This window comes from Serratia sp. PAMC26656, from assembly GCF_016469055.2.
Taxonomy (GTDB): Bacteria; Pseudomonadota; Gammaproteobacteria; order Enterobacterales; family Enterobacteriaceae; genus Serratia; species Serratia plymuthica.
Map to the genome: position 1 here is coordinate 2,446,827 of NZ_CP150486.1, position 56,648 is coordinate 2,503,474.

The window sequence follows — 56,648 nt, forward strand, 5'->3', positions numbered from 1 at the left end:
ATTCTTCACGCTTGCTGATGATGCGATCCAGCAGCATGGTGAACGCCATCTCGCCCAAACGCTCTTTGGGCTGATGGATGGTCGTCAGTGCCGGCGTGAAATAGCGGGCGTTGCGCACATTATCGTAACCAATAACGGAAATATCCTGCGGTACGCGTAACCCCAGCTCATCAGCGGCGCAAATAGCACCCATTGCCATGATGTCGCCGCCGCAGAATACCGCCGTCGGGCGCTGTTTCTGCGATAATATCTGGTGCATGGCCTTGTAGCCGGATTCCGGTTCGAAGTCACCCTGTACAATCCACTCGTCGCGTACCTCGATATTGGCTTCTTCCATGGCTTTTAAAAAGCCCTGATGGCGGCCGCCGCCGGTATTGCGCGCTAATTGGCCCGGAATGGCGCCAATCTCACGGTGGCCACGCTCGATCAGATAGCGGCCGGCCAGATAACCGCCTTCGAAGGCGTTGTCGATAATGGTATCGGTAAAATCACCGCGCGCTGCGCCCCAGTCCATGACCACCATCGGGATGTTACGGTAATCTTCCAGCATCCCCAGCAATTGATCCGGGTACTCAGAGCACATCACCAGCAGGCCATCGACGCGTTTTTGCGCCAGCATCGCCAGATAAGCGCGTTGCTTGTCCAGGTTATTGTGCGAGTTACACAGGATCAGCGTATAGCCTTTGCTGTAACAGCTGTTTTCCACCGCCTCGATCACTTCGGCGAAATAGGGCGCTTCGCTGGAGGTAGCCAGCAGACCGATAGATTTAGTGTGATTGACTTTCAGGCTGCGCGCCACGGCGCTGGGAGAATAGTGCAGCTCTTTGATCGCGGCCGCAACGGCCGCTTTAGTCTCTTCGGCGACGAAACGAGTCTTATTGATGACGTGCGAAACGGTGGTGGTGGAAACGCCAGCGCGTTTGGCCACATCTTTAATCGTTGCCATGTAAAGAATGACTCCTGAACTCACATGTTGCAGCATGTAAGTGTGATGTTAATCGTTTGCCTGCGTAGATCCTTCTTCCAAATAAGCGAAGCTGAGTTTTTAGTGTGTTGAAGTCGTCAGCGTTTGGTCAGGAGGGCATTTTTGCCGGTACGCAGTTGTGAACTGCGAATTTTGTCCCATATTGAGCCAAAGTGGAAGAGGTAATCAGTATTATAAACCGGGAAATGATAACAAGATTTTATTGTCTAACTGTGGGAAAATAGGTTGACGCATTAATTGTGTGCCTTTTATCCTTGGGATAACCCGTCTGAAAAGGAGTTGTAATGGATACCGATCTGAAAATGTCACTGTTCACCACTGTGTGTGCGCTGGCCGTTATTATTGCTTTTAGCTTCACCGCGGCGTTGAACTGATCCCCGGTTGTCACACAGGCGCAGTCCGCTGTGCCTGTTCGCATTTTCCCGCCGCTAGGTCAGATTTTTCCCCAAGTGCTCCATTCACTCACACCCGGATGTCTTCCATGCGGCTTCGCTAAACTGTGGTCTGAGAACGACGAAAGGGCCTAAGGTCAGAACGCTTGCGGTAGGCGGTGAGGCGTGCGGCTGGGGGAGAGCCAGCCGCGGAGGCGATTATCGAATGGTTTTCGGCGTTACCACACGGCGGGCGCCAATGTAGTGGTTTTGCCAGTAGTCGTTGTCCAACTGGCTGATACGGATTTCCTCACCGGTACGCGGTGACTGAATGAATTTGCCGTTGCCCAGATAGACGCCGACGTGATCGGCCACGCCACGGTTGTTGATGCGGAAGAACACCAGGTCACCGCTTTCCAGCTCGTTTTTCTTGATCGGCGCCGCGTCGCGCAGGTGATACATCTCGTTGGCAGTACGCGGCATCTTGATTTTCACTACGTCTTTATAGGCGTAATAAATCAGACCGCTACAGTCAAAACCGGTTCTTGGTGAGGTGCCGCCCCAGCGATAAGGTTTGCCCATTTGATCCATCAGCTTGGCCATCGCGGTTTGCTTGGCGTGCTGATAGCGTTTTTTGTGCGCCGGGCTGAGTTTCAGCGGCTTTTCGTCGGGAGCCAATTTAGCGGTGGCCATACCGGGTTCCCGGTGGCGGCCATAGCCTTTTTTGTAGCCCTTTTTCGGCGGGGTCACTTTGATCTTGGCTATTTTCTGGGTTTGGTGTTTCGATTTTGCGCTGACGATTTTTTTAGCGGTTTTCTCTGTTTTGGCTTTGGAAACCTTGGCAGTTTTTTGCGGAGCAGTGACTTTCACTTTTTTGCTGGCCTTTGCCGCTTTCTTTTTCTTGCGGTCATCCGGCCGGGCTTCATTAACGTGGCTCTTGCGCTGCTCGGCGGCAATACGCGCCTGTGGCGCAGCGTGCGCCAGATTTAAGAATAGCTGTGTAAACAACAGCACAAAAAGCGTAAGAATTAAACGCATGTCGACGTTACCAACCTTGGCCCCGAAACAGATATCGAAAGAATGACAGTATTCCCCAATTTCGCCATATAAAACAGCGAAGAACTCATAAATGATAATCCATATTGTGAGAAAACGTTAACAGCATTTTTTTTGCCGAAAAATCAATCCGTTGGTGTATAAAAAATCACCTTTGGCCGCTGTTGGAATTATTAAAGGGGGACCAGGAGGCGGAAAAATATATTAGTGAAATGGTCGGATTAAAAATGTTATTCTGAGCGTATGTTTTAACCGGAATGGCCTTTGCCGGTAAGATGCGATTGGCAACGGGGAATACCCTTGCAAAAGATGGCGTTTTCTTGCGACTGTTCCAGCCGCTACAATAGCCAGTGTGATGCATGTTGTAGCCAATGATATGTGGCTTGAGGAAGCAATAAATGACGACGATTGAAAAAATTCAGCAGCAGATCGGTGAGAACCCAATTCTGCTGTACATGAAAGGTTCACCGAAATTGCCAAACTGCGGTTTCTCTGCGCAAGCGGTGCAGGCGCTGTCTGCCTGTGGCGAGCGCTTTGCCTACGTTGATATTCTGCAGAATCCGGACATCCGCTCCGAGTTGCCGAAATACGCCAACTGGCCGACTTTCCCACAGCTGTGGGTAGACGGTGAGCTGGTAGGCGGCTGTGATATCATTATCGAAATGTATCAGCGCGGCGAATTGCAACAGCTGATCAAAGAAACGGCAGAGAAGTACAAAGAGCAAGAAGACCAGCAGCCATAACGGCTCGGGTTTATTGCAAGAAGACATCGGGCGGCACCAGTGCAAACTGGGCCGCCCGATTTATTTGTGGCTTAGTCGGTATCACCGATGGCAAGCGGCCATCCGCCAAGGCGTTTCCAGCGGTTAACCAGCTCACAGAACAGTTGAGCGGTTTGTTCGGTGTCGTACAGGGCCGAATGCGCCTGGGTGCTGTCGAACGGAATATCGGCGGCAATGCAGGCTTTGGCCAGCACGGTTTGCCCCAACACCAGCCCGCTCAGCGCGGCAGTGTCAAAGGTGGCGAACGGGTGGAAAGGGTTGCGCTTCAGACTTGCGCGCTCTGCTGCGGCCATCAGGAAACTGTGATCAAAGTTGGCATTGTGCGCCACGATAATCGCCCGGTTACAGCCACGATCCTTGATGCCTTTACGCACCGCTTTAAAAATGCTGTGCAACGCGTCGTATTCACTGACTGCGCCACGCAGCGGGTTATGTGGATCGATACCGTTGAATGCCAGCGCTTCCGGTTGCAGGTTGGCGCCTTCAAAAGGTTCAACGTGAAAGTGCAGGGTTTCATCCTGCTGCAACCAGCCTTCTTCGTCCATTTTTAACGTAACGGCGGCAATCTCCAGCAGCGCGTCGGTTTTGGCATTAAATCCGGCGGTTTCTATATCTATCACTACGGGATAAAACCCACGAAAACGACCACTCAGGGCGTTAAGATCACTTTTTTCGGCCATCAGTTTCTTATCTTCATCGAATACAGCGCGCATTATGGCAAATTTTACGCCCGGTTGCAGGCGGTTATCGCAGGCATAACAAGAAGGGCGCCGAAAGCGCCCCTTATCGGTCTCAGTGGCCGAGACCCTGACCGGCGTGTTTGTTCTCGATCAGTTCGATCTTATAACCGTCCGGATCTTCGACAAAGGCAATAATCGTGGTGCCGCCCTTGACCGGCCCGGCTTCACGGCTCACTTTGCCGCCGGCATTACGAATGCTGTCGCAGGTGGCGGCTACATCGTCGACGCCCAACGCCAGATGGCCGAACGCGGTGCCCATCTCGTAGCTGTCGGTGCCCCAGTTGTAGGTCAGCTCAATCACCGCGCCTTCGCTTTCATCGGTATAACCGACAAATGCCAACGAGTATTTGTATTCTGGGTTCTCGCTGGTACGCAGCAGGCGCATGCCTAATACCTTGGTATAGAAGTCGATGGAGCGTTGCAGGTCACCGACGCGGATCATGGTATGGAGTAAGCGCATAATTCCTCTGATTGGATGTGCCGTCGTCAACGGCGAATGGATCTTAGCGAAACTCAGTATAGCGTTGCCGTATAAGGGATTTCAATTTATCGACATGGCTAAGGCATGAGAATAAAGGTGACGACGTCACCTATGCATCGACTATGCTGACGATAACCGCACAGTATGCTGTCGTTCGAATCAGGGAAATAAGTACTATGAACCACCTCAAGGGGGAGCGAGGTCTGATAGCAGACCAGGGTTGGATCGCGTCAATTGATAAATTTGGGGCTGGTTAGGTTTTTATCAGTACGAAGTTATCGATCTTGCCAAAGGAGGCCATCAATGGATGAAATGCTGATTCTGGTTGATACCGATGATAATTCCATCGGCTCGCAAACGAAAACGCGGATACATCAGCAGGGGTTGTTGCACCGGGCGTTTTCAATTTTTATCTTCGATAGCCGGGGCCGTTTACTGCTGCAACAGCGAGCTTTCAGTAAATATCATTCGGGTGGGTTATGGACCAACAGTTGCTGTGGTCACCCGCGCTGGGGAGAGGCGACGGCAGCAGCGGCTCAGCGTCGGCTACAGGAGGAGATGGGGTTCAGCAGCGAGTTGCAGCAGGTCTCCAGCTTCATTTATCGGTCAGAGGTGCCGGGCGACTTAATTGAGCACGAGTTCGATCATATTTACGTGGGATTGTTTGATGGTGAACCTCTGGGGGACCCTGCAGAAGCCCATAGCTGGTTGTGGATAGATATTCAGCAATTAACTGATGAGATAAAACGGAGCCCGGATAGATTTACCGTTTGGTTTCGGGAAATAATGAATACTGTCGATGCCAATGAGATCGCGCGCTGGGCGACGTTGGTGACGCATTAATTTCATTTGCGTTGTACGACAAGAGCCGTCTTTACCAGCCCCAACGGCTTTGTCGATAAACAGCAAAAAGCCCGCCGGCATTCGCGCACCGGCGGGCTTTTTATCTTACTTACAGCGTCGGGTAATCGGTATAACCTTCAGCGCCGCCGCCGTAGAAGGTTTCCGCCTGCGGTTCGTTCAGTGGTGCGTTCTGTTTGAAACGCTCGACCAGATCCGGGTTGGCGATATAGCTGCGGCCAAAGGCCACCGCATCGATAAAGCCTTTGTTGATCAGCTCTTCGGCTTTCTCGGCGGTGTAGGCGCCTGCGCCGACGATCACCCCTTTAAAGCGGGCACGCACCGAATCGCGGAAGGCGTTGGAATAAGGTTTGCCGCCAGCCCAGTCCGGTTCGGAAATGTGCAGGAAAGCGATGTTGCGCTTGTTCAACTCTTCGACCAGATACAGCGCCGCTTCTTCCTGATCTTCACCGTTATCCAGGCCATTGAACGGGCCCAACGGCGAAATGCGGATACCGACATGCTCTGAACCCCATTCAGCGATGGTCGCGTCGACCACTTCCAGCGTCAGACGTGTGCGGTTTTCGATGCTGCCGCCGTACTGATCGGTGCGCTGGTTGGAGGCTGGAGACATGAACTGGTGCAGCAGATAACCGTGGGCCGCGTGCAGTTCGATAAAGTCGAAACCGGCCTCACGCGCATTGGCGCTTGCCTGGCGGAAATCGTTAATGATGTCCGGGATCTCTTCGGTTTCCAGCGCACGCGGGGTCGAGGTTGGAACCCGCACCCAGGCACCGGTTTCGTCACGCACGGTGGTACGGGTGTCGGCATTGATCGCAGAAGGGGCTACCGGTGCCTGCTGGCCCGGTTGCAGGCTGTTGTGGGAGATACGGCCCACATGCCACAACTGAACGGCGATATGGCCGTTTTTATCGTGTACGGCCTGGGTGATCTTTTTCCACGCGGCGATCTGCTCTGGGGTATGCAGCCCCGGAGCGCCGGCATAGCCTTTCGCCTGGAAAGAAATCTGGGTGGCTTCGGTGACGATAAGGCCGGCACTGGCGCGCTGGGCATAATATTCGGCCATCAACGGAGTGGGAATATCGCCAGGCTCAATGCTGCGAAGACGCGTCAGCGGGGCCATAAACACACGGTTCGGCAAGGTTGCAGAGCCAACCTTCAGCGGGGAGAACAATTTTTCAATCTTCATAGTGCATCCTATATTAATAGACCGGTCGACTAGTAATGGCTAAATAACTGCCCAACAGGGTAATTTTTCGGTAAAGCTCGGGTGTTGTGTTTACGGCTGCGGCGGGCGCAACAGCAATTCAATACTTTCCAGCGCGCTGGTCAGCGGGGCGACCGAACGGCGGATTTTGGCGCGCAGCGAGGCGCCAAGCCACAGTGAGTACAGCGTTTCTGCGGTGGCCGCCGGGCTCATGGCTATCGACAGCGATCCTTCGCGGATACCGCGCTCGATGGCATCCTGCAGGTGGCCAATTACCCGTGCGGTGCCGATTTCCAACGCGTGGCGCATGGGTTCCGACAGGTCACTCACTTCGGCGGAAAGTTTCACCGCCAAACAGGCGTTATGGCATTCGCTGCGGCAATGGAAGCTGATCGCCTGGGCGTAATAGCTCAGCAACTGGTGGCGAGCGTCGCTATTGTCGTCGCTAAACAGCCGTTGCATTTCAGTATCGTAGTGTTCGAAATAACGCTGCAACATGCCTTCGCCGAAGGCTTCCTTCGAGCGGAAATAGTGATAGAACGAACCTTTCGGCACACCCGCCGTGGTCAGCAGTTCGCTTAGCCCCATACCGGTAAAACCCAGGCGCAGGCTAAGGGACTCGCCGGTAGCGAGCAAATGTTCACGTGTATCTACGGGGCAGTGCGCATGTTTCGCCATAATGAGGATGAGCATAATAGACCGATTGGTCTAGGTCAATAACAATAAAAAAACCGGCGTAAAAACGCCGGCTACGAAGCAGGGGATTTTGCCCGAGCAGGGGGCGGAAGTTAAGCTTTTACGCCCCGCTGCGGCAGTGCTGCAAAATGTCCAATTGCGACTGATACTCGCGGGTTTGCACGTTCAGCATACCGAGCAGGGTATGGAACAGATTATCTTGCGAGATCTCATCCTTTTCGGCCATCTTGTTCAGGCACTGGCGATCAATCTTGAAGTTGCGCTCATAGTCAGCGGACATCCACATCAGGAAAGGAACGTGGGTCTGCTGGCTGGGGGCAAACACATAAGGCGTACCGTGCAGGTACATGCCATTTTCACCCAGGGATTCGCCGTGATCGGAGAGGTAAACCAGCGCGGTATTGAACTTGTCACTGTGCTGTTGCAGCAGCTTGATGGTGTCGTCCAGCATGGCGTCGGTATAAAGCAGTGAGTTGTCATAAGTATTTACCAGCTGCTCATGGGTGCAATCCTGGATCTGATTGCTGTCGCAGGTTGGCGAAAACTTCTGGAACTCCGGCGTGCTGCGGCGGAAATAGGCCGGCCCGTGGCTGCCCATCTGGTGCAACACGATCACGCTATCGTCTTTCAGGCCGCTGATGTAGTCATTCAGCTTATACAGCAGCACGTTATCCATACAGACGTCGCCATCGCAATCCTGCGGCAGTTTCAGCTTGGTCATGTCGACGTGCGGTACGCGATCGCAGGCGCCTTTGCACCCACCGTCATTTTCACGCCAAAGTACGTTGACGCCGGCATGCGCAAGCACGTCGAGCATGCCTTCCTGGTGAGTCGCCAGGGTGGCGTCGTAGTCCTTGCGCGGCATATTGGAGAACATGCAGGGGACAGAGATCGCCGTTTCGGTACCGCAGGAGCTGGCGTTCTTAAAGTACACCACGTTGTCTTGCTTCAGGCGCGGGTTGGTTTCACGTTCGTAGCCACCGAGCGAAAAATTCTCGGCGCGGGCGGTTTCACCTACAACCAGGATCACCAGGGATTTCTTTTGTTGCCCGGCGATCAGCGGCCCTTTACGTGCATCTTCGCCGATTTTCACCAGCGGCAGATTACGGGTGAAATAGCGCTGCTGGGTAAATTTGATGGTGCCGGAAACGAAGTTCGACGGCGTCAGCATTTTCACCACGCTTTTGTTGTTGCGGATCAGCGAGGCGTAATCCTTATAAAACAGCGCGGCGATAATCAGGATCACCACCACGGAAAGCATCACGTTGGCGGCGCGCAGCCCGGCCATATACCACCACGGGCGGGTGATGCGGATCTCGGTAAAACAGACCAACACCGCAGGCAAAATGCCAAGCAGCGCCAGCCACAACCCCATGCGTGGCGTCAACAGAGCGGTCGCCTCTTGCGGGTTGGTTTCGAAGGCGTTTTGCATCATGTTGCCGTCGATCACCACGCCGTAGCTGAACATAAAGTAGTTCGCGGCAGCGCTGCCAAGGAGGAAGAAAATCATCAGTGGTTTGCGCAGGAAAGGCACGGTCAGCAGGCTGAAGATAATGTTCAGTGCGCAGAAAATCACTACCGGCATGGTGGCGGCGAAGATCAGGTTGTGGACGCTATCGAAATTGATATACGACCAGGCCTTATGCAGGAATAACGCGTTCTGGAACAGAGTGAAGAACAAGGCGCTGGCGAGGATAAACCCCAGGCTGTTGCACTGTAAGCGTTGACGTAACCACATTGCCAAATCTGAATCCTGATAGTAAGTAATGCGCTGAAATTTACAGGATGAAACTTAAGAAAACCTTAGAGATTCAGAATGGTGGCGGGTTTGTTTACTTTTGGTTTAGTTTACAGTCGACAGACCGCGAGAATCGCGGTCTGTCGGGGTAATTAATAAGCAGCGGTAAACTGCGCTTTAATAAACTGCGGTTTTTCGATTTCATCGAGAATGGCAACCGACAAGTCTTCCACTGAGATGCTGGCCGGTGCCTGGCCGTTCATCAACAACTGGGTGGTGCCGAGGCGGAACTGACCAGTGCGCTTGCCCGGTTCCAGCAGCGCGGCAGGGGAAAGATAGGTCCAGTCCAACGAAGAGCCGTTACGTAGCTTGTTGCGTAAATCGCGCACCGCCTGTGCGCCCGGACGGATATTTTCCGGGAACTGCGGGGTGTCCACCAGTTCAACGCCCGGGGCCACCTCCAGGCTACCGGCACCGCCGACCACCAGCAGGCGTTTAACGCCGGATTTTTCCACTGCGGTCAGGATCTGTTGTGCGCCGACGGTGGTTTTTTCGTACAGATTCTCTTCTGCCCAACCTGGGTTGTAGGCGCTGATCACCGCATCTTGCCCGGCCAGCTGTTCCGTCAGCCATTCGGTGTCGGCGATGTCGCCCAGCGCTACGGTCAGGTTGACGTCATCCGGCAGATCTTTTTGCTGCCGTGCAATCGCCGTTACTTGCAATCCACGCGCCAGCGCTTCGTCCACCACGCGGCGGCCAACAAAACCGGTTGCTCCAATAATGGCTACTTTCATCTGTTTGCTCCTGTCAGAAATGGGATCGGTATCAGGGGTCAGGTCGGGTTGACCTGAGCGGTGCATATACTCTAGTACTTAACAATAGACCTGATTAGTGCCATATTCATGCTTTCTTGATTAAGTAAAACTTCATAATCGTGGATAAACTGAATCGAATGGCGGTATTCGCCATCGTGGTGGCGGAAGGGTCGCTGGCCGGTGCTGCACGGCGGTTGGGCATGACGCCGTCGGCGGTCAGCCAGCATATGCGTTCGCTGGAAAAAGCGCTCGGCGTGCCGTTGTTGCACCGCTCCACGCGGCGATTGGCACTCACCGAAGCGGGGGCGGCGTTCTATCCTGGCTGCGAGGCGATGTTGTCTCAGGCGCAGCAGGCAGAACAACGGCTGGCGGAATTGCGCGACACCCTGGTGGGTGAACTGCGTATCGCCACCACAGTCGGCATTGGCGGGCGCCCACTGGCGGAGGCGTTGGCGCCGCTGTTGCAGGCGCACCCCAAACTGACGCTGCGCGTACTGGCGGACGATCGGATCGTCGACATGATCGAGCAGCGGATCGATATCGCGCTGCGGGTCAACCGTCAGTTGGTGGATGCCAGCATGATCGCCCACCCGCTGGCCGAGTGGCCGATGGTGCTTTGCGCCGCGCCGCGTTATCTCAGCCAACACGGGGTGCCGGAGACACCGCAGGATTTGGTGGCGCACCGTTGGATCTCCGGCATTCATAGCGGCGCGCATCTGGATTTGCACCATCAGAGCGGGCAGCAGCTTAAATTACGGCTGGCGGAGGGGCAGATCGTCAGCGACAGCATGACCGTCATGCGCGGTTTTACCCGCAGTGGCCTGGGGATCTCGGTGCAGCCGCTGTATGAAATAGAGGATGAATTGCAGCGCGGTGAACTTATCCACCTGCTGCCCGAATGGCGGCCTGTACCGCTGCGGCTGCATGCGCTGACGCTGGAAAGGGCAATGCCGGAGAAAAATCGCCAGGCGCTGCGCTATTTACGCGACTATTTTCGCCACCATACTGAAAAGGCACTTGCCAGCGGCGCTAATGGCGTCTTCAATTAGCAAGAGAACGCAGGAGGACGTGTGCCGCAGCAGCTTGAGTTTTTCGACATCCCCAGCCCGTGTCGCGGTATTTGCCAGGCCGATGAGCGCGGCTTCTGCCGTGGCTGCCTGCGCAGTCGCGAGGAGCGTTTTGGCTGGATGCAAATGAGCGACGCGCAAAAACGCGACGTGCTGCGCCTGTGCCACCAACGCTTCCTGCGCCTGCAACGTGCCAATAAGCAACCTGATGAACCGCAACCGGAACAGCCGTCGCTGTTCTGAACCTTTCCTGATCGGCCGCACGTTAACGCAGCTTTCCGCTTCCCACGCTCTTATCCGCTTGTGTATGCTGGCATTAAACAATGTCATGAGGCTTTAACGATGGTAAACCGTATTCAACTCGCGCCGCAGGGGCCTGAATTTTCCCGCATGATTTGCGGATACTGGCGTTTGATGGAGTGGGGCATGACGCCGCAGCAACTGCTGGCGTTTATCGAACAACATATCGAGCTGGGTGTGACCACCGCTGACCACGCGGACATTTATGGCGGCTATGCCTGCGAGCAGGCGTTCGGTGAGGCAATGCGCCTTAAGCCCTCGCTGCGTCAGTCGATGGAGCTGGTGTCTAAATGCGGCATCGCCACAACGGCCAAGCCTGGCAACCCGATCGGCCATTACAACACGGACCGCGATCATATTGTGCACAGCGCCGAACGTTCGCTGGAGCTTCTGCATACCGACTACCTTGATCTGCTGCTGATTCATCGCCCGGATCCGCTGATGGAGGCCGATGAAGTGGCGGAGGCCTTTGTCGCTCTGCACAAAAGCGGCAAGGTGCGTCATTTTGGCGTTTCCAACTTCACGCCGGCACAGTTTACGTTGCTGCAGTCGCGCCTGCCGTTCTCGCTGGTCACCAATCAGGTTGAAATTTCGCCGATCCATCAGCCGGCCATTTTGGATGGCACCTTGGATCAGTGTCAGCAATTGCGCATCAAGCCGATGGCCTGGTCTTGTCTGGGGGGCGGTCGCTTGTTTAGCGACGCGGAGTTCCAACCGCTGCGTGATGAGTTGCAGGCGGTGGCGCAGGAGATAGGCGCCGACACTATCGAGCAGGTGGTGTACGCCTGGGTAATGCGTCTGCCGTCTGCGCCTCTGCCGATCATCGGTTCCGGCAAGATTGAGCGCGTGCGTTCGGCGCTGAAGGCGCAAGATCTATCGATGAACCGCCAACAGTGGTTCCGCATCCGCAAGGCGGCACTGGGTTACGATGTGCCTTAAGCGTTAGACGAATTAGCCATCAGAAAAAGCCGGGCGCCACAGGTGCCCGGCTTTTGTATTTTACGCCAGCACCACCTGGCTATCGTTGAGATGTTCGAGGTTCACGCCGATCAGCGTCACTTTGTTTTCGCCGAAGGCCAATGTCAGCCCGTCGTCCTGTTGTGAAACATAGTCGTGGAAATTGCCGCTGACGCCCTGGGTGCCGAGGAAAACCAGTTGGTCGCTGGAGCCAAAGTGGTACACCTTGTCCTTGCCAAAATCGCCGCTGAACAGGAAGGTATTGTTGCTGCCGGCGCTCTGCAGGGTATCGTTGCCGTTACCGCCGACAAAGGTCAGGTTACCGCTGCTGTGACCAAACAGCTGGTCATCGCCACTTTTGCCAAACAACCAGTTGTCGCTGGCCCTGGCGTGCAGAATATCGGCGCCGTCACTGCCATTGGATGACGCGGCGTAGGCTTTCAGACTGGAGCTTGATTTCAGCCCGGCATCGGTCACCTGATGGTCTACGTCTTTGGTAAAGATCAACAGCGTGGTTTCTTTACTGCGCAAAGTGCTGATATCGCTCGCCTGGGTAATTCCGCCGTTGGCATCCCGCAGATAAAGCGTATTGCCGTCGTAAGCTACCTCGTTTTTCTTCAATGCCTGTTGCAGGTCCAGCGTGTTATTTCCCTCACCGCCGACAATAATATTAAACCCACCGCCGTCGCGGAAAGTATCGTTACCGGCGCGACCCTCGAGGTAATCGTTACCTGCGTCGCCTTTGATCAAGTCATTGCCCTCGCTGCCAATAATAAAGGTCGGGCCGCTGTGTTTCTCGGCGTTGCGGTTCAAATCCTCCACCCAGGTATTGCCGCGCGTCACCTCGGAGAGGTTGGACACAATCACCGTCGAGTCTTTATTGGTCAGAGAGTAAAATTCTGAATTCAGTACCCGCATTAATCCATCTTGATAAAAGAACGGTAAATGGGATAACCAGGTCGGGATATTCAGAATGGAGAAGGGCAGGATATTCCAGGTGGCAGAGGCGTAATGATCGTTAAAATTAACGATATTATTGGTGGCGGACTCCTGCGGTGCATCATGGACGCCTAAGGATGCCGGCGTTAGCGTGGTGCCATCCAGCGCGCGAAATACCGGATCGTTTTCGTAACCAATATTAATGACTTTGCGGCCTGTTTCATATTGCGTTGGCGAAGCGAACGCCACGTAGTGGGATTGCGAGTAAAACCCCTCCCAGTTACCGTCGCTGAGCGCTGCCATGCTGTTCACCGCAAGCCCGCCCAGGCTGTGGCCGCTGACGGTGACATCATCGCCTGTCAGGCCGTGCGCCTGGGCGAATGTTGCTACATCGCCCAGTAAAGTGCCGAAAGCCTTCAGGCTGTAATTATCGGTATAGCCTTCTGGTCCAAAGCCTGCCAGCAGGTCGTTGACCAGATCGCCGAGGGTGTCGGTGATTAATGACTCTCGCGGGCCGCTGGTACCGCGAAAGGCAATGCCAATCGAGATGAGGTTACCTGTGCTGTCATATTTTCCCAGCACCTCAGCCTGTGCGGTGGTGTAACCCAGGCTCTCACCGTAATAGGTGCCGCGAGCATCCGTTTTGCCCTGGTAGCCTAATTGTTCAGCGCTAATCAGGGACCATCCGGCGTTATTAACCGCTTCTAACGCCGCTTTTTCCGAATCGGGATTCCAGGGAATGCCGGGCAGTCCACCCTGTGATTGCGTGCTGCCAATCAGCGCGGTAACCAGCGTAAACGGCAAACCCAGACCAAAGCCGTAGTGGTGGTAGCCTTCGTCAAAACCATTATCAATGTTGTGATATGAGTAAGTAGAAATCGCCAACGCATCAGAAAACAACGCCTTTGATTTCGCATCATCGAGATCTCGGTAAGTCAATATGCCCATGTCAGTTCCTTTTGAGTTTGCCGCATTGCCACGTTAATGATCGAATGGCATTGGCAGCGAGTGCACGAGTGCAAATGCACAAAATGAGCCGAGAGACTACTGGTCGGATGACCACAAACGGTAAAATGATTATTAGTGCGAATTATTAATAATGCGAATCTTATCGCCAGTTTTGTGCGCATTTTGAGCGGTGGCATCACCTGTTACCCTATACTCAAGGTTCACAGATATTCCATGGAGAGTGATTAATGAAACATTATTGGTATGCGGCCTTCGGCCTGATGGCCTGTGGCGTCGCCCAGGCGGCAACGGTGGATGTTGACATGAATCTGGTGACCGGACAGGGAATTGGCCAGGAGATTGGCAAAGTCACGATCAGTGAAACGCCTTACGGCCTGCTGTTTACCCCTCAGTTAAAAGCGTTGCAGGCCGGAGTGCACGGCTTTCACGTGCATGAGAACGGCAGTTGCGAACCGGGTATGAAAGAGGGCAAAGCGGTAGCGGCGCTGGCGGCGGGTGGGCATTTTGATCCGCAAAAAACCGGCAAGCACCTTGGCCCTTACGCAGACGGCCATTTGGGCGATCTGCCGGCTATTTATGTTACGGCAGACGGCATGGTCACGGATCCGGTATTGGCTCCACGGCTGAAAAAAATCAGCGAAATAACCGGCAAAGCGCTCATGGTCCATGCCGGCGGCGACAACCACTCCGATCATCCGAAACCTTTGGGTGGCGGAGGGGAACGTTTCGCCTGCGGCGTGATTAAGGGATAATCGGGTTTAACGGGCGGCAGATGTGGCCGCAACCTTGTCAGGCGGGTTGATCGCCTGCTGCAACTGTTGCAACGAACAGTAAAGCCGCCAAATCAACCCGGCAAGATCGCGCGCCGCCTGCTCTGGGTGGTGCGCCAGCGCATTGCTCATGCGCAGCAGCTCCTGCAACGTGGCATCCAACGAGCGGTACTGTACGCCTTTCTCGGTCATAATGTCCCGTAGACAGTGAATGCAAACGTCGCGCACCGCCGAGAGCGGATCGGAGCGGGTTTGCCAGTCACGCAGTTGCCAAACGATATGGCTGCAGTTGAGCAGCACCACGCCCCAGCGCAATAACCAACTGCGCGCCTCCTGATCCTGACTTTGATTCAACTGACTGATGCGGTGATAAATCAGAGATTCAAACTGACTCTCGCTCTGCTGCGGTTTTTTACTCAGTTGATCGCTAAAGTCACGCCGCAGGGCGCGGATAATGCGCCGGCCTTTGCGCTTGTCAGAACTGGGCCGCAGGATCTGAAAGGCCAAACCGGCAAATAATACCCCAACAATCTTGCCGATGTTGTCATTGATAAACGACTGATAATCGTAACTGGGTGGGTTGGTGACGGTGAGAAAAGAACCCATGAATACGATCAGTTGCCCCCACAGCGCAGCGTAGGGCGGGTTTTGCAGTTTGATCATCTGCAGGGTGACCAGAATGGGGAACAGAAAAGCGCAGAACACCCAAAAATCATCGATTTGGATCATCAGCCCAAATTTCACCACAAAACAGGCAACCGAAAGCAACAATACCGCTTTCAACAAGGTAGTGATGCTGTTGATCGGCGAAGGGGTTGAAGAATAGAGCACACAGCTGATGGCGGTTAACGTCAGAGCCGAGCTGCCTGCATCCCACTGAGTATTAATCCAATAAGCGCAGCCGATGATAATGCACAAAAAGGTGCGAAGACCGTTATAGGCGGCTTCGTAACTGTCGGTATGGCGCGCCAGAGAGGTCACGCGAGGGGGCTGGATATCGCTGACCGGCGTGGCACCTTCCAATCTTTGCAACCAGCGACTGCAGCGCAGATACAACCAACAGAAATGGCGCAGCCGCAGCCAGAAGGCACGGTGGCGGTAATCTGTCGGATCCTGGGGCGCTATCTGCTGCAGGATACGCGCCAGCCGGTATTTGTCGGTGTCGGGATCGCGCAGCTCAGTCAGCAATTGCTCCAGGACGGTCGCCAGATTGGCAGGGTGATCCGGCCAGTTCAGCAACATGCGGCGCAGGCTGGAGATCACGCTGGTAAGGCGCAACTGCTGGTGCAGCATATAGTTAAGCACGTTATTCTGCCGCCGCAGCCGGTAGTGGCTCCAGAACGCCTGAATGCGCAGCAGATTCATGGTCAGGATCTGACCGATAACGCCCTCGTGCGATGTGCGCATTTGAGCGGTGATTTCCGGCTGCCACAGCATCGCAGCATGTTCCAACAGCCGCAGATGCATGCGCCGTAACGAGGTCAGCAGAGCCTCACCGTCGGAGGTGCTTGGCAGGATCATCATCATCACGCCACCGCACAGAATACCGGTGATGACCTCGCAGACGCGCGCCTGAGCGATATCAAAGATTTGTTGGGTATCGGTGACGTTGACCGTGCCGAAGGCGATGATGGCGGCGGTATAGCCCGCCAGCGCGAAGGCATAGGAGACGTTGTTCTGGTAATGGTTGGAAATGTACGTGCACAGACCGATCCAGGCGGCGATAAACAAGGTAAACAGCCAAGGGTCGTTCAGGCAATGGCCGGCAATGGCCACTGAAGCGGCGGCACCGATCAGGCTGCCGATAATACGCCCGATGCTTTTGCTGATGACGCCGCCGACGGTGGGGAAACTGACCACCGCCGCAGAGGTCAACGCCCAATAAGGCTCGTCGAGATTGAGGACGAACGCCACCCACAATGACAGACACATGGCCAGCGAGTTGCGCAGCGCATAGCGCCACTGACCCCCGGTGGCCTTACCCCAGGGGGTACGGTTCCATTCCAAAAAGGGCAGGTTCACTGGTTAGCCTTACTGATGAATGGCGATGGTGCACGTGGTGCCGGCCACTAAAGGCAGATCGGCGGGCACGTTCAGCAGTTTTATCCGCACCGGCACGCGCTGCGCCAGCCGTACCCAGGGCACATTGGGCTTCACGTCCATTAATAAATCGCTGCTGCTGTCGACGCTTTGATCGTTAATGGCACGACCGATGCTCTCCACTTGGCCCTGCAGAGGAATGTTGCCATTATATAAAACGATGTCCGCTTTGTTGCCTTCGTTTATATGCTTTAGTTTGGTTTCTTCAAAATATCCGAGCACATAAAATGAGTGCGCGTCGACCAGCGCAACCAGAGGGGTACCGGCGCTGGCATAGTTTCCAACCCGGGCTTGCAAATTAGTGATATAGCCATCGACAGGTGCGTAAATTTTAGTTTTGCTTAAATTCCATTTAGCCTGTTTCAGATTAGCTTCAGCGGCTTTATACGCGGCTTTCATTGCTTGTGCGGCTAAATTTGATTCGTCCATATCTTCAACAGAAATAACGTTTTTCGGCAGGCCGCGGCGGCGCGCTGCCTCATGATCGGCTCTGGCCAGATCGGACTGCGCTTTTGCCAGCGCGGCCTCAGCATTGTCCAGTGCAATCTGGTATGGCACCGGGTCGAGAGTAAAAATCAGACTTCCCGCAGGTATGAACTGATTGTCATGTACGGTTATTTTCTCTAATCTCCCAGAAACTTCTGGTGTGATATTGACGAGCTCGGCGCGCACTTTTCCATCACGGGTCCACGGGGATTGCATATAATAATTCCACAGCCACCAACCGGCGCACAGGGCAATGGCGCAAACGATTACCGTAGAAAAATATTTTAACGTTTTATGCGTCATGAGTTACCAACTCGCTAAAATCCATAAGGAACCACTGACGGCGATGACGAAAATAGACAAATCCATCAACAGGGGATGCCAAATTTCGCCGGAATAAATCCAGTCTCGCAACAGGTGGTGTGCCAGTAGCCATAAAACTGACCCGAGCAAAAAAGCTTTAAATAGGGGCGGAAAATAGAGCGAGGCCCCGAGCACCAAATCGGGCAGAGGGGAGGCGACGTGAAGCCATGAACCATTCACATTAACAATCCCTAAGAGTGAATATGTTAAATATTTGCGTAAAGGATAAACAATAACTGACCAAAATGGTGGCTATTTCTTCAACATACATTATATACATTTGTGTTTTTAATGTGAGTTACTCAGAATAGTCTAAGCTTTGGAAGGTTATATTAGCATGCTAATTATAAGGAGGGGGAAGTGGAGTCATCATTAGGTTCAGATTTAGCACGATTAGTTCGTGTTTGGCGCGCGCTTATCGATCATCGGCTCAAGCCGCTGGCGCTCACGCAAACACACTGGGTTACCCTGCACAATATCAATCGCCTACCGCCGGAGCAGTCGCAGATCCAACTGGCCAAGGCGATCGGTATTGAACAACCTTCGCTGGTTCGAACCCTGGACCAGTTGGAAGAGAAAGGGCTTATTACCCGTCACACTTGCGCTAATGATCGGCGTGCAAAGCGTATCAAGTTGACTGAAGCGGCCGATCCCATCATCAGGGAAGTCGACAGCGTCATCAGCTCTACGCGCGGTGAGATTTTGAGCGGCATTACCACTGATGAAGTGCAACAGTTGGTAGGTTTGATTGACAAGCTGGAACAAAACATCACTGAATTACAAAATAAACAATAATAATGTTTTCTTTATTTGATTAGATTTCACAGCATCGGAAATGAAACCGGAGGCCTTGGCCTCCGGTTTTACCTTCCCGCTTCCGCTTACAGCGGGGAGACGGTAATGGTGTCGCCGGTACGTGCCATACGCACACGCTGACCTACGCTGAACTTGGTTGCGCCAGCCTTCTGAACCACCACGATGTTCTCTTTCTGGTCGGTCTTGATTTCCAACTCATAACCCGAGGTGCGTCCTGCCAGCTCACCGACGCTATTGCCGGCTACGCCACCGGCCACTGCGCCCGCAGCGGTTGCCAGGGTACGGCCGGTGCCGCCACCTACGGTGTTACCCAACAAGCCGCCAAGGACCGCACCGCCGATAGCGCCAATGGTATTCGAGCTGTCGCTCCCCTGGATCTTGACTGGACGGACAGAAACCAGCGTACCGTAAGTCACGGTCTGAACCTGTTTGGCCTGCGAGGACGAATAGACATCGCCGGACATGGATTCATTGGCGCATCCTGCCAGCGTAACTGCGGCGACGGCAACGACGAGAAGACGCTTGATCATATAAAACTCCTGTTGTAGTAGTCCATAACCTGGGAAACCTTGCCAGGCCAGATTCAGTGAAAATAATAGACAAAGTATGGCTTAAACACACGTACATCACCATGCCCCGTCACTGCACGAAGCTTAACTTTACTCTGTTCAACCAATAATAAACGGTGGTTTAGCTTTATAACAGGGCTGGAACAAATTCCATTGCGGGTTTAGCCGTCTTTATCTGCGTGGGCGACAGGTAAAAACAGGAGCATCGCTCACAGAGGTGAAAAAAGGCATCATAATTCATGGCGTTAATGGCCTAATTCTGGTTTATTTATCGGTTGAAAGTTTGTTTCCCCGTGCGGGTTAAAGGATGTTGCTATGAAGTCAGGCCGCTATATAGGTGTTATGTCTGGCACCAGTCTGGATGGCGTCGATGTGGTGCTTGCCGCAATCGACGGACGAATGGTCGCGCAGCAGGCCAGTTACAGCCACCCGATGCCGATCCAACTGAAGCAAGACATTCTTGGCATGTGCCAGGGTCAGCAGACCACGCTTTCTGCGGTGGGCCGACTGGATGCACAGCTTGGGATGCTGTTTGGCGAAGCGGTGCTTGGCTTGCTGAAAAAAACCGGCGTCTCGGCGCATGACATCACGGCTATCGGTTGTCATGGGCAGACGGTATGGCATGAGCCTGGAGGCGACGCGGGCTTCTCGATGCAACTGGGCGATAACAACCGCATCGCCGCGCTGACCAATATCACCACCGTCGGCGATTTTCGCCGTCGCGATATGGCTTATGGCGGTCAGGGGGCTCCGCTGGTGCCTGCGTTTCATCAGGCGCTGTTGGCGCATCAAACAGAGCGCCGTATGGTGCTGAATATTGGCGGCATCGCCAACCTGTCGCTGCTGCTGCCAGGCGTGCCGGTGCGGGGTTTCGATACCGGGCCGGGCAATATGCTGATGGATTCCTGGGTATGGCGTCATCGCTCGCAGCCTTACGATAAAGACGGCGCATGGGCGATGGAAGGGCGCGTCTGCCTGCCGTTGTTGCAACAGATGTTGGCCGATCCTTACTTCGCGCTGCCTGCGCCGAAAAGCACTGGCCGCGAGTATTTTAATGCCGCCTGGCTGGAACGTCAGCTCTCAGGCTTGCAGGCTATCAGCCTCGTCGATGTGCAAACGACCTTGGCGGAACTGACGGCGGTCACCATTTGCGAACAGGTACAGTTGGCGGGCGGCTGCGAGCGTCTGCTGGTGTGCGGCGGCGGGGCGCGCAACCCGTTGCTGATGGCGCGAATGTCCGCGCTGTTGCCGGGCACCGAGGTGTGTCTGACCGATGATTTCGGCGTCAGTGGCGACGATATGGAGGCGCTGGCCTTTGCCTGGCTGGCGTTTCGTACCCTGTCCGGGCAGGCCGGCAACCTGCCGTCGGTCACCGGCGCCAGCCGTGAAACCCTGCTGGGTGGGATTTATCCGGTTTTGCCTTTAGGGCCCCGTTAGCTCTGTTAGGATAGAAATCGACAGATTTCCCTAAGGAGCAACAGCATGAAAAAAATGATTATTGTCGCGGGCGCACTGGCGTTGGCGGGTTGCAGCTACGTATTACCGCAAAGCAGCCAGAATCTGCACTACCAGTGTGGCACCACGCCGTTGACGGTGTCGTTGGACGGTAAGGAAAGTACAGCCAGTTTTCTGATGGATGGCGAGCAACTGAAGCTGAAACAGGTGCTGGTCATGTCCGGTGCGAAATACAGCGACGGCAAGTACAGTTTCTGGTCGAAGGGCCAAAACGCTTATGTCGAACGCAATGACAAGGTGATTATGAGCGACTGCGTACTGGTTAACTGATCGGCCGGTGGCGGCGTCAGAACGATTGAGATTCTGGCGCCGCAGGCGCAGAATGTAACGACGATTTTTTCGGTTGGTTGATAAACCAGATGATTGAAAATAATGAGTTTGATGTTGCGGACCTGCGCCGTGAATATACCCGTGGCGGCCTGCGCCGCAACGATCTGACCGCCAATCCGCTTGAATTGTTCGAGCGCTGGCTGAAACAGGCCTGCGAGGCGCGTCTGGCCGATCCTACCGCCATGTGTGTGGCTACGGTGGATGAAAATGGGCAGCCCTATCAACGCATCGTGCTGCTCAAGCATTTTGACGACAAAGGGCTGGTCTTTTATACCAACCTTGGCAGCCGCAAGGCGCAGCAGTTGGCGCAAAACCCGCACATCAGCCTGCTGTTTCCGTGGCACATGCTCGATCGCCAGGTGATTTTCCTTGGCAAGGCGGAACGTCTGTCCACGCTGGAAGTCATGAAGTACTTCACCAGTCGGCCGAAAGACAGCCAAATCGGCGCCTGGGTATCGCAGCAGTCATCGCGTATTTCCGCACGCGGCGTACTGGAGAGCAAATTCCTCGAACTGAAGCAAAAATTCCAGCAGGGCGAAGTGCCGTTGCCGAGTTTCTGGGGCGGATTCCGCGTTAATTTCGATTCTGTCGAGTTCTGGCAGGGCGGCGAACACCGCCTGCATGACCGCTTTTTGTATCAGCGCGATGGGAATGACTGGAAAATTGACCGACTGGCGCCCTGAAGACTGAAAATCCCCCTTAAGCGCTGGCACTGATGCCGCCGGCGCTTTATTCTATGCGCTACCCCGATTTTATATTTCGCCAGTGGGCGGAAGGTCGTGTACCGACAAAGGTGCATTCGTTTATACATGGAGTCATTGATGGCAAGCAGCAACTTGATTAAACAACTGCAAGAGCGGGGCCTCGTTGCCCAGGTTACGGATGAGGAAGCGTTAGCGGAGCGACTGGCGCAAGGGCCAATTGCACTGTATTGCGGTTTCGATCCGACCGCTGACAGCTTGCATTTGGGCCATCTGGTTCCTCTGTTGTGCCTGAAGCGCTTCCAGTTGGCCGGCCACAAGCCAGTCGCGCTGGTAGGCGGCGCGACCGGTCTGATCGGCGATCCGAGCTTCAAAGCGGCTGAACGCAAGCTGAATACCGCTGAGACGGTGAATGAGTGGGTGGAAAAGATCCGCAAACAGGTTTCCCCGTTCCTCGATTTCGACTGCGGCAGCAACAGCGCCATCGCCGCCAACAACTATGATTGGTTCGGCGGCATGAACGTGCTGACCTTCCTGCGTGACATCGGCAAGCATTTTTCCGTGAACCAGATGATCAACAAGGAAGCGGTGAAGCAACGTTTGAACCGTGACGACTCGGGCATTTCCTTCACCGAGTTCTCCTACAACCTGCTGCAGGGCTTCGATTTCTCCGAGCTGTACAACCGCCATCAGGTGGAACTGCAGATTGGCGGTTCCGATCAGTGGGGCAACATCACTTCCGGTATCGATCTGACTCGCCGCATGCACCAGAAACAGGTGTTCGGCCTGACGGTACCGTTGATCACCAAGGCGGACGGCACCAAATTCGGCAAGACCGAAGGCGGCGCAGTGTGGTTGGCACCGGAAAAAACCAGCCCGTACAAGTTCTACCAGTTCTGGATCAACACCGCCGACGCCGACGTATACCGTTTCCTTAAGTTCTTCACCTTCATGAGCCTGGAAGACATCAACGCGCTGGAAGAAGAAGACAAGAACAGCGGCAAAGCACCGCGTGCCCAGTATGTGCTGGCGGAAGAAGTGACCGGCATGGTGCACGGCGCGGAAGGTTTGGCTGCGGCCAAACGCATCACCCAGAGCCTGTTCTCCGGTGCGTTGCATGAGATGACCGAAGCGGACTTCGCCCAGTTGGCGCAAGACGGTATGCCAACCATCAAACTGGATGGCGATGCGGATCTGCAGCAGGCGCTGGTGAATGCTGAACTGGTGCCGTCACGTGGCCAAGCGCGCACCATGATCGGCTCCAACGCGGTGACCATCAACGGCGAGAAACAGTCCAACGCCGAATACGCATTCAGCGACGCCGATCGTCTGTTCGGCCGTTACACGCTGTTGCGCCGGGGCAAGAAGCATTACTGTCTGATCGACTGGAAATAATTAAATATCAATGAGGGGCCTTTCGAGGCCCCTTTATTTTTTAAGGTGACAGGACCGTCAGTGTTGATGAAAAATATTCTCTCTATTCAATCGCATGTGGTGTTTGGGCATGCCGGCAATAGCGCGGCTGAATTCCCAATGCGCCGTATGGGCGTTAACGTCTGGCCGCTGAACACCGTGCAGTTTTCGAATCATACTCAGTACGGCAAATGGACGGGCTGCGTGATGCCAGCCAGCCACCTGACGGAGATCGCTCAGGGGATTGCGGCCATCGATCAACTGAAAAACTGCAATGCGGTGCTGAGCGGCTATATCGGTTCACCGGAGCAGGGCAACCATATTCTCGAGGTGGTTCGTCAGGTCAAACAGGCTAACCCGGGCGCCTGGTATTTTTGCGATCCGGTGATGGGCCACCCTGAGAAGGGCTGCATCGTTGCGCCGGGCGTGGCGGAGTTTTTTTGCCGGCAGGCGCTGCAGTGCAGCGACATGATTGCGCCAAACCTGCTTGAGCTGGAACTGCTGAGCCAGCGGGAAGTGACTGACGTCGGGCAGGCGATAAGCGCAGCACGTGAACTGATCGCCAAAGGACCTAAGTTGGTGCTGATCAAACACCTGAGCCGTGCCGGCTATCATATCGACTGTTTCGAAATGCTGTTGGTCACGGCGGATGAAGCCTGGCATATCAGTCGTCCGCTGGTGGATTTTGGCGTTCGTCAGCCAGTCGGCGTGGGCGATCTGACCAGCGGTCTGCTGCTGGTCAATTTACTGAAAGGCGTGGCGCTGGATAAAGCATTGGAGCATGTGACCGCAGCGGTATATGAGGTGATGCTGACAACCCAGGCAATGGGCGAGTACGAACTGCAGGTAGTGGCGGCGCAAGACCGCATCGTGCAACCGAACTGCGAATTCAAAGCGGTAAAACGGTACGTTCTGTAGCCCCGGCAGTGCAGCCGGGGCTTGGGGATTATTTCAAACCTTCGGCGTTCAACGCCGCATCCACCGCTGGCCGCGCAGCTACTCTGTCAAAATACGCCGCCAACTGGGGGTATTTTTTGAGATCGAACTGCTGGGAGATGGCCCAACGCAAAACGGTAAACAGATAGGCGTCTGCCACGCTGAATCGGTTTCCCAACAGGAAATGCTGTTTCGCCAGCACGGACTCCAAATAGCTGAACTGTTGCTCCAGTTTGGCGCGCGCGATGCTCTTGTATTCATCCGGCGTTTTCGGATTAAACAGCGGGGTAAACCCCTTGTGCAATTCGGTCGCAATATAGTTCAGCCACTCAATGGCATGATAGCGCGACAGCGTACCCGCCGCCGGGATCAGGTTGCGATCAGGCACGCGATCCGCCAAATATTGCACAATCGCCACGCCCTCGGTCAGCAGGCTGCCATCATCCAGCAGCAGCGCCGGTACCTGTCCTTTGGGGTTGATCACCAGGTAGTCTGCGCCGCTTTCGGTCTTTTTCTGCGCCAGATCGACCTTCTCCGCCGTAAAATCCAGACCTGCCTCGCGCAACACAATATGTGGGGACAGAGAACAGGCACCGGCTTTATAGAACAGTTTCATCGGAAGCTCCTTGATTGTGAATAACAGGCATGCTTAACCTCTGATCTTAGTTCCATAACGTTAAAATTACAGCGGGTTAGCTGACAAATTTAGCTAATCAGCGCATCTTCCGGCTGTAACTGCGCCAGAGTCACGGCAATTTGCTGTTGCAACGTCTGTGGTGCGATTTGCATCGGCGAGCGCAGCTCGTTGCGGATCAGGCCCTGCTGAGCAAGAGCGGCTTTGACCGGCGCGGGGTTGGGGAAACTGAACATCTGGTGGATCATCGGCAACAGCGCATAGAAGTTCGCACGCGCCGCGGCCAGATCGCCGTCGGCGACTTGTTGCACCAGTTGCACAAAGCGCTGCGGATAAATGTGCGCGGAGGCGGAAATCGCACCGGTACCGCCCAGGCACAGGGTGGTGAGGATCAGATTATCTTCGCCGGTCATGACGTCGATCTCGCCGTCGTCAATCAGCGCCATGGTTGTGTCCGGGTTACCGCCGCAGTCCTTGATCGCCTTCACCTGCGGATGGCGTGCGATCTTCCTGATAGTTTGCAGTTCCATCACGATGCCGGTGCGTTGCGGGATATTGTACAGGATCACCGGCACGCTCGACGCATCGGCAAGTTGGGTGAAATAATCCACCAGACCGCATTGCGATGGGCGGATGTAATAGGGCGCGGGGATCAGCACCCCGGCGATGTCGCGCAGTTGGATCTCCTGCTGCATCTGCAGGGTGTCCAGCATGTTATTGCCCGATAGCCCCATCACCACCTGGCTGGCCGGCACGACGTCCAGCACCGCGTCGAGCACGGCCAACTGCTCTTCCTTGCTTAACGCCGCCGCTTCACCGGTTGTGCCGCAGACCACCAGCCCGGAGACGCCAGAGGCGATCAGGTATTGCGCCAGCCGTTTAACCGCAGGCAGATCGACGGCGTTATTATTGAATGGGGTAACCAGCGCAACCCAAATACCGGAAAATGAAGCCATAATAAGTTCCTTCAGTGCAAACGACAGATAAGCCAGATGAGAAAATGCCAGAGGATATCCGCCGATAATGAATATTCTTCATTATGCTGTCAATTTACAACTTCTTGATAACATTGTTATTCATGATTTGAATGGGCTGATGAGTTTGGCTAATGAATCGGGGCAATAAAAAACCCCGCGCTGGCGGGGTTTTCGTAAGGCATTAACGCGGGGGGCGGGTGCTGATTGAAGCGGACCAACTGAAGGTTTCGCCGCTGGGTTTGACCCGGTTGGCTTTACGTTCGGCGCGCGTCGCTTTTTCAATTTTCTCGCGGGCGGCCATGATACGTGCCACGACTTCATCCTTGGTCTTGTTGTTCTCGGCATTCGTCAGTTCTCGGCCGAGGTTTTTACGCGCCTTGTCCAGCTCGGTTTTTACTTCACGTTGTTCGCTTTCCGTCATGTCTTTCAGCGTCAGTTTTTTCATCGTTGTGGCCTGGTCAGTGAAGATGGTTGTCAGTGTACAGCAATTATTGCGGCGAAGATGCCGGTAGCGTAACGGAATCGATGCGTTGGGGGCATTAACAGCGATTTTCACATCTCTTCCAGCAACTCGCTGAGGAAGCGACGCATGCGCTCGGTGCGTTCCTGAGCCATTTGTCGACCGGCCGCGGTCTGAAAGCCTTCCTGCAGCTTAAACAGTTTGGTTTCGAAGTGATCCAGCGTGAAACGCTTATCGTCATATTGGCGCTGTTGCGCCAGCGGATCGGCGGCATCGTACAGCGCGCTGCGCATACGCCCGCCGATGTAGAAACAGCGCGCCACGCCAATCATGCCGATGGCGTCCAAACGGTCGGCGTCCTGGATGATTTTCGCCTCCAGCGTTTCCGGCGTAATGGCGGCAGAAAAGCTGTGCGCTTCGATGGCATGGACCGTTTTGGCGATGTCCTGCGTTTCCCAATCCAGTTGTGCGAGCGTCAGAGCGGCTTTCTCCGCCGCCATGCGTGACGCCAGGTGGCGCTGTGGCGAGTTCTTTTCTACCGCGACGCAGTCATGCAACAGCACCGCCGCACACAGAATGCGCCGGTCGCCGCCTTCCTGAACACTGATCTGGCGGGCGTTTTTCCATACACGGTGCAAGTGGGCAACGTCATGCGAGCCATCGTCGGAATCGAGGGTCAGCGGTAATAGCGCCTGCGCCAGCTCCTGATGGGGTGAGAAAGGCCGCAGCAATTCCTGTGGCAGCAGTGGAAAATGCACGTTTTGCTCCTTGGTGGCGGTGATTGTTAATCATCATAGCAGCCGCAGATGAGGCGGTTATGACACCGCAGTAACAGAATTGTTTACTGTATTGCAATAGACTATTGCCGTAATTACGGTTTTTGTACCGGAATAAGCAACCTACAATAGTCTCATTCCGGTCATCCCCGCCTGGTGTTAGCCTGTGTCTGCGGGGCATGGCCGGAATATCCCGCTAATGCCACAGGAGAACAGACATGCCAACGAATCTGGAAATTGTACGCGCTACCTATGAGGGTGGCAGTGCCGAAGAGAACGGTCGTAACCTGCTGGCGGCGTTGGCGCCCGATGCAGAATGGACCGAAGCGGCAGGTTTTCCTTATGCCGGTACCTACGTTGGGCCGCAGGCCATTTTTAAAAATGTTCATCAGCGTTTAGGGACAGAATGGCAGGGCTACCGCGCCGACGTTGAACACTTCTACGATGCCGGTGAAAACGTGATTGCCCAAGGGTTCTATCATGGCACCTATGGCGCGACCGGCAAATCATTCACTGCATCCTTTGCGCATATTTATCAGCTGCGCGAGGGGAAAATCGTCAAGTTCACGCAAATCGTGGACAGCGCTAAAGTGCTGGAAGCCATGCAGAACTAAAGACCACTGTGTTTGCCGTATTTACGATCGTATTCCCGCCGGTAACCGCGCGCCTTGTTGCGATCGCGGATCCACAAATAGCCGCACACCAGCGCGACTGCGCCTGAAAAGGTAATGTTGCGCATATCGCGGTCATAGCAAAACACCAACACAGCATCCATCGCCGCGACAAAGGCAATCCATTTGTACATATGGGATTGCCGCCGCGTGGCCGCGTTGAGGCGCTTTAACTGTCTGGCTTCGTGCATAACCGGTTTTTGCTGCATAACTTTCCGCGGGTGATAATTCTCTTAGCGATAAATTACCAGAATATTCCTGATGGCGGCAAAGGTTAACGCATGCCGCGCCGCTGTTTTTCCCGCTGGCATTCCTCCGCTGAAAATCTGCGCACGGGGTAGTGAATAAACCCCAAAGCATGATACGTTACCTATTCACTATTTGTGTTTTTTTATTCATTTGGGGGCGCAATGATTGTCAGGACCTGGCACGGGTGCGTGCCATTACGGCATCAGCAAGGATTTACCGATCATTTAACTGTCACAGGGCTGCAGCATGCTGAAGCTACGGCTGGAAACCTTGGTGCTTTTGTTCGCCAAGAGGTCCAGGGCCAGTATGCGCACTTCTTTCTGGCCACCTACTGGGAGTCTCTGACGGCGATAAAACGTTTCGCCGGTGAGGATTATCAGGTAGCGGTCACTTATCCGGACGATGAAGCCTTCGCTTTAATTTCAGACCCTTATGTCTTTCATCATCAGGTTGATGAAATCGCCGCGCTGTAATTGTCAGGTTAACTACGAGCAGGGGATAGTATGAACAACAAAACGATACGCCCGGAAGATGTGGTTCAGCGGCAGCTTGATGCCTATAACGCCCGCGATATTGACGCCTTTATGGCGTACTGGGCGGAAGACGCGCAGTATTATGAACACCCGGATACGCTGCTGGCCAGTGGCAAGGCGGAGATCCGCGAGCGCCATATTGCGCGTTTCAAGGAGCCAAGCCTGTACGGTGAACGGGTCAAGCGCATGGCCTTGGGCAGCATGGTGATCGATCAGGAAGTGGTTACGCGCAATTTCCCGCAGGGGCGCGGCAAAATGGACGTGATCGCCATTTATGAAGTTGAACAGGGCAAGATCGTGAAGGCCTGGTTCAAAGTCGGCCCGTGCGAGCTGGATGAGGGCGCATTATAGCGCCCAATCTCACAGCGCCACGACGGCTTCGATCTCCACGCATGCCTGTGGCGAGAACAGTGCGTTGACCGCGACCAGTGAACAGGCCGGCAGCGCACCATCAAAATAATCAAACAGCACGGGCCGAATTGCCTGCAGATCGCCAATGTCAGTTAAAAACACGGTGATTTTAATCAGCGCTTTGAGATTGGTGCCTTCGGCGGCGGTAATGGTCGCCAACTGCTCCAGAATGGCTTGGGTCTGTTGCTGCGCCGTTTGCCCCTGAGCTTCGGTGGCGAAGGCCGTTAGCCCGGAGACATACAGCGTATCACCGTGGCGCACCGCGTGGACATAAGGCCCGCCCGGCGTAGGTAACTGCGGATAATTAATGCGCTTCAATGACGTCATGATAAAAACCCCGCAAGATTAATTAAAAAAACAGGCAAACTTGGTTAGGATACTGCAATTAACGCCGGGAATACGCCGAGAACTATTGATTTCTAATAGTATCACCGGTGCCAGTTTTTCACCGTGATTGCCATCAATAAGGACGCCTGACCGCAATGAATCCTGCCTTTATTCCCTATGTGCAACGCTGGCAGCTGGAAGCTGACGGCAAAGCATTTGAAACTCACAGCAGCCTGCTGATGCCGGTGCGCTATCAGGGCGCTGCCGCCATGCTGAAAATCGCCCGCGAACAGGAAGAAAAGTTCGGCGGGTTACTGATGTGCTGGTGGCAGGGTGAAGGCGCGGCGCGAGTGCTGGCCTGGCACGAGGACGGCATCCTGCTGGAGCGTGCTCAGGGCAAGCGATCGCTGGCACAAATGGTGCGCGACGGCGACGATCGGCAGGCGACGACCATTCTCTGCCAGGTGGTTGCCCGCCTGCATGCGCCGCGTTCACAGCCATTGCCGGAGCTTATTCCGCTGCACCTGTGGTTCAACGCGTTGTGGCCGGCGGCGCAGGCCCACGGCGGTATGCTGCGGCTCAGCGCCACGGCGGCGGCGGAACTGCTGACCAGCCCGCGGGAACAGAGTGTGCTGCACGGGGATATACACCACGACAACGTGCTGGATTTCGGCGAGCGTGGTTGGCTGGTAATCGATCCCAAACGCCTCTACGGCGAACGCGCCTTCGACTATGCCAATATTTTCTGCAACCCCAATTACGGCATTGCCACCGATCCGGATATTTTCCAGCGCCGCGTGGAGCAGGTCTGCCAATTGGCTGGCTTGGAACGCCAGCGTTTGCTGCAATGGATCCTTGCCTGGGCAGGGCTGTCCGCAGCCTGGTTTATGGAAGACGGCGAAGCGGCGGATATCGATTTTCGGGTGGCGGAGCAGGCTGCGCGTGCGCTGGGCCTGCCGCTGCCGGAGGGGGACTCAGGGTTCATCCTCCCAATAATCGAGCGACGCTGAAGGGCGTTGCAGATAGCGCACCGGTTGGCCATTGTCACGTTGGGCTGTTGCCTGGAACTTACCTGAGTCCGGATATTCCACCAGTTCAGGCTGCTCACGGGTGCTGACGGAAAGATATTTCAGCGGTAACGCCGAAGTGTTGATGATTTGGTGCGGGTATTCCGGGCCGGGTGGGATAAAAATAACGTCGCCGCTTTTGATCGGCAATTGCTCACCGGCGACCCGCAGTGTTCCGGTTCCCTCCAGCACGATAAACATTTCTTCCTGCGCATAGTGAAAATGATAAGGGCAGGAACGCATGCCTGGCGCCACCACGTCGATGGACGCTCCCAGCTTGTTGGCAGCGGTGCCGGTGCCTAAACGGGCGCCGACGCTGTCATATAACGGCGGACGGCGATCGTGCGTTTTTTCGACTTCTTCAAGATTGCGGATCAGTCGCTGGGCTAAAAGCGCGGCGTTATCATTCATAAAGCCCCTCGTTACAATGTCACTTAATAATTAGCTGAGGCGATGGTCAAAGCCTCTAAGCCCGTCGATGATATAAGTCTCAACATCTATCGTTTTGCATTGTTCTGGTTCCCCTGTTGGTTAAACCAGCCCGGATCCAAAGCGGGGTAATAATCACCCCTTTGACAGTTAAGCAGAAGATCGCTGAAGTAGAAAAGAATTACGCTTGGATTAATCCATTGTGCGTCGTGGCAGCGACAAAATGAGATGCGCGATCGCACCGCCAATAATTCCCCAAAATGCAGAGCCGACGCCGAGCAGCGTCACGCCGGAGGCGGTGATCAGGAAGGCGATCAGGGCGGCATCGCGCTGTTTTTCATCTTGCAGCGCACGTTGCAAGCTACCGGCGATGGTGCCGAGCAGCGCCAGCCCGGCAATGGTGTGGATCATCGCCGGCGGCAACGCGCTGAACAACATGCCGATAGCGCCGCCAAACAACCCGGCGAGCAGATAAAACCCCCCGGCGGCCACCGCGCCCATATAGCGGCGTTGCGGGTCGGGGTGCACGTCCGGCCCCATGCAAATGGCGGCGGTAATGGCGGCGATGCAAACGGAGAACCCGCCGAACGGTGCCAGCAGCAGTGCGGTCAGCGCCGTCCAACTGATCAGGGGCGAAGTAGGGACGCTATAGCCCGCCGCTTTCAGCGTAGCGATGCCAGGGGCGTTTTGTGACGCCATGGTCACCACAAAAAACGGCACGCCGATGCCAAGCAGCGTCGACCAGGTGAAATGCGGTGCAATAAATTCAGGCACCGCGAAGGCCAGCGGTTGCTGAGAAAGATGAATAGTGCCCTGCAACGCCGCAATAGCCAGCCCCACCAGCAACGTCAGCACAATCGCATAACGCGCCAGATAGCGGCGGCTCACCAGATACATCAACCCCATCCCGGCGCTGAGCACGAAATTTACCTGTAGCGAAGCAAAAGCATCCAGGCCGAAGCGCAGCAGGATCCCCGCCAACATTGCCGCCGAAATCGCCTGCGGAATAAAGTCCATCAGCCGGGCGAACAGCCCGGTGACGCCGCACAGCAGGATCAACCCGGAGGCAAAGATAAACACGCCAATCGCTTCGTTGATCGGCGTGCCGGGCAGGCTGGTGACCAGCAGTGCCGCGCCGGGAGTTGACCAGGCTGTCAGGATCGGTGTGCGGTAATACAACGAAAGCCCAAGCGAGGTCACGCCCATTCCCAGCCCCAGCATGCTCAGCCAGCCGCCGATCTGCACTGGCGTGGCACCGGCCGCCGCCGCAGCCTGAAAGATAATGGCTGCGGAGCTGGTGTAACCCACCAATACCGCTACAAACCCGGCCATAACGGCGGGCAGGGTCAAATGACGCAAAGAGATGTCAGGGCGCATGGCAGACTCCGGCTGTAGTTGTACGTTATAACGCACGGCGATGAATGAGCATAGCACCGTGCGTTATAGCGTACAAGTGGCTATAATCAGCCGGAATTCAGAAGGGGGAATCATGCAGGAATTGTCCGGCCATCTGGCGCAAACATTGAAATCGCTGCGTGCGCAGCGCGGCTGGAGCCTGGCTCAGGCGGCTGAGAATACCGGCGTCAGCAAGGCGATGCTGGGGCAGATAGAACGCGGCGAATCCAGCCCAACGGTGGCGACGTTGTGGAAAATCGCCACCGGCTTCAACGTGGCATTTTCCGCTTTTTTGGAGATCTCGCCGCTGCAAGAGCAGGCCACGTTGCACCGTTATGGCGATGCGCCGGTGTTCAACCAATACAACGCCGATATGCGGGTGGTGCCGCTGTTTCCGTTTGACCGGCAATTGGGTTTCGACATGTTCGTTATCGATCTGGCGCCGGGAGCGCTCAGCGAATCGTCGGCGCACGAACCGGGCGTCATTGAACATGTGATCGTCATCAGCGGCCGGCTGGAACTGGCAGTCGACGGTCAGTGGTACAGCCTGGCCAGCGGCGAGGCAATGCGCTTTCAGGCCGATCGGCCACATGCTTACCGCAACGCCAGCCAGGAGACGGTGCGCATTCACGATCTTATCCACTATCCTAAATTTTGACTCAACGGCACGGGTGCTGGCTTTGACTCCGCCGCGTCAACGATCTACCTTGTTGAAAATGAGTCTTATTTATCCAGGAAGGAGAACTTGATTTTGCCGATTAGCAATCGACGCCAGTTTATTAAACTCAGCGCACAAACTGCAGGAGCCGTATTCGCGATGACTTCATTACCGAACAGTGTCCGCCTGGCGATGGCGGCGGAGGGCGGTGCCAGTGCCACCGATGAATTCCTGTGGCTGGAAGCGCTGCAGGGCAAAGCCGCGCAGGCATGGGTGAAGCAGGAAAATCAGCGTACCACTGCGCGTTTCGCCCAGGGCAAAGGCTTCCAACAGGTGGAAAAACAGGTGCTGGATATCCTGAACAAGGACAGCCAAATTCCGTGGGTCGCCAAGCGCGGCGATTACTACTACAACTTCTGGCAGGATCAAACCAATCCGCGCGGGCTATGGCGGCGCACCTCGCTGCAGGAATACCGCAAGGCCAACCCGGCCTGGGAAACGGTGCTGGATATCGATGCGCTCGGCAAGGCGGAAGGCAAAGACTGGGTGTTCCACGGTTCCGAGCCGTTACCGCCGGAGTATCGTTATTGCCTGGTGGAATTGTCGCCGGACGGCGGCGACGCCACAGAGATACGCGAATTCGATCTGGTCAGCAAAGCGTTCGTGAAAAACGGTTTTGTGCTGCCGGTGGCGAAAAGCCAGGCGTCGTGGATTGATAAGGATACCCTGTTTGTCGCCACCGACTTTGGCGCAGGTTCGATGACCCAATCCGGTTATGCGCGTATCGCCAAACGTTGGCGGCGCGGCACGCCGCTGAGTGCCGCCCAGACGCTGTATGAGGCGCAACCGCAGGACATGACGGTGTTTGCTTACCACGACCACACGCCGGGGTTTGAGCGTAGCTACGTGGGCCGTAGCCTGGATTTCTACCGCCGTGAAACCTTTCTGCTGACCAAGCAGGATCGGCAAATCAAAATTGATATTCCCGCTGACGCCGAGTTCAGCACGCACCGTGAATGGCTATTGATCAAACCGAGCAGCGACTGGGACGTAGGCGGCGCGCGCTATCCTTCAGGTTCGCTGCTGGCGGCCTATTTCGATGATTATCTGGCGGGTAAACGCGAACTGACGGTGTTATTCACGCCGACCGCGCAGGCGGCGCTAAGCGGTTATAGCGGTACACGCGACCACCTGATCCTCAGCATCATGGACAACGTGGTGAATCGGCTGGAAGTGCTGACGCCGCAGGGTAAAAGCTGGCAGCGCAGGGCGCTCGGCAATCCGGGCGCCATCAGCACGATTTCCGCCGGCGGGATTGACGATGAAACCAACGATTATTTCCTGACGATTGGCGGATTCCTGCAACCGACTTCGCTGTACCTGGGGAATCTCGACGGTGGCGAGGCAGAGCTGCTCAAGCAGGGGCCGCAGGACTTTGACGCCGGCGATTATCAGGTCAGCCAGCATTTTGTCGCCTCCCGCGACGGCACCCGTGTGCCGTATTTCCAGATTTCGGCCAAAGGCATCACGCTGGACGGCAGCAACCCAACGCTGCTGTACGGCTATGGCGGTTTTGAAGTGTCGCTGCTGCCGGGTTACATGGGCAGCAAGGCGCCAGCCTGGCTGGAGCGCGGCGGGGTGTATGTGGTGGCGAATATTCGCGGCGGCGGGGAATATGGGCCGGCCTGGCACCAGGCGGCGCTTAAGCAGAACCGCCATCGCGCTTATGAGGATTTTGCCGCGGTGGCGCAGGATCTGATTGCGCGAAAAGTGACGTCGTCACAGCATTTGGGCGCGCGTGGCGGCAGTAACGGCGGGCTGCTGGTGGGTAACATGCTGACGCTGTACCCACAGCTGTTCGGCTGCATCGTTTGTGAGGTGCCGCTGCTGGACATGCAGCGTTATACCCAACTTTCCGCCGGCGCTTCCTGGATTGCCGAATATGGCGATCCGGCCAAAGCGGAGGAGTGGGCGTACATCAAAACCTTCTCGCCTTATCACAATATCGAAGCGGATGTGCCTTACCCGCCGGTGCTGTTTTACACCGCCACCAGCGACGATCGCGTCAATCCGTCGCACGCCCGTAAAATGGCGGCGCGCATGCAGCAAATGGGGTATCAGCAGGCCTACTTCTATGAGAATACCGAGGGTGGGCATAGCGCCGCCGCAGACAAGAAACAGGCTGCGTTCCACAGCGCGCTGGTCAGCGAATTTATGTGGGCAACCCTGAGCGGCAAGTCGCCAGACTGAGAAGAGAGTGGTTGAAATAAAAAACGGGGCGTTGTTGAGACGCCCCGTTTTTTGTCTGTCCGAAACCGTTATCAGTTAACTGCTGCGGCGGCCTGCGCTTTCTTTTCGGTGTCTTCTGCGGTGTCCAGCGTCATGCGGTACAGCTTCGGTGCGGTCAGCATCATCAGAATGGCAATGACGGCGGTGGCGATACCGATTTGCATAAACACGTGGCTGTAGATAGCCAGTGACGCGTGCGCATCGTTGATGTCGCTTGGTACGGCGGTCAATCCCGCAACCTTGCCGGCAATCAGCGCGGCGGCAGCGGTGGTCAGGAACCATGACCCCATAATAAAGCCCATCAGGCGTTGCGGCACCAGTTGCGCCACCATGGCCAGACCCAGGCCGGAGATCATCAGTTCACCGATGCTTTGCAGCCCATAGCTCAGGATCAACCAGTTAACCGACACGATACCCTGTTCGTTGGCGAAGCTGGCGCCCCACGGGAGTACCAGGAAGGCGCCGGAGCACAGGATCATGCCGAAGGCGAACTTGTGCGGCATCGGCAGACGGTCACCCATCTTGTTATACAGCGCCGCCAGAATCGGGCTGGCCAGCATAATCCAGAACGGGTTGAGCGCCTGATACTGTTCAGGTTCAAACGCCAGGCCGAGGATATTGTGCTCGACGTTATGAATGGCGAAGAAGTTCAGCGAGGTCGGCATCTGGGCATACAGCACGAAGAACACTACCGCTTCCAGCATCAGCAGAAAGGCGACGATCATCTTGCGGCGCGCTGCACCGTGCAGTGTAAAGGCTTCCTTGGCGAACACGACCACAATACCCAGGGAGATAATCGCCAGCGCCCAGCGGGCAATGATCTGGTTGTGCAGCAACCAGCTTGACAGGGCAACCAGCGCCACGACGCCAACCAGCACCATCAACAGCTTCTTGACCTGCAGCGGCTTAAAGTCCGGCTTGGAGCCGTGTTGTTTCACCCACTTGTGGCAGACCATAAAGTTGACCAGGGTGATCAGCATGCCCACCACGCTCAGTGAGAACGCGACGCTCCAGCCATATTTCGCCGCCAACCACGGGGTCGCCAGCATCGACAGGAAAGAACCGATATTGACGGACATATAGTACATGGTGAATGCACCGTCCAAACGCGGATCGTCTTTCTCATAGCAGGTCGACAACAGGGAGGATGGGTTCGCCTTGAACAGGCCGCTGCCCACGGCGATGGTCGCCATGCCCAGATAGACCCAGAAGATTTCATGGCCGGAGTACGCCACCATGGCATAACCGACGGCCAGTACCAGCGCACCCAGCACGATCACGCGCTTGGAGCCCAGCACTTTATCCCCCAGCCAGCCGCCGATGGCAACGAAGCCATACACCAGGGCGCTGAAGGACGAGAACAGGGTAATGGAGTCGGCTTCGCTCAGGCCAAGCATTTTGACCAGATAAACCGCCATGATGCCTTGCAGGCCGTAATAACCGAAACGTTCCCACAGTTCGATCGAGAAGATCAGGTAGAACGCCTTAGGTTGTTTGAAGGCGTTAAGACTGACGCCCTCAGGGTGTTTGCTGTTGTTGTTTGCAGTTGACACTGGTACCTCTGATTTTTCACTGCCCCGCCTCGTAGAGACGAGAAATGGCAAAAGGTGATGCAGGACTGCATCCTTCTGCGTTGTTATAGGATGGGATGACGGCGGTTAATGTTCACTATCTTTGTCAGCGAGGCAAGCCGTTTGTCATACTCTGTTACATATAACGTTCGCGTTGTGAAACAACCATGTTGCAAATGTTATTCAGCATTAACTTTTGCCTTGATTTGTTTTGGCGAATTTTTGTTTTGATTAAAAGCTATACGGAATTTAATTAGGGATATATTCTGCTGTATTGTCTTTTCGCAGTCGATATCAATGCTATTGCTAATCAACATGCTGGATTGTTGTGTGTAATGGTTGTTTTGTAAAATTATAGAAATTTAAGACAATGGGGCTGGCGGTTGTGACGACAATGTGATCGCGAAAGCGTGATTTATGCCGCAATTTTTGACTAAATTTTCGCTTGAAAATAACATGGAAGTGAGTTTTTCGCTGAAATCCACGAAATCGCCAAGGTTACTGCTGTTCAGTATCACATTTCTGATAAAAAATAGGGCAATGGCAGGGGAAGTGGCGCACGCAGGGTAGCGCGTGCAGAATGTTATATCTGCAACAGGCTATAGCGCTAAAAGGCGCTATCCAAGGTGGGCAAGCAGGCTCAGGTTCAAACGGCATAGGTTATGGTTAAACCCCAGGTTCGGTACTCACTTGATGCGCTCGTTGTTGTCCCATCGCTCCTGTTAAATAGGACGGAACTATCACGCGATAGTGGATAGCGGATAGTGCTAGGTATAAAGAGGGATGATGCCGCCAGGGTAGGTTGCCTCTTCTCGGTGAAATAATTTTTACCCGCATAAGCAGCCACCGTTTTTCAATGAGCCTATCAGATGCCCCGGCAGCCGGAAGATACCGACTTCTCCGCTTCGGTCGGGGGAGGACATGTGTATTGCAACAGAGGAGATAAGGCCCATGATTTCAGGGCCATTATTTTTAATGGTAATCTTTTAGTATTAATGTATTTATCGAGTTTTCATGAAGAGTAAACTCAACGGTTCTTTGCCCAATGGCAAGCCTCAGTTCTCTTTTATGAAATGAAGGGTTATTTATCGTGATGATGACCGAGTTATCAGGGTTTTCGAACGCAACGGCATTACCACTCATTGCACCGGTTAATGGTATTAGCCGGGCACCAGGTACAACGTATCGAGAAAAGTGACGCATAACGCTATATTCTGGATTATAACTTACTGATTTTGTTTCTTTATTTATGGAGATCATACTGTTTTGCTTCCAACCCCAGGTACTTTCCCCCCCTTCAGCCAACACCATGTTCCAGTAAAAGTAGCCGTTGGCACCATTGATTAAGTAATGTCGGAACAAACCAAAAATATAGTGCGCGTACTGCCAGCTATTATTTCCATCACCACATTCACTTTCTGTTTGGTAATAGCGTAATTCAGGGTAACTCATTACGGTTCGTTGAATGGCATTCTTACCGGCCCACTGATAACCCACGCCGCTAACATATTGGTAGGCTTCGGGGTCGGAAAGTACACAGTTGGCGTAGTCATCATAGTCTTGTCCCGGCTCTTTCAAAAACTCCGGAGCATTGATGGTTCCTAACCAGATCTCGCTGTCTATGGGTTCTTGCATAAAGAGTGGGCCAACATACTCTTTTATAAACTCTTTCAACTGCTCGCCGCTCCAGACACAAGAGGGGAACTTTTGATCGGCGACAACTTCATTTTGAATATGTACCTGTGCTATGCGCACACCTTCTTTCTTATAGTGTTCGATAAATTTTTGAAAATACAAAGCGTAAGCTTTTTGCGCCCGTTCATCCCGGCGAAGACGGCCAAAATTACAGGCTTGGTGTGTTTTCAGCCAGGTGGGTGGGCTCCAGGGGGAGGCAAAAAGCGTCATGTTTGGCTGACGCGCAAGTGCCTCTTTTATATAAGGCAATAAATAACGTTTGTCACGCTCAATGGAAAAGTGTTCCATGGCGTAATCTTCCTCTTGTTCATTGAGGCTATACCAGGATACGGCATAATCACTTGCGCCGATCGGCACACGTCCCAGAGTAAGCCGACATTCACCCTCTGGTGAAAACAAGTTATCCAGGATGTCGTGCCGCTGTTTGACGTCCAGAGCATTTAGCGCTGTCATCCCCAGTTCATTGAAGCACCCGCCGAACCCTTCCACCTGACGGCCACGGAGCTTGGATAGCTGCAGGTTAGCGGGTTTAATTGTTTCTAGGGGGTGTTCGCATTTCTGCCATTGTTCCGTATCAGATGATGTGATCCATTCAATATTCATATGTCAGCTCTCCTGTGAGCATTATCAGACAGCGTGTTTTCGGGAAAAGGGACAACAGAGTGGGTGATTAACAAAGCCAGTTTTTTATCGTTGAGAGAGTACCCCTGCATAATCAGGACCAAACTGAATGTCAGAATGCCGGGCAAGACCGTAAACAGCAGTGTAATCATGAGTAAAGCGCTATTTCCCTGTGTTGCGGCAGCACCAATATAATTCCCCCAGGCCAATAACCAACCAATCAATGCGCCACCAATAGCAATGCCCATTTTAATTGCAAATAAATTAGTGGAAAAAACGATGCCACTTAAATGGCGACCGCTGACGCGTTCCTCTACATCTATCACATCTGAGAGCATGCTCCACTGCAATGGGGTTGCCGCAAGTTGAATGACGTTAATCAGAAAAATCATCGTGCAAACCAGCATTATCTGAGACGGTGGGATAAAGTAGAACAGGCATAATAAAATGGCCTCGGCGGCCATGGCCAGCTTGAATCCCAGTACTTTATCCGTGTTTTTGAAAATGATGGGGGATAATAGTGCGCCCACGATACCCGCAATGAGAGTGAGTGTGAGCAAAGGCGTCGCCAAGTCTGATCTGTGCATAACGCTGTTTATATAATAAAGCGCGGTTCCACCTTTAAAAATGACGGCAATAAGATTAACCACGTTGAGCGTAAATAAAATGCGCCAATCCTTGTTTGCACACAATACCCGAAAATCACTCCAAATGCTGTGGTGTTGAGTATCTGCTGGTGGAATGTAGCGTTCCCGCGTGTTTGCGAAACAGATGTAAAAGAAAATAATACTGAGCGATCCCATTACAATCATTGCGTAAAAATAACCTTGTTGCAGGTTGCCGTGACCAAGGTATTTCACCAACGGAAGCGCACTCAATGATACGATCAGCCCACCTAATGTACTCAGCGCAAAACGCCATGATTGCAAGGAGACGCGTTCTCGCGGATCTCTCGACAGATTGTTGATCATTGCGCAATAAGGCACGTTGATGGCAGTGTAAACGAGAGAAAGTAACGTATAAGAAATGTAAGCATAAACAAGCTTGCCAGTATAACTGAAATCGGGCGTATAAAATGTCAAAGTACATAAAACGCCGAATGGAATGGCAAACCACAGCAGGTAAGGGCGGAATTGACCGAATCTGCTGCGCGTACGATCGGCGATTGCACCCATAATAACATCAGTTACGGCATCGATAACGCGTACGGCGAGAAACATTGTTCCCATATGCAGAGGGGAGAGTCCAAAAACGTCAGTGTAAAAATAAGCCATAAATAACATCAATGTTTGCCAAACCAGATTACAGCCGGTATCACCTAAGCCATAGCTTATTTTTTCTTTTATAGAAATAGATATTTCAGACATTAATGTCTCCTTCGGGCAAGTTGTGCTCCGAACGGTGGTGGTTGATGAAAAATCAATAAGCCCGGGGTGAAGTAATAGTATTGCTTTTTTTGTGATTTATATGTATTAAACAGAGATATTTATATAATAAAAGTGAACTCCATGAGTGATGCCGGTCCCATTTATGAACATATTCCTGTCCCCACGGGGCGGGCATTCACGTTAAGGCGCGATGACAGCACCCACTTTGTTGGCCTGTCTATCGCAACACATTTCCACTTAATGTATGAGGTTATGTGGTTTCCTGCGGCAAGGGGCAGTTTCACCATTGGCAATGAAACTTATTTAATTAAAAACAATACGTTGATATTTATTCCTGCCTTGTTGTGCCATGAGATGCAGTTGGAACCGCAACAAGACCATTTGCGGTATTTACTTCAGTTTGAAGTGCAGTGGCTGCAAAACTGCGCCATCAATCTGCAACCCGAACAACGCATTCAACCGATGATAGGCTATGTCACTCAGAGCGAAGCAGACAGGATCGAAAATTTGCTAGGTTGGGCTACAGAGCACCTGAAGCAGGACAACGCAGAAGAGCTGGTTTTGTCGCTGCTGAAAACTTTTTTATTGTTTACACTTCAAAAAATAAACTGTCCCGCATCGACTATTGCAGCCGAGCATATCGACAGGCTTATCGAGCTCATTCGTTATATCGATATTAACCAAGAGTATACACTTGCAACATCTCTGGCGGCAAAACGCTGTGATTGGTCCGTGTCTTATTTCTCTCGCACTTTCAAATCCATTTTTGGGCAAACACTGCAAGATTTTTTATTAACGCGGAAACTTACAAAAGCCGTGCGCCTGCTATCTTCTACCGAGCTAAAAATCAGTGAAATAGCGGAGCAAGCTGATTTCACGGACAGCGCTTATTTCTGTGCCAAGTTCAAAAAAATAATGGGGTGCTCACCAAGAAACTTCAGGATAAGGATACGCAAGACAGGCGAGTTTTGAATCCTTAAGACGAGGCGGGACGTTACGTAATGAGCATATTAGTGTAATGACCTGCCGGCCGTTATGCGGTGCGGCAAAGGGCGGGTCTTCAAACACAGTCAAGCACGGTGTTGATTTTTAGCTTTAAAAGGCGTAACAAATGGCGTTATCGACGTCTTTTTATAAGAAATTTGCGTATTATGTGGAACGTAGATCACTTTTTCGAAAAAATTGAAACGACGCTGGGCACAGATTACATGTTGCGCGCACGGGAGGCTGTGCCTGAGAAAGGGGTATACATCAGGCCCCACGTACATTTGGAACATGAGATTATGTGGTTTCGCCACGCCGAAGGTTTTTACTCTATAGGCAGCGAAAAATTCAAACTGAGAGACAATACCTTAGTCTTTGTGGGGCCGATGAGACTCCATGATATGGAGTTGGCATTCACCGATAATCATGAGCGCTTCTTGCTGCAATACAATAATACGGTGCTGAATCGTTTGAAATATCAGTTCCCCGTGACGCCTCCGCACGCCGGGTTTGTATTGCAACTGAACGAGCGCGATGCCGAACGCATGCAATTTCTCTTCAGATGGTTCACCGATATGCATGACGCCCCCCATACTCTCTGTGAAGCGAATCCGTTGTTAATACTCTTGCTCAATACGGTGTTTACCCATGCTCAACATGCTGAGCAAGTCACCGTCAGTAATGAAAAAAATAACATCTTCGACAAGATAATTGATTTGGTCGTACATGTTGAAAAAAATGCAACCTTCAACATGACGTTGAATGAAGCCGCTGCGCATTGCTCTCTCTCGACAAGCCATTTCTCCAGAACGTTCAAAAGAATCATGCAAGTCAGTTTTAAAGAGTACCTGGTCGGGAAAAAAATTTCTCAATCCACCGAGCTCCTCAGAAATACCGAGTTAAGCATTACTGACATTGCTTATCAGTGCGAATTTACCGACAGTGCCTATTATTGTTTCAAATTCAGATCGCTAATGGGGGTAACGCCTAAAACATTCAGAACTAACAGTCGCTCCACGAAGCAACTGTCTACTAAGCACGATAATCTTGTCCGCCAGGAGAAACCCTAAAAACCCCATTAGAAACAGGTTATATAACCTGGCCGTCGTTCCCACACGGCGAAACGACCGTTCAAACCCATGTCTTCGGAATTCAGGCAATCATCACTTTCCAAAATGGTGATCTCCGTTACCCTGCAAACGCAAAAAAATTATATAAAATCCACTTTCCGTTACAGCCGCCTCCCAAGGTAAAGATTATTTTTGATACCAGGACGTCAGTGCTTTCTGACTCTATAAAACCTCAAAAGGTATCAACATGTCTAAACTCACGGTTAAAGAGAAAATAGGCTATGGATTGGGCGATGGCGCATCGAACATCATCTGGCAAACCATCATGTTGTTCATGGCGTATTTTTATACGGATATTTATGGCCTCAGCGCCTTTCACATGGGAATCATGTTTCTCGTCGTACGTATCCTGGATGCCTTTTTCGATGTGTACATCGGATTTTTAGCCGATCACACCTCAACAAAGCACGGACAGTTCAGACCCTACTTACTTTGGTTCTCATTGCCCTTCGGTATTCTTGGCTCTCTCACTTTTTTCACCCCAGAATTCGGTGAAACGGGCAAACTCATCTATGCCTATGTTTCTTATACTGCATTATCACTGCTTTATACGTTGGTAAACGTCCCTTATTGCGCCATGATTAATAACCTCTCCCAGAACCCGGACGAACGCGTTTCCATGCAATCGTACCGCTTTGCCTTCGCGGCACTGGGCGGGATCATTGTCTCGGTTATTGCGCTGCCGCTGACTAAAACCCTGGGGGGCGGCAATCTGCAACACGGCTACTTTTACTCTATGGTGTTGATGGGGATAATCAGTACCGTTATGTTTTATCTTTGCTTCGCATTGACCAATGAAAAGTATGTTCGCCCTGTAGACAAATCACAGAAGTTCAGCACTGTTTTTAAAGAACTCCGCCATCTTTCATCCGATAGAAACTGGCGGAAGTTATTTTTACTCAATGTGGTGAACCTGACGGCTGGTATTTTAAAAACCGGTGGCGCAATGTATTTCGTTACTTATTATTTACATCGACCCGATCTGGTCAGTATTATTTTAACCATTATTCTTGGTGCCAAGTTTTTTGGATCAATGTTTACCACTGCTCTGTACTCGACATTAGACCGATTATTTGCTTATAAAATGGCAATGACGGTGCAGGCGGCCATCATGTTCGGTTTGTTTTTCGTTCCGGCACAATATGTCGTTGCTATCTGTGTGATTATCGGGGTTATCCACTTTATAAACTCTACGGCAACGCCGTTACAGTGGAGTCTCCTCAGCGATATCATTGACCATATTGAAAGTAAAACCGGGAAGTCATTCAGCGGGCTGGTTTTTTCAACGAACATTTTTGCCATCAAGGTCGGTATTGCAATAGGTGGAGCACTGATGGGGTGGTTACTGACGGTCGGTGGCTATATAGGAAGCTCGGCTATCCAAGCGGATACTGCCACTCTTTGTATTCGTCTTATCTTCACGGTTATCCCTGCGCTATTAATTTTGAGTCTTATCCTGATTCTCAGAAAATATAATCTTGACCAGAAGAACGAGGGGAGTGTGCATTCGTCAAAAAATGCGTCTACCGACGTTCTTTCAGAAGTAAAGGGAGAGTTAAGATGACAATCATTAATAACCCTATTTTACCAGGATTTAACCCTGATCCTTCTATTATCTATGCTAATCATGCCTATTATATCGTTACTTCAACATTCGAATGGTTTCCTGGTATCTGTCTCTATAAATCTTTTGATTTAAAAAACTGGAAATTAATCTCATACCCCCTTAGCAGGGTGAGCCAGTTGGAGATGAGAGGTAATCCGGACTCTGGCGGGATTTACGCGCCTTGCCTGAGCATCGATAAAGGGCAATTTTACTTGGTTTACACCGATGTAAAAAACCTGACGGGCAGGTTTTGGGATGCCAACAATTTTATCGTGACCACGTCTGACATTGAGGGGGAATGGTCTGAGCCAACCTATCTCAACAGCCGGGGAATTGATCCGTCGCTGTTTCATAAAAGCGACGGTACCAAGTGGCTGGTGAGTATGGAAATGAGTTACCGGGATGGGGGGAAGCCGGGTTTCCCGCATTGGAATGGCATCATTATTCAGCAATACGATGAGGAAAGCAGAAAACTCATCGGTGAGTGTCAAAAGATTTATAACGGAAGCGATCTGGGCACGACGGAAGGGCCACACATTTATGAGCGGAACGGCTGGTTCTATCTCTTAACTGCAGAAGGGGGGACGTTCTACAATCATGGCGTGACTATGGCACGTTCGCGCCATTTACTGGGGCCGTACGAAACTGACCCCTGTGGCCAGATGATGACTTCCCGTTATGATTGCCGGCTTCCATTGCAGCGTACAGGTCATGCCGATCTGGTTGAAACCGAGATGGGCGAGTGTTTTATGGTTCACCTCTGTGGCCGGCCTTTGCCTTCACGCGGCAGAAGCCCAATGGGCAGGGAAACCGCCATCCAAAAAGTTTACTGGAGCCACGACGGTTGGTTAAGACTGTCCAATGAGAAAACGACTGCGGATCTTGTCGTCCACTGCCGGTTACCGGAAAAACCGTGGCCTGATGAGCCGCAACGGGATGATTTTGACTCGCCCACTTTGCCGCTACACTTTCAAAGCCTGCGCATTCCGCTGCTTGAGGAAATTTGCAGCTTGAAAGCCAAAAAAGGGTGGTTGCGGTTGCATGGCAAAGAGTCGCTCAGTTCCCGCCACTGCCAGAGTTTGGTGGCCAGAAGACAAACGGACTTCGCTTTCAGGGCACAAACATGCGTTGATTTCACACCGACGTCTTTCCAGCAAATGGCAGGGCTGGTCTGTATTTACGATACCACTAATTACATTTATTTGTTTTTGACGGCTGACGGTGAGAGGAAGCGCACCCTTAACCTGATGATTAATGATCTGAACAGATTCAATCAACCGACGGAAAAGGGGATTGAACTGGAGCATGATGGTCCGGTTCACCTAAAAGTTGAGGTTAGCCATGATGCTGCCTTCTTCTTTTACTCCTATGACGAGAAAGAGTGGCATCGCGTGGGGGGATATGTTGAATACAGCAAGCTGTCCGATGAATACTTCAAAGAAAAAGGCCATGAGCGGTTTACTGGCGCATTTGTCGGTATCTGTTGCCAGGACTTTACGGGGGAAAACGCGTATGCAGATTTTGATTATTTTTCTTACGTCCCGATTATTGAAGATAAATAAGCAGGAAATACCTCGTCATGGAAAACTGACAGATTCCAACCAAATCCTTCGCTGTGTCGCTGCGCTGTAGGGGGCTATCACTGACTATTCACAGAGTATGAAAACTGTCTGAAAGTGCGGACCCGGGGGGCAGATCAGCAACGCAGCGCCTTGCTCAGGGTTACAGGTTCAGCCGGGAGGGCAGAGGCCTACTCTCGGCGTGCCGGCGATGGCACGCACAGTGGATGAAACCGGCTCTGAGACGTTGTCGTGACAATAAATAACCAGAGGTTGCCCAATCCTCTGGGTTCTGCAAGCCATCTGATTGTGAGAGTTTACATAAAGCCATAACTTCACGATGGAAAGATGCGCATGTGGGTTTTGATTTGTACTTTACACCTCGGTTTTACCAGCGAACTCGCATAAATCTTCAATGATGCAGGAGCCACAGCGGGGTTTGCGCGCAATGCAGGTATAGCGGCCGTGCAGGATAAACCAGTGGTGGCAATCGACCTTGAACTCGCCCGGCACCACCTTCAGCAGCTTCTCTTCGACCTGATCAACGTTTTTGCCCGGCGCGAAGTTCGTGCGATTACAAACGCGGAAGATATGAGTATCTACCGCAATGGTCGGCCAGCCAAAGGCGGTGTTGAGCACCACGTTGGCGGTCTTGCGGCCTACGCCGGGCAAAGCTTCCAGCGCGGCGCGATCTTCCGGCACTTCGCCGCCGTGCAGCTCAAGCAGCATGCGGCAGGTTTTGATGACGTTCTCGGCCTTGCTGTTAAACAGACCTATGGTCTTGATGTAACTTTTGACGCCGTCGACGCCCAACGCCAACAGCGCAGCCGGGGTATTGGCCACCGGATACAACTTGGCGGTGGCCTTGTTGACGCTGACGTCGGTGGCCTGCGCGGAAAGCAGCACTGAAATCAACAGCTCGAACGGCGTGGTGTAGACCAGCTCGGTGGTGGGTTGCGGGTTGTTGTCACGCAGTCGGGTCAGAATTTCCAGGCGTTTGATTTTATTCATTACGCTTTCTCTGCTTGTCCTGGTTCCAGCGTCGGTTCGGCCACCGACGCCCTGGCGGTGCGTGCCTTCATCCGTTCATCAATCAGGTATTTCACCGCCAACAGCAGGCCCAGACCAATAAAGGCGCCTGGCGGCAGCATGGCCAACAGGAACGGGCTGTCGAAATGAACCACTTCAATGCGCAGCACCTTGGCCCAACTTCCCAGCAGCATATCGGCACCGTCGAACAGGGTACCGTTGCCGAGCAGCTCGCGCATCGCTCCCAGGGTCACCATGACGCCGGTGGCGCCCAGGCCGATGGCCATGCCGTCCAGTGCAGACAGGCCGATCGGTTTTTTAGCCGCCACCGCTTCGGCGCGACCGACCACGATACAGTTGGTGACGATCAGCGGAATAAAAATCCCCAGCGACTGGTAAAGGCCGAAGGCGTAGGCGTTGATCAGCATCTGCACGATACTCACTACGGCCGCGATGATCATCACGTAAATAGGGATACGGACTTCACTTGGCACCCAGCGACGCACCGCAGAAATGGAACCGTTGGTCAGCGTCAGCACCAGCGTGGTCGCCAGCCCCAGCCCCAGGGCGTTGGTAACGGTAGAGGTGACGGCCAACAACGGGCACATCCCCAATAACTGAACCAGGGCGGAGTTGTTCTTCCACAGCCCCTGGACAATCAACTCTTTTGCTTCACTCATTCGCTGGCTCCGCAGGCAGGTAAGGTATTGAGTTTAGGCGGCAGCGTTTCCATATACAATGCCGTGCGACGAACGGCGTTGACTACCGCGCGTGGCGTGATGGTGGCGCCGGTGAATTGATCGAACATGCCGCCGTCTTTCTTCACTGCCCAACGCTTGTCGTCCGCGCCTTCAATTTTCTTGCCGCTGAAGAACGAAATCCAGTTCGAAATGCGCAGCTCAATCTTGTCTCCCAGCCCCGGCGTTTCGTGGTGTTCGATCACCCGGGTGCCGAGCACGGTGCCGCTGAAATCGGCGCCGACCAGCAGCTGAATGGCGCCGGAATACCCATCCGGTGCGGTGGTTTCCAGTGCCGCGGCCGTTGGTTGGCCGTTCTTGCGTGCCAGATACAGGCGGTGCGGGGCGCCGTTGCCCAGCGCCGGGTCGCTGACCAGGAAGCATTCGGTCTGCATGTTGTTATCGTAGTTTTCCGGCGGCACCACTTGATCGAGCAGCGCTTTTTGCTGCAGTTCCGCCTGATGAGCGATGGTTTTCTGCGTCAGACTGTGCACCACGGCGGTCAGGCCGGTCGTCACTGCCGCGAACACCGCAAGCGTGGTGCCATGCTTTCTCATTGAATTTAGCATCATGGCTCCTTAGCGATGGCCGTACACGCGGGGCTGCGTGTAGTGGTCGATCAGCGGCACGGTAATATTGGCCAGCAACACGGCGAAGGCCACGCCATCTGGATAGCCGCCATAAACGCGGATCAGCCATACCAGCACGCCAATCAGAGCGCCGTAAATCAGGCGGCCTTTCGGCGTGGTGGAGGCGCTGACCGGGTCGGTCGCGATAAAGAACGCGCCCAGCATGCTGGCACCGGAGAACAGGTGGATCAGTGGCGATGCCTGATGCGCGGGATCAAACCACCAGGCCAGGCCGGAGCAGAAGGCGATGGTCGCCAGCATGCTGAACGGGATCTGCCAGTGAATCAGGCGGCGCGCCAGCATAAACAGACCGCCTGCCAGGAAGCCGAGGTTAATCCATTGCCAACCAATGCCGGCAAGCGTGCCGCCGAACAGCGGTTGTTGCAGCATCTGCTCGACGCTATGACCGCTGCGCAGGCCGGTTTTGAAACCGTCCAACGGCGTAGCCTGGCTGATGCCGTCAACGCCCATTTGCAGTTCGTGAATAGTGGCTCCCTGTGCGGTATGGCCGCTGAAAATAGCCAGCAGGGTATCCTGGAACGACAGCGCGGTGGCGCGCAGTTCATCCGGTGGCAGCCAACTGGTCATCTGCACCGGGAAGGCGATCAGCAGCACCACGTAACCGACCATGGCCGGATTGAACGGGTTTTGCCCCAGGCCGCCGTAAAGCTGTTTGGCGATAACGATGGCAAAGAAGGTGCCGATAACAATCATCCACCAGGGGGCCAGCGGCGGCAGGCTGATGCCGAGCAGCAGCGCGGTCAGCAGCGCCGAGTTGTCTGCCAGCCGGGTGCGTACCGGTAATTTGCGCAGGGCGAGGATAGCACCTTCCGCCAGCAGGGCGACGACCATCGCCAGCGCGGTTTGGATCAGGTTGCCGTAGCCGAAAAACCACACCTGCGCCGCCATGCCCGGAATGCAAGCCAGCATCACCCACAGCATGATGCGGCTGGTGCTTTGCTGGTTATGGGTGAAAGGGGAACTGGCGATGTGCAAGCCTTTGGCGGCTGTTTGTTGTACCGGCCTGAACTTCATAGAATCACTACACCTATCTTTGCCGTGGATCGGCAGGTTCGACGCGCCTCATAGCGGAGACGCAGGGAAAATAATAGCGCTGCATTCTACCTCAATCACTGAAAGGGTAATACGTCTTAATTGTAGGGGTATTAGGCTTTTAGCACGGGCTGCGCTGTGGTTTAACCGGCCTGTGGCGCGATCGGATTTTTTTTCGCGGTAAAACTGCGCTAGCTTGGGCATGCAGTAGCCAAACTGTTGGCATCGCGGGCCGACGTCAGGCGATAACCACTGGATTTGCATGTTATTTTCGGTACGTTTTTTCGCACAAAATAACAAATTTTACATAATCCATGTGGGTTATTATCCCGAGTATTATTAAGTTAGTGAATACATAATAATGACTAATGAAGATGTATTTTTTATTGAAGAATTAATTGAGTGGGTTGAGATACATCTGGAGAAAAGGCCCAATCTGGACGAAGTCGCGCGCATTTCCGGCTACTCCAAATGGCACTTGCAGCGCAAATTCAAGCGTATCACCGGCATTCAGCTCGCCACCTACATCCGTTCACGCATCCTGACGCGTGCCGCCGTAGCGTTACGCATTACCCACCGTTCTATCATCGACATCTCAGACGAATTGGGCTTTGACTCCCAGCAGACCTTTACGCGCATGTTCAAACAGCGTTTCGACACCACGCCCAACCGTTATCGCTCGATGGACAAATGGGATGTGAAGAACCTGATGCCGCGTTTCAGTTTCGACGCCAGTTTCGCGGCCGATTACTATCCGGAGGTGAAACGTGTAACGCTGCCGGATATGCAACTGGTTGGCTTCTCGCGCCAGCTGGATTTTGCCGCTGAAACGGAAATCGAACAGGCTTCTTGCATGGCGATGAAGGACGAGATTTTCACCGATTTCTTCCGTGGGCTGAACGTGGACTGCCGCCGGGTGTACAGTATCCACTCCGCCCGTAACCGCGATGACAAGCAGTGCTCATCCACTCACGTTATGGCGGTGGAGGCGGAGAATAAAAAGGATATTCTTTCGGGGCATCAGATCGACAATATTCATATTCCTGGCCGCGAGTATATTTCTATCAACCATCTGGGCACGGCGAAAGAGTGTTTACAGTTCTTCGCTTATCTGGTGACCCACGTGATGCCAGGGCTGCGCCATGAGGTGCAGGGCAGCGTAGAAATGGAAATTATTCAACCCAAAGAGTGGAATCAGGACTCGAAGATGCGTCAGATCGACGTCGATTATACCTATTTGATTTCTATTGATTAGGCTGCGCACTTAATGACCCGTGGTGCATTCGCAGTTCCATCGAGGGACACAGCCTAAAGCGCCTTGCGTTCTGCAAGGCGCTACCGTCGTTTTACTCTTTATCTGCCTCAGCCGTAGCCAGACTCTGCGCGGCCTTTTTGGCTTTGACGCGAGCGATGGCCGCTGCGACCGCCGCTTTGCGCGGATCTTCCTCCGTCACCGCCGCTGCCGGTTCGGCTGGCGTGGTTTCGACAGGCGTTTCTGCCGCAGCCTGCTGCGCCGCCTTTTTGGCTTTGGCGCGAGCGATGGCCGCTGCGACCGCCGCTTTGCGCGGATCTTCCTCCGTCACCACCGCGGCCTGTTCGGCTGGCGTGGCTTCGACAGGCATCTCGGCCTCTGCCTGCTGCGCGGCCTTTTTGGCTTTGGCGCGAGCGATGGCCGCTGCGACCGCCGCTTTGCGCGGATCTTCCTCCGTCACCGCCGCTGCCGGTTCGGCTGGCGTGGTTTCGACAGGTGTCTCGGTCCCTGCCTGTTGCGCGGCTTTTTTGGCTTTTACCCGTGCCAGCGCGGCGGCAACCGCCGCTTTACGCGGATCTTCGCCGTCAGCGGCTGGGGCCGTTGACGGCGCCGCCTCCAACTGGGCGCGACGTTCGCGCGCCTGCGCCTTGCGGGCTTCGCGGGCGGCGATCATCTCGCTGTTGTCTGGGGCATCGCCGTTTACCGTGCCGGTCGCCGGTGTGGCATTTTTACTGCGCACGCGCGCCAGTGCGGCCTGAACGGCATCCTGATCGTCATCGGTCAGTTTGACTGCGGCTTTCTTGTGGCGTTCTTCACGCGCCAGTTTTTCGCGTTCCAGTCGCGCCAGCTTGGCTTCATAACGCGCCTTGGCTTCGGCGGTGCGTGCGGCTTCCTGATCGATGGCTTTGATCTCGGCCTTTTCCTGGCGGTAATACTGCACCAGCGGAATATTGCTTGGGCAGACAAAGGCGCAGGCGCCACATTCAATGCAGTCGAACAGGTTGTAATTGCGGGCTTTTTCGTGTTCTTCGCCGCGGCTGAACCAGTAAAGCTGTTGCGGCAGCAGGCCCGCCGGGCAGGCGTCGACGCACAGGCCGCAGCGGATACAGGACTGTTCAGGCTCCTGCGGCGCCATTTCGTTGACCGACGGGGCCAGAATGCAGTTGCTGATTTTAACGATCGGCACGTTAAGGGCGGGCAGGGTAAAGCCCATCAGCGGGCCGCCCATCACCACCATTTGCTGTGCCTGCGGCTGGAGACCGGCAAAATTCAACAGGTGCTGCACCGGCGTACCGATGCGTGCCCACAGATTGCCCGGCTGGCTAAGCGCATCGCCGGTCAGGGTCACCACGCGCTCGATCAGCGGTTCGCCGTCGACAATGGCACGCTTAATGGCAAAAGCGGTGCCGACGTTTTGCATCAGCACCCCGATGGCGGAAGAGTGCTTGCCGTGCGGCACTTCCTTGCCGAGCAGGATCTTGGTGAGCTGCTTGGCGCCGCCGGAAGGGTATTTGGTCGGGATCACCCGCAGGGCGATGCCCGGTTGATCGCGCAACGCCAGCTTCAGTGCTTCGATCGCTTCCGGCTTGTTGTCTTCGATGCCGATCAGCGTGACCTTAGGTTGCAGCAGGTGACGCAAAATCTGCGTGCCTTCGATAATCTGGTCGGCGTGTTCGCGCATCAGACGGTCATCGGCGGTGATATAAGGCTCGCATTCGGCAGCGTTGAGGATCAGCGTTTCCACGCCGCTCATGCCGCCCTGCAGCTTGCTGGCGGTCGGGAAACCGGCGCCACCCAGCCCGGCGATACCGGCCTGATGAATGCGTTGCAGCAGATCCTGCGCCGCCAGTTGGCGGTAGTCCGCCACCGACTCGCGTTCGCACCAGCGGTCTTCGCCATCCGCCTGGATTATCACGCATAACTCCGCCAGCCCGGAAGGGTGAGCGGTGATATGCGGTTTGATGGCACTGACGATACCGGAGGTCGGCGCGTGTACCGGCACCGTACGGCCGCGGCCAACGGTCAGCGGTTGGCCTTTCAACACCCGGTCGCCGACGTTGACGCACTGCTCGCCTTCCGGCCCAAGATGCTGTTGCAGGGGAATAATAAAACGCTCGGCCAACGGAGCGGTGCGCAGAGGCACTCCGCTGGACTGAGTCTTCATTTCCGGTGGATGGATCCCGCCGTCGAAATCCCAAATCCGGTCTTTTTTGAAGGCGGCGAACAGATTAAGCATGTTGCTCCACGTGGATCACTTGCACCGGAATCGTCTTCATATCCCACTTCCAGTTGGCAGTGGTGGTGGCGACCGGCTTCATTTCAATACAATCGGTAGGGCACGGCGCAACGCACAGGTCACAGCCGGTACAGAGATCGGTAATTACGGTATGCATGGCGCGCGTGGCGCCGACGATGGCATCCACCGGGCAGGCCTGAATGCACTTGGTGCAGCCGATGCAGTTGGCTTCATCGATATAGGCCACCTGACGCACCGGCTCGGCGGCGGCTTCGCTGCCCAAGGGTTGCGGCTCGACGTTAAGCAGCTCGGCCAGTTTCAGCATCACCTGCTCGCCGCCCGGCGCGCATTTGTTGATCATCTCGCCGTTGGCGACGGCTTCGGCATAAGGGCGACAGCCGGGGTAACCGCACTGGCCGCACTGGCTCTGTGGCAGGATCTCGTCGACCTGCTCGGCCACCGGATCTTCTTCCACTTCAAAGCGGCGTGCGGCAAAGCCCAGCACCAGGCCGAACAACAAGCCGAGGGCGCTAAGCGCGGCAATAGCAATCCATAACGCCGTCATTAGAATTTCACCAGCCCGGTAAAGCCCATAAAGGCCAGCGACATCAGCCCGGCGGTGATCAGCGCGATGGAAGAACCGCGAAATGGCGCAGGCACGTCGGCGACCGCCAAGCGTTCACGAATGGCGGCGAACAGCACCATCACCAGCGAGAAACCGGCGGCGGCGCTAAAGCCGTACACCGCCGATTGCAGGAAGTTGTAGCCGAGATTGACGTTAAGCAGCGCCACGCCGAGCACCGCGCAGTTGGTGGTGATCAGCGGCAGGAAGATACCCAGCAGGCGATACAGCGCCGGGCTGGTTTTGCGTACCACCATCTCGGTAAATTGCACCACAACGGCGATCACCAGAATAAATGACAGCGTGCGCAGGTACACCAGATCCAGCGGAACCAGAATAAAGGTGTTGATCACCCAGGCGCTGACGGAGGCCAGCGTCATGACAAAGGTGGTCGCCATCCCCATGCCGATGGCGCTTTCCAGCTTCTTGGATACGCCAAGGAACGGGCACAGGCCAAGAAACTTCACCAAGACGAAGTTATTTACCAGGACGGTGCCAACAAACAGGAGCAGGTATTCGGTCATTGCGATGCCTAAAAAAATAAAAGCCGCCTATTATCGGGAATTGGCGGCATAACGACAACATACGGATAGCAAGGTTATTGCTCTTTTTGCCCTTTTTTGGCGAAAATTTACACAATTATCCGCGCAAAACGTGCCACAGCGGCATTCAGCGCTCGGTAAAGGTGCCTTTTACCCGTTGGGATCGCTTCATGTAGGGCACCAATAGCGCCGCCATCAACAGGGGCCAACCCAAACTGCGTACCGCCAGCTCGTCCGGTACCGGCGAAAAGGCGAAGGCTTTTATCGCCAGCAGCACGGTGATCAATAACCACACCAGGAACAGCTTGGGGAAACGCTGCGAGCGCTGGCAAAACAGCCACAGCAGCCACAGGGTAAAGCACCACATCGCCAGCGTGGTCAGGACGGACAAATACCATTGCAGGGTAAATGCCTGGGCGTTGGTCAGCAGGTATTCGCGCGATTCCGGCATGAAAATCGCCATGCCATACAGGAGTATCATCAGGCTGGCGCTAAGCAGGGTGACAATCATATAGGCCATCGGGGCCAGCAACCAACCGCCAATACGGGTGTATTCAGCTTGAGACATAAACGGCTTCCTGGGTAAGACATGAAGCCGCATAGCTTAGCGGGTAATAGGGGGTTAGTCATCAATATCAAGCGGATGGTCGGGACAATGGGGCAAGGGCAGCACGTTTGGTTACCGGCAGCCGGTTTTGCCCCGGCTGCCGACAGATTAACGGCGGTTTAGCTGATAGTAAGCGTCGTTCCAGCGGATCTCATTTTTGAACGCCGGCAGTGCGGTGGCGTTATCGATCAACAAGAACTCGATGTTGTGCATCTCGGCGTACAGTCGCAGTTGGTCTGCGTCCAGCGCCTGGGAGAACACGGTGTGGTGCGCGCCGCCAGCCAGGATCCAGGCTTCTGCGGCGGTGGCCAGCGTCGGCTGAGCCCGCCAGATGGCGCGCGCTACCGGCAGCTTGGGCAGCGGGTGCGGTTGTTCCACGGTATCCACCTGATTGACCAGCAGACGGAAACGGTCGCCCATGTCGATCAGGCTGGCGTTAACCGCCGGGCCGGCCGGGGTGGAGAAAATCAATCGCGCCGGATCCGCCTTGCCGCCGATGCCGAGCGGCTGGATGTCGAGCAGCGGCTTGCTTTCTTTGGCGATCGACGGGCACACCTCCAGCATGTGCGAACCGACCACCAGATCGTTGCCCGGCTGGAAGTGATAGGTGTAATCCTCCATAAACGAGGTGCCGCCGTTCAGTCCATCGGCCATCACTTTCAGGATGCGCAGCAGCGCGGCGGTCTTCCAGTCGCCTTCGCCGCCAAAGCCGTAACCCTGTTGCATCAGGCGTTGCACCGCCAGCCCCGGCAACTGCTTCATGCCATGCAGGTCTTCAAAGTTGGTGGTAAAGGCCTGGAAATTGCCCTGTTCCAGAAAACGCTTCATCCCCAGCTCGATGCGTGCCGCGTCGATGAGGTTCTCGCGCTTTTCACCCTTGACTTTCGCCGCGTCGCTCAGCACATAGCTGGCTTCGTATTCTTCAATCAGCGTGTCCACATCGCCACGGCTGACCTCATTGATCACGCTGACCAAATCGCCGATGCCATAGGCATTGACCGAGTAGCCGAACTGGATCTGCGCGCCGACCTTATCACCTTCGGTCACCGCCACTTCACGCATGTTGTCGCCAAAACGCGCCACTTTCAGCTGCCGGCTCGCCTGTTTGGCGGCGGCGGCACGCATCCACTGGGCAATGCGGCGGTGGGCTTCAGGATCCTGCCAGTGGCCGGCAACCACGCTGTGCTGTTGGCGCATGCGGGCGCCGATAAAGCCGAACTCACGGCCGCCGTGAGCGGTCTGGTTCAGGTTCATAAAGTCCATATCCATGCTGTCCCAAGGCACCTGGGCATTGAACTGGGTATGGAATTGCAGCAGCGGTTTGTTGAGGATAGACAGCCCGGCGATCCACATTTTGGCCGGCGAAAAGGTGTGCAACCAGGTCAGGATGCCGATGCACTCCTGGCGATAGTTGGCGTCGCGGCACAGGGCGGTAATTTCATCCGGTGTGGTGACCAGCGGCTTCAGCACCAGTTTTACCGGCAACCCCGCCTCACGGTTGAGACTTTCCACGACCTGTTCGGCGTGCGCCTTGACCTGTTGCAGGGTTTGCGGGCCGTACAGGTGCTGGCTGCCGATGGCGAACCAGACTTCATGCTGCTTAAATGCATCCATCAGAGACTCCTGGGGTTAGTGTTGGGTATCGGGATTCAGCATGGCGAATCTGCGCCAGGGGCGTAGCGCGGCTCGGCGGCCAGGCACCATTGCTGATAGCGTTGATAAAGTTGTTGATAGCGCGCGACACGCTGCGGATCCGGTTGCAGTGTGCGTTCGATGCCGCAGGCCATCAGGCGTTGCGCCTCGGGCACGTTACTGAAACGGCCGGCGGCCACGGCGGCGAAGATCGCCGCACCCAGCGCGCAGCATTGATCGGAGGCGACAATCTGCAGCGGGCGGTTCATCACGTCGGCGCAGGCCTGCATGATCGTCGGTGATTTCCGCGCGATGCCGCCCATGGCCAGCACGTTGTCGACCGGGATGTCCTGCTGTTCGAAGCACTCCATGATGGCGCGGGCGCCAAAAGCGGTGGCGGCAATAAATCCGCCAAACAGCGTCGGCGCGTCGGTCCCGAGGTTCAAATCGGTAATCACGCCTTTCAGACGCTGGTTGGCATAGGGGGTGCGGCGGCCGTTAAACCAGTCCAGCACCACCGGCAGGTGATCCAGCGACGGATTGTTGGCCCAGGATTCGGTCAGCGCGGCCAGCAGGCCGGCTTCAATCTGTTTCAACTGCGGTTGCAGTTCGGGATGGTTTTTCGCCGCCTCATGCAGCGGCCAACTGAGCAAACGGCTGAACCAGGCATACATATCGCCAAAGGCCGATTGCCCGGCCTCCAGGCCTATCAGCTCCGGTACTACGCTGCCGTCGACCTGGCCGCAGATACCTTCGATCGCGCGCCCGTCGACCCGCTGGCGATCGGCGATCAGGATGTCGCAGGTGGAGGTGCCAATTACCTTCACCAGGGTATAGGGTTGCGCCCCGGCGCCCACCGCGCCCATATGGCAATCGAACGCGCCACCGGATAACACCACGCTCTGCGGCAGCCCTA

At 54.4% G+C, this 56,648-nt stretch carries 58 protein-coding genes (2 of these 58 cut by a window edge); 24 read left to right on the forward strand and 34 right to left on the reverse strand.

Annotated elements, in window-relative coordinates; translation table 11 throughout:
* Positions 1–946 carry the 5' portion of an HTH-type transcriptional repressor PurR gene (gene purR, locus JEM67_RS12570; RefSeq protein ID WP_004943736.1) on the reverse strand. It extends 80 nt beyond the left edge of the window, so only the first 946 of its 1,026 coding nucleotides appear in the window; the start codon lies at positions 944–946; the stop codon falls past the left edge of the window.
* A gap of 323 nt (positions 947–1,269) precedes the next feature.
* Between purR and JEM67_RS12575 the strand changes: the two genes are divergently transcribed.
* Positions 1,270–1,359, forward strand: a complete 90-nt coding sequence (locus tag JEM67_RS12575; protein ID WP_004943739.1) for a YnhF family membrane protein — start codon at positions 1,270–1,272, stop codon at positions 1,357–1,359.
* A gap of 216 nt (positions 1,360–1,575) precedes the next feature.
* On the opposite strand, the gene JEM67_RS12580 is transcribed toward JEM67_RS12575, so the two are convergent.
* A complete protein-coding gene (locus JEM67_RS12580) occupies positions 1,576–2,394 on the reverse strand; it encodes a C40 family peptidase (protein ID WP_199639122.1) in 819 nt (272 codons plus the stop codon).
* A gap of 416 nt (positions 2,395–2,810) precedes the next feature.
* Between JEM67_RS12580 and JEM67_RS12585 the strand changes: the two genes are divergently transcribed.
* Positions 2,811–3,155 (forward strand): Grx4 family monothiol glutaredoxin, encoded by a 345-nt coding sequence (locus tag JEM67_RS12585; protein ID WP_013812676.1) that lies wholly within the window; start codon positions 2,811–2,813, stop codon positions 3,153–3,155.
* Positions 3,156–3,226: 71 nt separating this feature from the next.
* Here JEM67_RS12585 and rnt read toward each other — a convergent pair whose 3' ends face one another.
* Both rnt and gloA read right to left on the reverse strand, forming a co-directional pair.
* Positions 3,227–3,907: a ribonuclease T gene (gene rnt / locus JEM67_RS12590; RefSeq protein WP_199639124.1), complete on the reverse strand. Its 681-nt coding sequence runs from the start codon at positions 3,905–3,907 to the stop codon at positions 3,227–3,229.
* 79 nt (positions 3,908–3,986) lie between these two features.
* Positions 3,987–4,394, reverse strand: a complete 408-nt coding sequence (gene gloA, locus JEM67_RS12595; protein WP_004943750.1) for a lactoylglutathione lyase — start codon at positions 4,392–4,394, stop codon at positions 3,987–3,989.
* Between the two features lie 324 nt (positions 4,395–4,718).
* Between gloA and idi the strand changes: the two genes are divergently transcribed.
* A complete protein-coding gene (gene idi / locus JEM67_RS12600) occupies positions 4,719–5,258 on the forward strand; it encodes an isopentenyl-diphosphate Delta-isomerase (RefSeq protein WP_199639126.1) in 540 nt (179 codons plus the stop codon).
* 109 nt (positions 5,259–5,367) lie between these two features.
* On the opposite strand, the gene JEM67_RS12605 is transcribed toward idi, so the two are convergent.
* The 4 genes from JEM67_RS12605 to JEM67_RS12620 form a co-directional block, all read right to left on the reverse strand.
* A complete protein-coding gene (locus tag JEM67_RS12605; protein WP_199639128.1) occupies positions 5,368–6,465 on the reverse strand; it encodes an alkene reductase in 1,098 nt (365 codons plus the stop codon).
* Between the two features lie 90 nt (positions 6,466–6,555).
* Positions 6,556–7,176: a TetR/AcrR family transcriptional regulator gene (locus JEM67_RS12610; protein ID WP_199639130.1), complete on the reverse strand. Its 621-nt coding sequence runs from the start codon at positions 7,174–7,176 to the stop codon at positions 6,556–6,558.
* Positions 7,177–7,279: 103 nt separating this feature from the next.
* Positions 7,280–8,917, reverse strand: coding sequence for a phosphoethanolamine transferase EptA (gene eptA / locus JEM67_RS12615; protein WP_199639132.1), 1,638 nt, complete (start codon positions 8,915–8,917; stop codon positions 7,280–7,282).
* 152 nt (positions 8,918–9,069) lie between these two features.
* Positions 9,070–9,711: an NAD(P)-dependent oxidoreductase gene (locus JEM67_RS12620; protein ID WP_013812683.1), complete on the reverse strand. Its 642-nt coding sequence runs from the start codon at positions 9,709–9,711 to the stop codon at positions 9,070–9,072.
* A gap of 140 nt (positions 9,712–9,851) precedes the next feature.
* Here JEM67_RS12620 and JEM67_RS12625 point away from each other — a divergent pair, with 140 nt between their 5' ends.
* The 3 genes from JEM67_RS12625 to JEM67_RS12635 all read left to right on the forward strand — a co-directional run bounded on the left by JEM67_RS12625 (position 9,852) and on the right by JEM67_RS12635 (position 12,038).
* The gene (locus JEM67_RS12625; protein ID WP_199639134.1) at positions 9,852–10,781 is read left to right on the forward strand and encodes a LysR substrate-binding domain-containing protein; all 930 of its coding nucleotides are present in this window, start codon (positions 9,852–9,854) and stop codon (positions 10,779–10,781) included.
* 21 nt (positions 10,782–10,802) lie between these two features.
* Positions 10,803–11,042, forward strand: a complete 240-nt coding sequence (locus JEM67_RS12630) for a DUF1289 domain-containing protein (protein WP_013812685.1) — start codon at positions 10,803–10,805, stop codon at positions 11,040–11,042.
* 99 nt (positions 11,043–11,141) lie between these two features.
* Positions 11,142–12,038, forward strand: a complete 897-nt coding sequence (locus JEM67_RS12635) for an aldo/keto reductase (RefSeq protein ID WP_013812686.1) — start codon at positions 11,142–11,144, stop codon at positions 12,036–12,038.
* A 60-nt stretch (positions 12,039–12,098) separates the two neighbouring features.
* Here the strand turns inward: JEM67_RS12635 and JEM67_RS12640 are convergent, their stop codons facing one another.
* Positions 12,099–13,943, reverse strand: a complete 1,845-nt coding sequence (locus JEM67_RS12640) for a polyurethane esterase (protein ID WP_199639136.1) — start codon at positions 13,941–13,943, stop codon at positions 12,099–12,101.
* A gap of 248 nt (positions 13,944–14,191) precedes the next feature.
* Here JEM67_RS12640 and sodC point away from each other — a divergent pair, with 248 nt between their 5' ends.
* The gene (gene sodC, locus JEM67_RS12645) at positions 14,192–14,716 is read left to right on the forward strand and encodes a superoxide dismutase family protein (protein ID WP_199639138.1); all 525 of its coding nucleotides are present in this window, start codon (positions 14,192–14,194) and stop codon (positions 14,714–14,716) included.
* 6 nt (positions 14,717–14,722) lie between these two features.
* Here sodC and JEM67_RS12650 read toward each other — a convergent pair whose 3' ends face one another.
* The 3 genes from JEM67_RS12650 to JEM67_RS12660 are packed head-to-tail and all read right to left on the reverse strand — an operon-like array spanning position 14,723 to position 17,863.
* Positions 14,723–16,756, reverse strand: a complete 2,034-nt coding sequence (locus JEM67_RS12650) for an FUSC family protein (protein WP_199639140.1) — start codon at positions 16,754–16,756, stop codon at positions 14,723–14,725.
* A 9-nt stretch (positions 16,757–16,765) separates the two neighbouring features.
* The gene (locus JEM67_RS12655) at positions 16,766–17,623 is read right to left on the reverse strand and encodes an efflux RND transporter periplasmic adaptor subunit (protein ID WP_199639148.1); all 858 of its coding nucleotides are present in this window, start codon (positions 17,621–17,623) and stop codon (positions 16,766–16,768) included.
* 3 nt (positions 17,624–17,626) lie between these two features.
* A complete protein-coding gene (locus JEM67_RS12660; RefSeq protein WP_143760031.1) occupies positions 17,627–17,863 on the reverse strand; it encodes a DUF1656 domain-containing protein in 237 nt (78 codons plus the stop codon).
* A 180-nt stretch (positions 17,864–18,043) separates the two neighbouring features.
* Here JEM67_RS12660 and slyA point away from each other — a divergent pair, with 180 nt between their 5' ends.
* The gene (gene slyA, locus JEM67_RS12665; protein ID WP_013812691.1) at positions 18,044–18,478 is read left to right on the forward strand and encodes a transcriptional regulator SlyA; all 435 of its coding nucleotides are present in this window, start codon (positions 18,044–18,046) and stop codon (positions 18,476–18,478) included.
* 86 nt (positions 18,479–18,564) lie between these two features.
* Here the strand turns inward: slyA and JEM67_RS12670 are convergent, their stop codons facing one another.
* A complete protein-coding gene (locus JEM67_RS12670; protein WP_004943793.1) occupies positions 18,565–19,029 on the reverse strand; it encodes a glycine zipper 2TM domain-containing protein in 465 nt (154 codons plus the stop codon).
* Between the two features lie 354 nt (positions 19,030–19,383).
* Between JEM67_RS12670 and anmK the strand changes: the two genes are divergently transcribed.
* The 5 genes from anmK to pdxY all read left to right on the forward strand — a co-directional run bounded on the left by anmK (position 19,384) and on the right by pdxY (position 23,945).
* Positions 19,384–20,505, forward strand: a complete 1,122-nt coding sequence (gene anmK / locus JEM67_RS12675; protein ID WP_199639150.1) for an anhydro-N-acetylmuramic acid kinase — start codon at positions 19,384–19,386, stop codon at positions 20,503–20,505.
* Positions 20,506–20,550: 45 nt separating this feature from the next.
* Positions 20,551–20,853 carry an MliC family protein gene (locus JEM67_RS12680; RefSeq protein WP_013812693.1) on the forward strand — a complete coding sequence of 101 codons (303 nt, stop codon included), beginning with the start codon at positions 20,551–20,553 and terminating at the stop codon, positions 20,851–20,853.
* A gap of 89 nt (positions 20,854–20,942) precedes the next feature.
* A complete protein-coding gene (pdxH, locus tag JEM67_RS12685) occupies positions 20,943–21,596 on the forward strand; it encodes a pyridoxamine 5'-phosphate oxidase (protein WP_004943802.1) in 654 nt (217 codons plus the stop codon).
* Between the two features lie 138 nt (positions 21,597–21,734).
* Positions 21,735–23,009, forward strand: a complete 1,275-nt coding sequence (gene tyrS / locus JEM67_RS12690) for a tyrosine--tRNA ligase (RefSeq protein WP_020438927.1) — start codon at positions 21,735–21,737, stop codon at positions 23,007–23,009.
* Positions 23,010–23,075: 66 nt separating this feature from the next.
* Positions 23,076–23,945 carry a pyridoxal kinase PdxY gene (pdxY, locus tag JEM67_RS12695; RefSeq protein WP_199639152.1) on the forward strand — a complete coding sequence of 290 codons (870 nt, stop codon included), beginning with the start codon at positions 23,076–23,078 and terminating at the stop codon, positions 23,943–23,945.
* Between the two features lie 28 nt (positions 23,946–23,973).
* On the opposite strand, the gene gstA is transcribed toward pdxY, so the two are convergent.
* From gstA to JEM67_RS12715, 4 genes are all read right to left on the reverse strand, one after another.
* Complete coding sequence (gene gstA / locus JEM67_RS12700) at positions 23,974–24,579, reverse strand: glutathione transferase GstA (protein WP_199639154.1); 606 nt, start codon at positions 24,577–24,579, stop codon at positions 23,974–23,976.
* Positions 24,580–24,668: 89 nt separating this feature from the next.
* On the reverse strand, positions 24,669–25,553 hold the full coding sequence (dapA, locus tag JEM67_RS12705; protein ID WP_199639156.1) for a 4-hydroxy-tetrahydrodipicolinate synthase: 885 nt from the start codon (positions 25,551–25,553) through the stop codon (positions 24,669–24,671).
* A 202-nt stretch (positions 25,554–25,755) separates the two neighbouring features.
* Complete coding sequence (locus JEM67_RS12710) at positions 25,756–26,019, reverse strand: DUF3811 domain-containing protein (protein ID WP_006324956.1); 264 nt, start codon at positions 26,017–26,019, stop codon at positions 25,756–25,758.
* 107 nt (positions 26,020–26,126) lie between these two features.
* The gene (locus tag JEM67_RS12715) at positions 26,127–26,792 is read right to left on the reverse strand and encodes an HD domain-containing protein (protein WP_199639158.1); all 666 of its coding nucleotides are present in this window, start codon (positions 26,790–26,792) and stop codon (positions 26,127–26,129) included.
* 236 nt (positions 26,793–27,028) lie between these two features.
* Here JEM67_RS12715 and JEM67_RS12720 point away from each other — a divergent pair, with 236 nt between their 5' ends.
* Complete coding sequence (locus tag JEM67_RS12720; RefSeq protein ID WP_013812700.1) at positions 27,029–27,424, forward strand: nuclear transport factor 2 family protein; 396 nt, start codon at positions 27,029–27,031, stop codon at positions 27,422–27,424.
* Here JEM67_RS12720 and JEM67_RS12725 read toward each other — a convergent pair.
* Positions 27,421–27,690 carry a hypothetical protein gene (locus JEM67_RS12725; protein WP_004943833.1) on the reverse strand — a complete coding sequence of 90 codons (270 nt, stop codon included), beginning with the start codon at positions 27,688–27,690 and terminating at the stop codon, positions 27,421–27,423. The two genes, JEM67_RS12720 and JEM67_RS12725, sit on opposite strands and share 4 nt — an antisense overlap.
* A 201-nt stretch (positions 27,691–27,891) precedes the next feature.
* On the opposite strand from JEM67_RS12725, the gene JEM67_RS12730 reads away from it, so the two are divergent.
* Together JEM67_RS12730 and JEM67_RS12735 are read left to right on the forward strand one after the other, a co-directional pair.
* A complete protein-coding gene (locus JEM67_RS12730) occupies positions 27,892–28,203 on the forward strand; it encodes a hypothetical protein (protein WP_199639160.1) in 312 nt (103 codons plus the stop codon).
* 30 nt (positions 28,204–28,233) lie between these two features.
* A complete protein-coding gene (locus JEM67_RS12735) occupies positions 28,234–28,614 on the forward strand; it encodes a nuclear transport factor 2 family protein (RefSeq protein ID WP_199639162.1) in 381 nt (126 codons plus the stop codon).
* Between the two features lie 9 nt (positions 28,615–28,623).
* Here JEM67_RS12735 and JEM67_RS12740 read toward each other — a convergent pair whose 3' ends face one another.
* Complete coding sequence (locus JEM67_RS12740; RefSeq protein WP_004943839.1) at positions 28,624–29,001, reverse strand: RidA family protein; 378 nt, start codon at positions 28,999–29,001, stop codon at positions 28,624–28,626.
* Between the two features lie 155 nt (positions 29,002–29,156).
* Here JEM67_RS12740 and JEM67_RS12745 point away from each other — a divergent pair, with 155 nt between their 5' ends.
* Complete coding sequence (locus JEM67_RS12745) at positions 29,157–30,011, forward strand: aminoglycoside phosphotransferase family protein (protein WP_199639166.1); 855 nt, start codon at positions 29,157–29,159, stop codon at positions 30,009–30,011.
* Here the strand turns inward: JEM67_RS12745 and JEM67_RS12750 are convergent.
* Positions 29,976–30,479, reverse strand: coding sequence for a cupin domain-containing protein (locus JEM67_RS12750; RefSeq protein WP_199639169.1), 504 nt, complete (start codon positions 30,477–30,479; stop codon positions 29,976–29,978). The two genes, JEM67_RS12745 and JEM67_RS12750, sit on opposite strands and share 36 nt — an antisense overlap.
* Before the next feature lie 210 nt (positions 30,480–30,689).
* The gene (locus tag JEM67_RS12755; RefSeq protein WP_199639171.1) at positions 30,690–31,874 is read right to left on the reverse strand and encodes a benzoate/H(+) symporter BenE family transporter; all 1,185 of its coding nucleotides are present in this window, start codon (positions 31,872–31,874) and stop codon (positions 30,690–30,692) included.
* Between the two features lie 112 nt (positions 31,875–31,986).
* Here JEM67_RS12755 and JEM67_RS12760 point away from each other — a divergent pair, with 112 nt between their 5' ends.
* Both JEM67_RS12760 and JEM67_RS12765 read left to right on the forward strand, forming a co-directional pair.
* Positions 31,987–32,550 (forward strand): helix-turn-helix domain-containing protein, encoded by a 564-nt coding sequence (locus tag JEM67_RS12760; protein ID WP_199639174.1) that lies wholly within the window; start codon positions 31,987–31,989, stop codon positions 32,548–32,550.
* Between the two features lie 159 nt (positions 32,551–32,709).
* Positions 32,710–34,800, forward strand: a complete 2,091-nt coding sequence (locus tag JEM67_RS12765; RefSeq protein ID WP_199639177.1) for a prolyl oligopeptidase family serine peptidase — start codon at positions 32,710–32,712, stop codon at positions 34,798–34,800.
* Between the two features lie 71 nt (positions 34,801–34,871).
* Here JEM67_RS12765 and dtpA read toward each other — a convergent pair whose 3' ends face one another.
* The 3 genes from dtpA to JEM67_RS12780 form a co-directional block, all read right to left on the reverse strand.
* On the reverse strand, positions 34,872–36,392 hold the full coding sequence (gene dtpA, locus JEM67_RS12770; protein WP_013812709.1) for a dipeptide/tripeptide permease DtpA: 1,521 nt from the start codon (positions 36,390–36,392) through the stop codon (positions 34,872–34,874).
* A 990-nt stretch (positions 36,393–37,382) separates the two neighbouring features.
* Positions 37,383–38,708: a glycoside hydrolase family 30 protein gene (locus JEM67_RS12775; RefSeq protein ID WP_199639179.1), complete on the reverse strand. Its 1,326-nt coding sequence runs from the start codon at positions 38,706–38,708 to the stop codon at positions 37,383–37,385.
* Positions 38,705–40,093 carry a glycoside-pentoside-hexuronide (GPH):cation symporter gene (locus JEM67_RS12780; protein ID WP_199639182.1) on the reverse strand — a complete coding sequence of 463 codons (1,389 nt, stop codon included), beginning with the start codon at positions 40,091–40,093 and terminating at the stop codon, positions 38,705–38,707. Before JEM67_RS12780 ends, JEM67_RS12775 begins: the two co-directional genes overlap by 4 nt.
* A gap of 141 nt (positions 40,094–40,234) precedes the next feature.
* Here JEM67_RS12780 and JEM67_RS12785 point away from each other — a divergent pair, with 141 nt between their 5' ends.
* The 4 genes from JEM67_RS12785 (at position 40,235) to JEM67_RS12800 (ending at position 45,396) form a co-directional block, all read left to right on the forward strand.
* On the forward strand, positions 40,235–41,086 hold the full coding sequence (locus tag JEM67_RS12785) for a helix-turn-helix transcriptional regulator (RefSeq protein ID WP_199639184.1): 852 nt from the start codon (positions 40,235–40,237) through the stop codon (positions 41,084–41,086).
* 179 nt (positions 41,087–41,265) lie between these two features.
* Positions 41,266–42,168: a helix-turn-helix transcriptional regulator gene (locus JEM67_RS12790; RefSeq protein ID WP_199639187.1), complete on the forward strand. Its 903-nt coding sequence runs from the start codon at positions 41,266–41,268 to the stop codon at positions 42,166–42,168.
* Positions 42,169–42,415: 247 nt separating this feature from the next.
* Entirely contained in the window at positions 42,416–43,792 is a 1,377-nt protein-coding gene (locus JEM67_RS12795) for a glycoside-pentoside-hexuronide (GPH):cation symporter (protein ID WP_199639189.1), read from the forward strand.
* On the forward strand, positions 43,789–45,396 hold the full coding sequence (locus tag JEM67_RS12800; protein ID WP_199639191.1) for a glycoside hydrolase family 43 protein: 1,608 nt from the start codon (positions 43,789–43,791) through the stop codon (positions 45,394–45,396). Before JEM67_RS12795 ends, JEM67_RS12800 begins: the two co-directional genes overlap by 4 nt.
* Positions 45,397–45,768: 372 nt before the next feature.
* On the opposite strand, the gene nth is transcribed toward JEM67_RS12800, so the two are convergent.
* The 4 genes from nth to rsxD are packed head-to-tail and all read right to left on the reverse strand — an operon-like array spanning position 45,769 to position 48,823.
* A complete protein-coding gene (nth, locus tag JEM67_RS12805; RefSeq protein WP_013812716.1) occupies positions 45,769–46,404 on the reverse strand; it encodes an endonuclease III in 636 nt (211 codons plus the stop codon).
* The gene (locus JEM67_RS12810) at positions 46,404–47,102 is read right to left on the reverse strand and encodes an electron transport complex subunit E (RefSeq protein WP_013812717.1); all 699 of its coding nucleotides are present in this window, start codon (positions 47,100–47,102) and stop codon (positions 46,404–46,406) included. Before JEM67_RS12810 ends, nth begins: the two co-directional genes overlap by 1 nt.
* Positions 47,099–47,728 (reverse strand): electron transport complex subunit RsxG, encoded by a 630-nt coding sequence (rsxG, locus tag JEM67_RS12815; RefSeq protein WP_199639379.1) that lies wholly within the window; start codon positions 47,726–47,728, stop codon positions 47,099–47,101. The genes JEM67_RS12810 and rsxG overlap by 4 nt, the downstream gene beginning before the upstream one ends.
* 9 nt (positions 47,729–47,737) lie before the next feature.
* A complete protein-coding gene (rsxD, locus tag JEM67_RS12820) occupies positions 47,738–48,823 on the reverse strand; it encodes an electron transport complex subunit RsxD (RefSeq protein ID WP_013812719.1) in 1,086 nt (361 codons plus the stop codon).
* Between the two features lie 379 nt (positions 48,824–49,202).
* Between rsxD and JEM67_RS12825 the strand changes: the two genes are divergently transcribed.
* Positions 49,203–50,096 carry a helix-turn-helix domain-containing protein gene (locus JEM67_RS12825; RefSeq protein WP_013812720.1) on the forward strand — a complete coding sequence of 298 codons (894 nt, stop codon included), beginning with the start codon at positions 49,203–49,205 and terminating at the stop codon, positions 50,094–50,096.
* 91 nt (positions 50,097–50,187) lie between these two features.
* Here JEM67_RS12825 and rsxC read toward each other — a convergent pair whose 3' ends face one another.
* The 6 genes from rsxC to JEM67_RS12855 all read right to left on the reverse strand — a co-directional run.
* On the reverse strand, positions 50,188–52,329 hold the full coding sequence (rsxC, locus tag JEM67_RS12830) for an electron transport complex subunit RsxC (protein WP_199639193.1): 2,142 nt from the start codon (positions 52,327–52,329) through the stop codon (positions 50,188–50,190).
* On the reverse strand, positions 52,322–52,894 hold the full coding sequence (rsxB, locus tag JEM67_RS12835; protein ID WP_004943888.1) for an electron transport complex subunit RsxB: 573 nt from the start codon (positions 52,892–52,894) through the stop codon (positions 52,322–52,324). Before rsxB ends, rsxC begins: the two co-directional genes overlap by 8 nt.
* On the reverse strand, positions 52,894–53,475 hold the full coding sequence (gene rsxA / locus JEM67_RS12840) for an electron transport complex subunit RsxA (RefSeq protein ID WP_004938443.1): 582 nt from the start codon (positions 53,473–53,475) through the stop codon (positions 52,894–52,896). The genes rsxB and rsxA overlap by 1 nt, the downstream gene beginning before the upstream one ends.
* Before the next feature lie 145 nt (positions 53,476–53,620).
* Complete coding sequence (locus JEM67_RS12845; protein WP_013812722.1) at positions 53,621–54,061, reverse strand: DUF2569 domain-containing protein; 441 nt, start codon at positions 54,059–54,061, stop codon at positions 53,621–53,623.
* Positions 54,062–54,208: 147 nt separating this feature from the next.
* On the reverse strand, positions 54,209–55,714 hold the full coding sequence (gene araA, locus JEM67_RS12850; protein ID WP_013812723.1) for an L-arabinose isomerase: 1,506 nt from the start codon (positions 55,712–55,714) through the stop codon (positions 54,209–54,211).
* Positions 55,715–55,749: 35 nt separating this feature from the next.
* Positions 55,750–56,648 carry the 3' portion of a ribulokinase gene (locus tag JEM67_RS12855; protein WP_199639195.1) on the reverse strand. Its footprint extends 787 nt past the window's final position, so 899 of the gene's 1,686 nt are visible here — the last part of the coding sequence; its start codon lies beyond the right edge, outside the window — the gene reads right to left on this strand; the stop codon is at positions 55,750–55,752.

Coding starts and splice junctions, on each gene's coding strand:
- JEM67_RS12575 (WP_004943739.1), top strand. CDS start 1,270: ATGGATACCGATCTGAAAATGTCACTGTTCACCACTGTGTGTGCGCTG.
- JEM67_RS12580 (WP_199639122.1), bottom strand. CDS start 2,394: ATGCGTTTAATTCTTACGCTTTTTGTGCTGTTGTTTACACAGCTATTC.
- JEM67_RS12585 (WP_013812676.1), top strand. CDS start 2,811: ATGACGACGATTGAAAAAATTCAGCAGCAGATCGGTGAGAACCCAATT.
- rnt (WP_199639124.1), bottom strand. CDS start 3,907: ATGCGCGCTGTATTCGATGAAGATAAGAAACTGATGGCCGAAAAAAGT.
- gloA (WP_004943750.1), bottom strand. CDS start 4,394: ATGCGCTTACTCCATACCATGATCCGCGTCGGTGACCTGCAACGCTCC.
- idi (WP_199639126.1), top strand. CDS start 4,719: ATGGATGAAATGCTGATTCTGGTTGATACCGATGATAATTCCATCGGC.
- JEM67_RS12605 (WP_199639128.1), bottom strand. CDS start 6,465: ATGAAGATTGAAAAATTGTTCTCCCCGCTGAAGGTTGGCTCTGCAACC.
- JEM67_RS12610 (WP_199639130.1), bottom strand. CDS start 7,176: ATGCTCATCCTCATTATGGCGAAACATGCGCACTGCCCCGTAGATACA.
- eptA (WP_199639132.1), bottom strand. CDS start 8,917: ATGTGGTTACGTCAACGCTTACAGTGCAACAGCCTGGGGTTTATCCTC.
- JEM67_RS12620 (WP_013812683.1), bottom strand. CDS start 9,711: ATGAAAGTAGCCATTATTGGAGCAACCGGTTTTGTTGGCCGCCGCGTG.
- JEM67_RS12635 (WP_013812686.1), top strand. CDS start 11,142: ATGGTAAACCGTATTCAACTCGCGCCGCAGGGGCCTGAATTTTCCCGC.
- JEM67_RS12640 (WP_199639136.1), bottom strand. CDS start 13,943: ATGGGCATATTGACTTACCGAGATCTCGATGATGCGAAATCAAAGGCG.
- sodC (WP_199639138.1), top strand. CDS start 14,192: ATGAAACATTATTGGTATGCGGCCTTCGGCCTGATGGCCTGTGGCGTC.
- JEM67_RS12655 (WP_199639148.1), bottom strand. CDS start 17,623: ATGACGCATAAAACGTTAAAATATTTTTCTACGGTAATCGTTTGCGCC.
- JEM67_RS12670 (WP_004943793.1), bottom strand. CDS start 19,029: ATGATCAAGCGTCTTCTCGTCGTTGCCGTCGCCGCAGTTACGCTGGCA.
- anmK (WP_199639150.1), top strand. CDS start 19,384: ATGAAGTCAGGCCGCTATATAGGTGTTATGTCTGGCACCAGTCTGGAT.
- JEM67_RS12680 (WP_013812693.1), top strand. CDS start 20,551: ATGAAAAAAATGATTATTGTCGCGGGCGCACTGGCGTTGGCGGGTTGC.
- pdxH (WP_004943802.1), top strand. CDS start 20,943: ATGATTGAAAATAATGAGTTTGATGTTGCGGACCTGCGCCGTGAATAT.
- tyrS (WP_020438927.1), top strand. CDS start 21,735: ATGGCAAGCAGCAACTTGATTAAACAACTGCAAGAGCGGGGCCTCGTT.
- pdxY (WP_199639152.1), top strand. CDS start 23,076: ATGAAAAATATTCTCTCTATTCAATCGCATGTGGTGTTTGGGCATGCC.
- gstA (WP_199639154.1), bottom strand. CDS start 24,579: ATGAAACTGTTCTATAAAGCCGGTGCCTGTTCTCTGTCCCCACATATT.
- dapA (WP_199639156.1), bottom strand. CDS start 25,553: ATGGCTTCATTTTCCGGTATTTGGGTTGCGCTGGTTACCCCATTCAAT.
- JEM67_RS12710 (WP_006324956.1), bottom strand. CDS start 26,019: ATGAAAAAACTGACGCTGAAAGACATGACGGAAAGCGAACAACGTGAA.
- JEM67_RS12720 (WP_013812700.1), top strand. CDS start 27,029: ATGCCAACGAATCTGGAAATTGTACGCGCTACCTATGAGGGTGGCAGT.
- JEM67_RS12725 (WP_004943833.1), bottom strand. CDS start 27,690: ATGCAGCAAAAACCGGTTATGCACGAAGCCAGACAGTTAAAGCGCCTC.
- JEM67_RS12730 (WP_199639160.1), top strand. CDS start 27,892: ATGATTGTCAGGACCTGGCACGGGTGCGTGCCATTACGGCATCAGCAA.
- JEM67_RS12735 (WP_199639162.1), top strand. CDS start 28,234: ATGAACAACAAAACGATACGCCCGGAAGATGTGGTTCAGCGGCAGCTT.
- JEM67_RS12740 (WP_004943839.1), bottom strand. CDS start 29,001: ATGACGTCATTGAAGCGCATTAATTATCCGCAGTTACCTACGCCGGGC.
- JEM67_RS12745 (WP_199639166.1), top strand. CDS start 29,157: ATGAATCCTGCCTTTATTCCCTATGTGCAACGCTGGCAGCTGGAAGCT.
- JEM67_RS12750 (WP_199639169.1), bottom strand. CDS start 30,479: ATGAATGATAACGCCGCGCTTTTAGCCCAGCGACTGATCCGCAATCTT.
- JEM67_RS12755 (WP_199639171.1), bottom strand. CDS start 31,874: ATGCGCCCTGACATCTCTTTGCGTCATTTGACCCTGCCCGCCGTTATG.
- JEM67_RS12760 (WP_199639174.1), top strand. CDS start 31,987: ATGCAGGAATTGTCCGGCCATCTGGCGCAAACATTGAAATCGCTGCGT.
- JEM67_RS12765 (WP_199639177.1), top strand. CDS start 32,710: ATGACTTCATTACCGAACAGTGTCCGCCTGGCGATGGCGGCGGAGGGC.
- JEM67_RS12775 (WP_199639179.1), bottom strand. CDS start 38,708: ATGAATATTGAATGGATCACATCATCTGATACGGAACAATGGCAGAAA.
- JEM67_RS12780 (WP_199639182.1), bottom strand. CDS start 40,093: ATGTCTGAAATATCTATTTCTATAAAAGAAAAAATAAGCTATGGCTTA.
- JEM67_RS12785 (WP_199639184.1), top strand. CDS start 40,235: ATGAGTGATGCCGGTCCCATTTATGAACATATTCCTGTCCCCACGGGG.
- JEM67_RS12790 (WP_199639187.1), top strand. CDS start 41,266: ATGTGGAACGTAGATCACTTTTTCGAAAAAATTGAAACGACGCTGGGC.
- JEM67_RS12795 (WP_199639189.1), top strand. CDS start 42,416: ATGTCTAAACTCACGGTTAAAGAGAAAATAGGCTATGGATTGGGCGAT.
- JEM67_RS12800 (WP_199639191.1), top strand. CDS start 43,789: ATGACAATCATTAATAACCCTATTTTACCAGGATTTAACCCTGATCCT.
- nth (WP_013812716.1), bottom strand. CDS start 46,404: ATGAATAAAATCAAACGCCTGGAAATTCTGACCCGACTGCGTGACAAC.
- JEM67_RS12810 (WP_013812717.1), bottom strand. CDS start 47,102: ATGAGTGAAGCAAAAGAGTTGATTGTCCAGGGGCTGTGGAAGAACAAC.
- rsxG (WP_199639379.1), bottom strand. CDS start 47,728: ATGCTAAATTCAATGAGAAAGCATGGCACCACGCTTGCGGTGTTCGCG.
- rsxD (WP_013812719.1), bottom strand. CDS start 48,823: ATGAAGTTCAGGCCGGTACAACAAACAGCCGCCAAAGGCTTGCACATC.
- JEM67_RS12825 (WP_013812720.1), top strand. CDS start 49,203: ATGACTAATGAAGATGTATTTTTTATTGAAGAATTAATTGAGTGGGTT.
- rsxC (WP_199639193.1), bottom strand. CDS start 52,329: ATGCTTAATCTGTTCGCCGCCTTCAAAAAAGACCGGATTTGGGATTTC.
- rsxB (WP_004943888.1), bottom strand. CDS start 52,894: ATGACGGCGTTATGGATTGCTATTGCCGCGCTTAGCGCCCTCGGCTTG.
- rsxA (WP_004938443.1), bottom strand. CDS start 53,475: ATGACCGAATACCTGCTCCTGTTTGTTGGCACCGTCCTGGTAAATAAC.
- JEM67_RS12845 (WP_013812722.1), bottom strand. CDS start 54,061: ATGTCTCAAGCTGAATACACCCGTATTGGCGGTTGGTTGCTGGCCCCG.
- araA (WP_013812723.1), bottom strand. CDS start 55,714: ATGGATGCATTTAAGCAGCATGAAGTCTGGTTCGCCATCGGCAGCCAG.